At 52.4% G+C, this 55,757-nt stretch carries 60 protein-coding genes, 9 tRNA genes, 1 pseudogene, 1 riboswitch and 1 other annotated feature (1 of these 72 running past the window's edge); of the genes and pseudogenes, 17 read left to right on the top strand and 53 right to left on the bottom strand.

Features of this window, described 5'->3' with window-relative positions:
- Nucleotides 1–63: 63 nt before the first annotated feature.
- The gene (locus tag MKX76_RS27895; RefSeq protein ID WP_028404800.1) at nt 64–726 is read right to left on the bottom strand and encodes a YheC/YheD family protein; all 663 of its coding nucleotides are present in this window, start codon (nt 724–726) and stop codon (nt 64–66) included.
- A gap of 220 nt (nt 727–946) precedes the next feature.
- Here MKX76_RS27895 and MKX76_RS27890 point away from each other — a divergent pair, with 220 nt between their 5' ends.
- Nucleotides 947–1,156: a hypothetical protein gene (locus tag MKX76_RS27890; protein WP_028404799.1), complete on the top strand. Its 210-nt coding sequence runs from the start codon at nt 947–949 to the stop codon at nt 1,154–1,156.
- 440 nt (nt 1,157–1,596) lie between these two features.
- Here MKX76_RS27890 and MKX76_RS27885 read toward each other — a convergent pair whose 3' ends face one another.
- Nucleotides 1,597–1,809 (bottom strand): hypothetical protein, encoded by a 213-nt coding sequence (locus MKX76_RS27885; RefSeq protein ID WP_341034947.1) that lies wholly within the window; start codon nt 1,807–1,809, stop codon nt 1,597–1,599.
- 199 nt (nt 1,810–2,008) lie between these two features.
- Nucleotides 2,009–2,368, bottom strand: a complete 360-nt coding sequence (locus MKX76_RS27880) for a HesB/IscA family protein (RefSeq protein WP_007131990.1) — start codon at nt 2,366–2,368, stop codon at nt 2,009–2,011.
- 392 nt (nt 2,369–2,760) lie between these two features.
- Between MKX76_RS27880 and mqnE the strand changes: the two genes are divergently transcribed.
- A complete protein-coding gene (gene mqnE / locus MKX76_RS27875; protein ID WP_007131989.1) occupies nt 2,761–3,867 on the top strand; it encodes an aminofutalosine synthase MqnE in 1,107 nt (368 codons plus the stop codon).
- Between the two features lie 188 nt (nt 3,868–4,055).
- Nucleotides 4,056–5,114 carry an NAD(P)/FAD-dependent oxidoreductase gene (locus MKX76_RS27870; protein WP_341034946.1) on the top strand — a complete coding sequence of 353 codons (1,059 nt, stop codon included), beginning with the start codon at nt 4,056–4,058 and terminating at the stop codon, nt 5,112–5,114.
- Between the two features lie 53 nt (nt 5,115–5,167).
- On the opposite strand, the gene MKX76_RS27865 is transcribed toward MKX76_RS27870, so the two are convergent.
- Complete coding sequence (locus MKX76_RS27865) at nt 5,168–5,419, bottom strand: YuzB family protein (RefSeq protein ID WP_210094565.1); 252 nt, start codon at nt 5,417–5,419, stop codon at nt 5,168–5,170.
- A gap of 82 nt (nt 5,420–5,501) precedes the next feature.
- Here MKX76_RS27865 and MKX76_RS27860 point away from each other — a divergent pair, with 82 nt between their 5' ends.
- The gene (locus MKX76_RS27860) at nt 5,502–5,747 is read left to right on the top strand and encodes a NifU family protein (protein ID WP_007131986.1); all 246 of its coding nucleotides are present in this window, start codon (nt 5,502–5,504) and stop codon (nt 5,745–5,747) included.
- Between the two features lie 75 nt (nt 5,748–5,822).
- Here MKX76_RS27860 and MKX76_RS27855 read toward each other — a convergent pair whose 3' ends face one another.
- From MKX76_RS27855 to MKX76_RS27820, 8 genes are all read right to left on the bottom strand, one after another.
- Nucleotides 5,823–6,596, bottom strand: coding sequence for an SDR family oxidoreductase (locus tag MKX76_RS27855; RefSeq protein ID WP_007131985.1), 774 nt, complete (start codon nt 6,594–6,596; stop codon nt 5,823–5,825).
- Between the two features lie 285 nt (nt 6,597–6,881).
- Complete coding sequence (locus MKX76_RS27850; RefSeq protein ID WP_007131984.1) at nt 6,882–7,724, bottom strand: MetQ/NlpA family ABC transporter substrate-binding protein; 843 nt, start codon at nt 7,722–7,724, stop codon at nt 6,882–6,884.
- A gap of 65 nt (nt 7,725–7,789) precedes the next feature.
- Entirely contained in the window at nt 7,790–8,458 is a 669-nt protein-coding gene (locus tag MKX76_RS27845; protein ID WP_210094593.1) for a methionine ABC transporter permease, read from the bottom strand.
- Nucleotides 8,458–9,474 carry a methionine ABC transporter ATP-binding protein gene (locus tag MKX76_RS27840; protein ID WP_341034945.1) on the bottom strand — a complete coding sequence of 339 codons (1,017 nt, stop codon included), beginning with the start codon at nt 9,472–9,474 and terminating at the stop codon, nt 8,458–8,460. The genes MKX76_RS27845 and MKX76_RS27840 overlap by 1 nt, the downstream gene beginning before the upstream one ends.
- 112 nt (nt 9,475–9,586) lie before the next feature.
- Nucleotides 9,587–9,735: riboswitch (SAM riboswitch) on the bottom strand.
- 119 nt (nt 9,736–9,854) lie between these two features.
- Nucleotides 9,855–10,574, bottom strand: a complete 720-nt coding sequence (locus tag MKX76_RS27835; RefSeq protein ID WP_341034944.1) for a Cthe_2314 family HEPN domain-containing protein — start codon at nt 10,572–10,574, stop codon at nt 9,855–9,857.
- 52 nt (nt 10,575–10,626) lie between these two features.
- Entirely contained in the window at nt 10,627–12,396 is a 1,770-nt protein-coding gene (locus tag MKX76_RS27830; protein ID WP_341034943.1) for a UbiD family decarboxylase, read from the bottom strand.
- A gap of 108 nt (nt 12,397–12,504) precedes the next feature.
- Nucleotides 12,505–13,479, bottom strand: coding sequence for a COX15/CtaA family protein (locus tag MKX76_RS27825; protein WP_341034942.1), 975 nt, complete (start codon nt 13,477–13,479; stop codon nt 12,505–12,507).
- Between the two features lie 215 nt (nt 13,480–13,694).
- On the bottom strand, nt 13,695–14,039 hold the full coding sequence (locus MKX76_RS27820; protein ID WP_007131978.1) for a thioredoxin family protein: 345 nt from the start codon (nt 14,037–14,039) through the stop codon (nt 13,695–13,697).
- Nucleotides 14,040–14,150: 111 nt separating this feature from the next.
- Here MKX76_RS27820 and MKX76_RS27815 point away from each other — a divergent pair, with 111 nt between their 5' ends.
- Nucleotides 14,151–15,569, top strand: a complete 1,419-nt coding sequence (locus tag MKX76_RS27815; protein WP_028404791.1) for a DUF2515 family protein — start codon at nt 14,151–14,153, stop codon at nt 15,567–15,569.
- 100 nt (nt 15,570–15,669) lie between these two features.
- On the opposite strand, the gene MKX76_RS27810 is transcribed toward MKX76_RS27815, so the two are convergent.
- From MKX76_RS27810 to MKX76_RS27800, 3 genes are read right to left on the bottom strand one after another with little or no spacing between them, the layout of a single operon-like run.
- Complete coding sequence (locus tag MKX76_RS27810; protein WP_341034941.1) at nt 15,670–17,295, bottom strand: putative polysaccharide biosynthesis protein; 1,626 nt, start codon at nt 17,293–17,295, stop codon at nt 15,670–15,672.
- 53 nt (nt 17,296–17,348) lie between these two features.
- On the bottom strand, nt 17,349–17,828 hold the full coding sequence (locus tag MKX76_RS27805) for a DUF456 domain-containing protein (RefSeq protein ID WP_341034940.1): 480 nt from the start codon (nt 17,826–17,828) through the stop codon (nt 17,349–17,351).
- Between the two features lie 7 nt (nt 17,829–17,835).
- A complete protein-coding gene (locus MKX76_RS27800) occupies nt 17,836–18,582 on the bottom strand; it encodes a Cof-type HAD-IIB family hydrolase (protein WP_007131974.1) in 747 nt (248 codons plus the stop codon).
- 168 nt (nt 18,583–18,750) lie between these two features.
- Here MKX76_RS27800 and MKX76_RS27795 point away from each other — a divergent pair, with 168 nt between their 5' ends.
- Nucleotides 18,751–19,215 (top strand): SRPBCC family protein, encoded by a 465-nt coding sequence (locus MKX76_RS27795; protein WP_341034939.1) that lies wholly within the window; start codon nt 18,751–18,753, stop codon nt 19,213–19,215.
- Nucleotides 19,216–19,363: 148 nt separating this feature from the next.
- Here MKX76_RS27795 and MKX76_RS27790 read toward each other — a convergent pair whose 3' ends face one another.
- From MKX76_RS27790 to MKX76_RS27780, 3 genes are all read right to left on the bottom strand, one after another.
- The gene (locus tag MKX76_RS27790) at nt 19,364–21,409 is read right to left on the bottom strand and encodes a peptidoglycan D,D-transpeptidase FtsI family protein (protein ID WP_213616272.1); all 2,046 of its coding nucleotides are present in this window, start codon (nt 21,407–21,409) and stop codon (nt 19,364–19,366) included.
- Nucleotides 21,410–21,548: 139 nt separating this feature from the next.
- Nucleotides 21,549–22,694 carry a transglutaminase domain-containing protein gene (locus MKX76_RS27785; RefSeq protein WP_085978421.1) on the bottom strand — a complete coding sequence of 382 codons (1,146 nt, stop codon included), beginning with the start codon at nt 22,692–22,694 and terminating at the stop codon, nt 21,549–21,551.
- A 126-nt stretch (nt 22,695–22,820) separates the two neighbouring features.
- On the bottom strand, nt 22,821–23,267 hold the full coding sequence (locus MKX76_RS27780; RefSeq protein ID WP_341034938.1) for a hypothetical protein: 447 nt from the start codon (nt 23,265–23,267) through the stop codon (nt 22,821–22,823).
- Between the two features lie 175 nt (nt 23,268–23,442).
- Between MKX76_RS27780 and MKX76_RS27775 the strand changes: the two genes are divergently transcribed.
- On the top strand, nt 23,443–24,612 hold the full coding sequence (locus tag MKX76_RS27775) for an MFS transporter (protein WP_341034937.1): 1,170 nt from the start codon (nt 23,443–23,445) through the stop codon (nt 24,610–24,612).
- Nucleotides 24,613–25,020: 408 nt separating this feature from the next.
- Nucleotides 25,021–25,368, top strand: coding sequence for a toprim domain-containing protein (locus MKX76_RS27770; RefSeq protein ID WP_028404785.1), 348 nt, complete (start codon nt 25,021–25,023; stop codon nt 25,366–25,368).
- Nucleotides 25,369–25,527: 159 nt separating this feature from the next.
- On the opposite strand, the gene MKX76_RS27765 is transcribed toward MKX76_RS27770, so the two are convergent.
- From MKX76_RS27765 to MKX76_RS27755, 3 genes are all read right to left on the bottom strand, one after another.
- Complete coding sequence (locus tag MKX76_RS27765; protein WP_007131967.1) at nt 25,528–26,145, bottom strand: SCO family protein; 618 nt, start codon at nt 26,143–26,145, stop codon at nt 25,528–25,530.
- Nucleotides 26,146–26,282: 137 nt separating this feature from the next.
- A complete protein-coding gene (gene cyoE, locus MKX76_RS27760; protein ID WP_007131966.1) occupies nt 26,283–27,221 on the bottom strand; it encodes a heme o synthase in 939 nt (312 codons plus the stop codon).
- 283 nt (nt 27,222–27,504) lie between these two features.
- Nucleotides 27,505–27,732 carry an alpha/beta-type small acid-soluble spore protein gene (locus MKX76_RS27755; RefSeq protein WP_007131965.1) on the bottom strand — a complete coding sequence of 76 codons (228 nt, stop codon included), beginning with the start codon at nt 27,730–27,732 and terminating at the stop codon, nt 27,505–27,507.
- A gap of 121 nt (nt 27,733–27,853) precedes the next feature.
- Here MKX76_RS27755 and MKX76_RS27750 point away from each other — a divergent pair, with 121 nt between their 5' ends.
- On the top strand, nt 27,854–28,021 hold the full coding sequence (locus MKX76_RS27750; protein ID WP_007131964.1) for a hypothetical protein: 168 nt from the start codon (nt 27,854–27,856) through the stop codon (nt 28,019–28,021).
- 63 nt (nt 28,022–28,084) lie between these two features.
- On the opposite strand, the gene trpS is transcribed toward MKX76_RS27750, so the two are convergent.
- The gene (trpS, locus tag MKX76_RS27745) at nt 28,085–29,071 is read right to left on the bottom strand and encodes a tryptophan--tRNA ligase (RefSeq protein ID WP_341034936.1); all 987 of its coding nucleotides are present in this window, start codon (nt 29,069–29,071) and stop codon (nt 28,085–28,087) included.
- A gap of 60 nt (nt 29,072–29,131) precedes the next feature.
- Nucleotides 29,132–29,384: a binding site (T-box leader), on the bottom strand.
- A 179-nt stretch (nt 29,385–29,563) separates the two neighbouring features.
- Between trpS and MKX76_RS27740 the strand changes: the two genes are divergently transcribed.
- A complete protein-coding gene (locus MKX76_RS27740; protein ID WP_007131962.1) occupies nt 29,564–30,544 on the top strand; it encodes an aldose 1-epimerase in 981 nt (326 codons plus the stop codon).
- A gap of 249 nt (nt 30,545–30,793) precedes the next feature.
- Entirely contained in the window at nt 30,794–31,015 is a 222-nt protein-coding gene (locus MKX76_RS27735) for an alpha/beta-type small acid-soluble spore protein (protein ID WP_007131961.1), read from the top strand.
- A gap of 94 nt (nt 31,016–31,109) precedes the next feature.
- Here the strand turns inward: MKX76_RS27735 and MKX76_RS27730 are convergent, their stop codons facing one another.
- Nucleotides 31,110–31,514 carry a hypothetical protein gene (locus MKX76_RS27730; RefSeq protein ID WP_007131960.1) on the bottom strand — a complete coding sequence of 135 codons (405 nt, stop codon included), beginning with the start codon at nt 31,512–31,514 and terminating at the stop codon, nt 31,110–31,112.
- 234 nt (nt 31,515–31,748) lie between these two features.
- On the bottom strand, nt 31,749–33,542 hold the full coding sequence (locus tag MKX76_RS27725; protein WP_341034935.1) for a M3 family oligoendopeptidase: 1,794 nt from the start codon (nt 33,540–33,542) through the stop codon (nt 31,749–31,751).
- Between the two features lie 127 nt (nt 33,543–33,669).
- Between MKX76_RS27725 and MKX76_RS27720 the strand changes: the two genes are divergently transcribed.
- Nucleotides 33,670–33,858, top strand: coding sequence for a YycC family protein (locus MKX76_RS27720; RefSeq protein WP_007131958.1), 189 nt, complete (start codon nt 33,670–33,672; stop codon nt 33,856–33,858).
- The gene (locus MKX76_RS27715) at nt 33,855–34,085 is read left to right on the top strand and encodes a hypothetical protein (RefSeq protein ID WP_007131957.1); all 231 of its coding nucleotides are present in this window, start codon (nt 33,855–33,857) and stop codon (nt 34,083–34,085) included. The genes MKX76_RS27720 and MKX76_RS27715 overlap by 4 nt, the downstream gene beginning before the upstream one ends.
- Nucleotides 34,086–34,237: 152 nt before the next feature.
- On the opposite strand, the gene MKX76_RS27710 is transcribed toward MKX76_RS27715, so the two are convergent.
- Both MKX76_RS27710 and MKX76_RS27705 read right to left on the bottom strand, forming a co-directional pair.
- On the bottom strand, nt 34,238–34,930 hold the full coding sequence (locus MKX76_RS27710; RefSeq protein ID WP_028404779.1) for a DUF2225 domain-containing protein: 693 nt from the start codon (nt 34,928–34,930) through the stop codon (nt 34,238–34,240).
- A gap of 42 nt (nt 34,931–34,972) precedes the next feature.
- The gene (locus tag MKX76_RS27705) at nt 34,973–35,356 is read right to left on the bottom strand and encodes a globin domain-containing protein (protein WP_007131955.1); all 384 of its coding nucleotides are present in this window, start codon (nt 35,354–35,356) and stop codon (nt 34,973–34,975) included.
- 403 nt (nt 35,357–35,759) lie between these two features.
- Between MKX76_RS27705 and ylbJ the strand changes: the two genes are divergently transcribed.
- Nucleotides 35,760–36,998 carry a sporulation integral membrane protein YlbJ gene (gene ylbJ, locus MKX76_RS27700; protein ID WP_341034934.1) on the top strand — a complete coding sequence of 413 codons (1,239 nt, stop codon included), beginning with the start codon at nt 35,760–35,762 and terminating at the stop codon, nt 36,996–36,998.
- Nucleotides 36,999–37,062: 64 nt separating this feature from the next.
- A complete protein-coding gene (locus tag MKX76_RS27695; protein WP_007131953.1) occupies nt 37,063–37,866 on the top strand; it encodes an NAD kinase in 804 nt (267 codons plus the stop codon).
- An 88-nt stretch (nt 37,867–37,954) separates the two neighbouring features.
- On the opposite strand, the gene MKX76_RS27690 is transcribed toward MKX76_RS27695, so the two are convergent.
- Both MKX76_RS27690 and lipA read right to left on the bottom strand, forming a co-directional pair.
- Nucleotides 37,955–38,476, bottom strand: coding sequence for a YutD family protein (locus MKX76_RS27690; RefSeq protein ID WP_007131952.1), 522 nt, complete (start codon nt 38,474–38,476; stop codon nt 37,955–37,957).
- Nucleotides 38,477–38,513: 37 nt separating this feature from the next.
- A pseudogene (lipA, locus tag MKX76_RS27685) lies at nt 38,514–39,413 on the bottom strand (lipoyl synthase); the annotation flags it as partial.
- Between the two features lie 294 nt (nt 39,414–39,707).
- Between lipA and MKX76_RS27680 the strand changes: the two are divergent.
- Nucleotides 39,708–40,796 carry a M23 family metallopeptidase gene (locus MKX76_RS27680; RefSeq protein WP_260987225.1) on the top strand — a complete coding sequence of 363 codons (1,089 nt, stop codon included), beginning with the start codon at nt 39,708–39,710 and terminating at the stop codon, nt 40,794–40,796.
- 55 nt (nt 40,797–40,851) lie between these two features.
- Here the strand turns inward: MKX76_RS27680 and yunB are convergent, their stop codons facing one another.
- The 6 genes from yunB to MKX76_RS27650 all read right to left on the bottom strand — a co-directional run bounded on the left by yunB (nt 40,852) and on the right by MKX76_RS27650 (nt 45,091).
- On the bottom strand, nt 40,852–41,856 hold the full coding sequence (gene yunB, locus MKX76_RS27675) for a sporulation protein YunB (RefSeq protein ID WP_341034933.1): 1,005 nt from the start codon (nt 41,854–41,856) through the stop codon (nt 40,852–40,854).
- Between the two features lie 109 nt (nt 41,857–41,965).
- Nucleotides 41,966–42,373: an ArsR/SmtB family transcription factor gene (locus MKX76_RS27670; protein WP_341034932.1), complete on the bottom strand. Its 408-nt coding sequence runs from the start codon at nt 42,371–42,373 to the stop codon at nt 41,966–41,968.
- Between the two features lie 3 nt (nt 42,374–42,376).
- Entirely contained in the window at nt 42,377–42,802 is a 426-nt protein-coding gene (locus MKX76_RS27665; protein ID WP_028404773.1) for an SRPBCC family protein, read from the bottom strand.
- Between the two features lie 143 nt (nt 42,803–42,945).
- Entirely contained in the window at nt 42,946–43,371 is a 426-nt protein-coding gene (locus tag MKX76_RS27660) for a DUF1801 domain-containing protein (protein ID WP_210094570.1), read from the bottom strand.
- Nucleotides 43,372–43,539: 168 nt separating this feature from the next.
- On the bottom strand, nt 43,540–44,349 hold the full coding sequence (locus MKX76_RS27655; RefSeq protein WP_341034931.1) for a TrmH family RNA methyltransferase: 810 nt from the start codon (nt 44,347–44,349) through the stop codon (nt 43,540–43,542).
- Nucleotides 44,350–44,428: 79 nt separating this feature from the next.
- Entirely contained in the window at nt 44,429–45,091 is a 663-nt protein-coding gene (locus MKX76_RS27650; RefSeq protein ID WP_007131944.1) for a potassium channel family protein, read from the bottom strand.
- 152 nt (nt 45,092–45,243) lie between these two features.
- On the opposite strand from MKX76_RS27650, the gene sspI reads away from it, so the two are divergent.
- A complete protein-coding gene (gene sspI / locus MKX76_RS27645; protein ID WP_007131943.1) occupies nt 45,244–45,483 on the top strand; it encodes a small acid-soluble spore protein SspI in 240 nt (79 codons plus the stop codon).
- Between the two features lie 81 nt (nt 45,484–45,564).
- Here sspI and MKX76_RS27640 read toward each other — a convergent pair whose 3' ends face one another.
- The 19 genes from MKX76_RS27640 to MKX76_RS27550 all read right to left on the bottom strand — a co-directional run.
- Complete coding sequence (locus MKX76_RS27640) at nt 45,565–47,145, bottom strand: peptide chain release factor 3 (protein ID WP_210094571.1); 1,581 nt, start codon at nt 47,143–47,145, stop codon at nt 45,565–45,567.
- 113 nt (nt 47,146–47,258) lie between these two features.
- Entirely contained in the window at nt 47,259–48,809 is a 1,551-nt protein-coding gene (gene zwf / locus MKX76_RS27635) for a glucose-6-phosphate dehydrogenase (protein ID WP_007131941.1), read from the bottom strand.
- 137 nt (nt 48,810–48,946) lie between these two features.
- Nucleotides 48,947–49,735 carry a YwmB family TATA-box binding protein gene (locus tag MKX76_RS27630; RefSeq protein WP_341034930.1) on the bottom strand — a complete coding sequence of 263 codons (789 nt, stop codon included), beginning with the start codon at nt 49,733–49,735 and terminating at the stop codon, nt 48,947–48,949.
- 99 nt (nt 49,736–49,834) lie between these two features.
- Entirely contained in the window at nt 49,835–50,479 is a 645-nt protein-coding gene (locus tag MKX76_RS27625; RefSeq protein ID WP_007131939.1) for a response regulator, read from the bottom strand.
- A complete protein-coding gene (locus MKX76_RS27620) occupies nt 50,463–51,536 on the bottom strand; it encodes a sensor histidine kinase (protein WP_007131938.1) in 1,074 nt (357 codons plus the stop codon). Before MKX76_RS27620 ends, MKX76_RS27625 begins: the two co-directional genes overlap by 17 nt.
- A 49-nt stretch (nt 51,537–51,585) precedes the next feature.
- A complete protein-coding gene (liaF, locus tag MKX76_RS27615) occupies nt 51,586–52,230 on the bottom strand; it encodes a cell wall-active antibiotics response protein LiaF (protein ID WP_007131937.1) in 645 nt (214 codons plus the stop codon).
- Nucleotides 52,231–52,404: 174 nt separating this feature from the next.
- Nucleotides 52,405–53,091, bottom strand: a complete 687-nt coding sequence (locus tag MKX76_RS27610) for a PspA/IM30 family protein (RefSeq protein WP_007131936.1) — start codon at nt 53,089–53,091, stop codon at nt 52,405–52,407.
- Between the two features lies 1 nt (nt 53,092).
- A complete protein-coding gene (locus MKX76_RS27605) occupies nt 53,093–53,590 on the bottom strand; it encodes a PspC domain-containing protein (protein ID WP_007131935.1) in 498 nt (165 codons plus the stop codon).
- A 2-nt stretch (nt 53,591–53,592) separates the two neighbouring features.
- Nucleotides 53,593–54,267, bottom strand: a complete 675-nt coding sequence (locus MKX76_RS27600; protein ID WP_007131934.1) for a PspA/IM30 family protein — start codon at nt 54,265–54,267, stop codon at nt 53,593–53,595.
- 71 nt (nt 54,268–54,338) lie between these two features.
- Nucleotides 54,339–54,638 (bottom strand): hypothetical protein, encoded by a 300-nt coding sequence (locus tag MKX76_RS27595; protein WP_007131933.1) that lies wholly within the window; start codon nt 54,636–54,638, stop codon nt 54,339–54,341.
- A 370-nt stretch (nt 54,639–55,008) separates the two neighbouring features.
- A tRNA-Leu gene (locus MKX76_RS27590) sits at nt 55,009–55,088 on the bottom strand.
- A 7-nt stretch (nt 55,089–55,095) separates the two neighbouring features.
- Nucleotides 55,096–55,169 (bottom strand) — tRNA-Arg (locus MKX76_RS27585).
- Between the two features lie 11 nt (nt 55,170–55,180).
- Nucleotides 55,181–55,254: transfer RNA gene (locus MKX76_RS27580), tRNA-Cys, on the bottom strand.
- Nucleotides 55,255–55,265: 11 nt separating this feature from the next.
- A tRNA-Gly gene (locus MKX76_RS27575) sits at nt 55,266–55,340 on the bottom strand.
- 8 nt (nt 55,341–55,348) lie between these two features.
- Nucleotides 55,349–55,423 (bottom strand) — tRNA-Gln (locus tag MKX76_RS27570).
- A 16-nt stretch (nt 55,424–55,439) separates the two neighbouring features.
- Nucleotides 55,440–55,515: transfer RNA gene (locus MKX76_RS27565), tRNA-His, on the bottom strand.
- 20 nt (nt 55,516–55,535) lie between these two features.
- A tRNA-Trp gene (locus MKX76_RS27560) sits at nt 55,536–55,609 on the bottom strand.
- Nucleotides 55,610–55,616: 7 nt separating this feature from the next.
- A tRNA-Tyr gene (locus MKX76_RS27555) sits at nt 55,617–55,702 on the bottom strand.
- A gap of 4 nt (nt 55,703–55,706) precedes the next feature.
- A tRNA-Thr gene (locus MKX76_RS27550) sits at nt 55,707–55,757 on the bottom strand (it continues 25 nt past the right edge of the window).

Raw genomic sequence — 55,757 nt, 5'->3', positions numbered from 1 at the left:
TATTTTTTTATTACCCTATGAATAATTCGTATAAACGATATAATATGGAAAATTTCGTATTTATTAGGCCGGTCTTGTATTCACTTCAAGAATCCAAATCTTCCCTTCATGATCGAGCCCGTAATCGAAGCCAAGCTCGCCGATCCCCGGAAATCTTGCTTCCAGAATGGCGATGCACTGCCGGGTCAGATGGCGCATTTCATTCCGCTTCTCCCAAGCATTGATGTGCGGCAGGGATAAACGAAGCGCATGACGCAGCCGGAGCAGTGATCCACCCTTGCAAATATTCGTGACGAACAGCCCCGGACTTGCAAGTCTCCCCAGCATCGCGCGGAATTCCCATCTGCCCCTTTCCTTGACCACTTTCACCCGATAATCCAGCGGACGGCCTTGAATACTGGCCAGATGAATGCCTTGTTGGATGATGTAGCGTCGTCTGAGCCTCATTCTGGACAACACATACTGCATAGATTGTTGTGTATTTACATGAACGGAACGCCTCTTATGGGTGATCAAGTAACCCGTTCCGTCTTGCAGTACCCGGATCACGCCGTTGCCTCCAGTTCCTACGATCGGCTTAATCACAACCATGCCGTGCTCATCCAGCATTGAGACCAGAGTATCCGCCGCATACGGCATCGTAGCCGGAATGTAGGGAGCAACTTGCGGATCCGTCAGCAGCGCCTCCGTTTTGAGCCACTTGCTGGCCAGCTGTCTTCCCGCCATGCTGCTTTCGCCTCCTTTTATCATGACATACGTTATCGTATTCGATCCGCCATGTATCCTCTTGGATGATTGTCCGTGACGGTATGCCTAATAATTTGGCATTATCGTGTCGTCTGTACCGGTACGCTTTCCAAATGCTGTGTTCTGTCGTATAGTAAAACCATCAGGATGTCCATAACTAATAACACATAGGGATTTTAGATCAAGGAGGATTTTCATTTTGGCTGGCTTGTTTGAAGTGTTGTACTGGATTGCCATGATTGGCATGTCGCTTGCCCTTGCAGCGGTCACGGTTGTTATCTTCGTGCTGGGCTTCAGGTTCATCAAGGATAAGCGCCGAGGCCTGGGAGCCGGCTGTATCGTCTTCTCGCTGGTCGCAGCGGCGATGGTTGTGCTGATGCTGAACGATACGTTCTTTTTCCCGGCTTGAGCGGGCAACAGAAAAATGCAGCCTTATCTTCGCTTGTGAAGAATAAGCTGCATTTTTCATTGTCCCTCGAATTTATTACGCTTCTACAATAGAGCCTCCCCGTTTAGTTTCCTACCGATATAAAGGCCGAAAAAAAGTGAAATAATATTAATTACTATTGACATAATTACATAGGCAAGTGGTAGTACTAGTTGAACTAGAATTACTAGAACAACAATTTTGATAAAATTAAGTATTGTGACTCGCTTCTCCTTAACTCCAATCAAGAAAGGTGCAAAGAAGGATGCGAATATTCCTTGAATTACAATATTAATTTTGTGACTCACAATTTGATCAAGAATATTCTGAATGATTAAACCATTAATAAAAAAACAGATCCCAAACATCGAGAAAATAATGAAGGCATATTGCAATGAAGATAATCTAATTTTTTTCACCACCTACTTACTATGTTCATATTTCCAAAAAAGACCTAGAGGTAGCTGGTCCCCATTTTCAGTGTCAATCACTAAAATTTCAGGGTTATTTTCCAGAAGATCTTTTAATTCTTTTGCACTTGCTGAACCATAGATTTCAGTATAACCATTAAAATCGCATTCACCCATATAATAAATAATTATCCATTTACTGTACAAAGGAGTTTTCAGAGACATTAAAAACGACCTCCATATCGGTTTATTCACCGTCATGAAGGTCGTGATCCACAATCCCAAAACGCTTACTCAGAATTGTTATTATTCCATATCGCGATTGAGGACTGCGTTTTTACCGGTACAAACCACAATCATGGCTATGCTTTCACAAGCCCTCAGTTCGACACATTCGAAATCCATTAACGCCGAAACTCCGGTTTTAGCAAGGCTCAGCGCTTGGCTTACCCGCATCTTCCCTCGTGCGGAAGGACGAGCCGCAGCCGCAAGTGACGGTAGCGTTCGGATTATGGATGGTGAAGCCCCCGGTCATGCCGGATTCCTCAAAGTCAATTTCAAGACCGTTCAAATATTTCATGCTGTCCTTCTCGACAACCACCTTCATATCCTGAACGTTCATATATACATCATCTTCCGTCTCCTGGTCGTCAAAGCCCATCGCATACGAAAAACCGCTGCATCCGCCGGCCGTGACACCCAAACGAAGGAACATATTCGGTGTTTCCTGCTCAGCCAGCATCTCTTTCAAACGCTCTGCAGCTGTGTCGCTGATTGTAATCATTTAGGTCACCCTCCTTTTCGTTCACTCTTAAGTATACTCCTCTTCCCTCAATCCCTCAAGGCCGTAAATGCCCGCCGCTTCTTCCTGCGGATTCCCTTTTTCCAATTCGTCTATTTGTATTGCTACCCCGGAGGGTCAGGTTTATAATAGGGGAGGAACATGGGCGGCAACTGTCAGATTATTGTCACACTCCCGCATCTCGCGTGGGAAAAAGGTTATGGCGGTCTACAGTTGTATATTTTTTCACAAAGTTTGGTTTTTATTCAGCCCTATCGTTACGTTGATGCTGTACCCTTGAGAACCGGACCGTTCCCTGCGGGGAGTGATTACTTAATGATCATTTCAGCTGCCGGATTTCACGGAAGCTGAAGTGTGAACAGGAGGATGGAAGTATGTCCACAATCATAACACCATTTACCGATCGGAGAATGGCTGAGATCGTCGAGAAGGTACGGAGCGGCGAGCGCCTCAACCTCGAAGACGGCGTGTACCTGTACCAGACGGACGACCTGCTGACCCTCGGGCAGCTGGCCAATGAAGCGAATCTTCGCAAGAACGGCAAGAAAGTGTATTTTATCGAGAACATGAGCCTCTACTTTACGAACGTGTGCGAATCCCGCTGCGCGTTCTGCAATTTCAGAAAGGATCAGGGGGAGGAAGGCTCCTATACGCTGTCCGGTCCCGAGATGATCGAATACGTCGAGCAGCATATCCACCCGGGCATCCGCGAATTCCATATCGTCGGCGGACATAATAATCATGTGCCGTTTCAATATTATGTCGATTCCCTCAAAGCGCTGAACGAGCGTTTCCCTGATGTAACCCTGAAGGCCTACACGGCAGCCGAGATCGAGTTCTTCACCCGCATCAGCGGCCTGAGCACGAAGGAAGTGCTGGAAGAGCTCATGAAGGCGGGCCTCAAATCCCTCACCGGCGGCGGAGCCGAGATCCTGTCCGACCAGTACCGCCAGAAGATGAAGGTGGACAAAGCCAATGTCGACCAGTACCTTGAAGTACACCGCACCGCCCACCAGCTCGGCATGAAGACCCATACCACCATGCTGTACGGGGCGATCGAGAGTCATGAGGACCGGATCCGGCACATGATGCAGATTCGGGATCTGCAGGATGAAACCGGCGGCTTCCTTGTCTTCATTCCATTGTCTATGCAGCCGAAGAGTAAAAATGCCGGCATCATGCGCCGCAACTCTGCCTACGAGGATCTGAAGACCATTGCGATCAGCCGGCTGATGCTGGATAACATCGATCACATCAAGGCCTATTTCATCAATATCGGCCCGCAGTTGACCCAGGTATCGCTCAGCTTCGGCGCTTCGGACGTGCACGGCACGATTCTGAAGGAACGGATCAGCCATGCAGCAGGGGCGCTGACGCCGGAAGGCCTTACGCGCAAAGAGCTCGTATGGCTCATTCAAGGCGCAGGCCGCATCCCCGTTGAACGGGACACGTTTTATAACGAGATCAAGGTTTACGAATAAACGATCGATCAGCCTAATCCCCAACCTTCTGGAGACTTCGGCACCCGCATCAGCGTTCGAAATAACGGAAAACAGGTTAAAGAGATATTATAGTGTGGGGATTCCTAGCCGCTTCTAGCGGCGTTTTTCTTGCGACTGGCACCTACGAACAATCTCTCATTCTTATCTCTTGAGAAAGGAAGAATTTTATGAACAAGCTCGTCATTCTCGGCGGAGGCTATGGTGGTCTTGCCTTAATTCAGGAATTATTCAGCGGCTATCTTCCCCCGGACGTGGAGGTCGTGCTCATCGACCGCATGCCTTACCAAGGACTGAAGACCGAATACTACGCGCTGGCAGCCGGCACGGTGGCCGATACCGCCGTTCGTGTCAAGTTCCCGGTTTATGACCGGCTTCAGATCCTGTATGGTGAAGTCACATCGATTGATCTTGAGAACCGGCGCGTGAACATATTGGACCAGGATCCCGTGGAATACGATCAGCTCGCCATTGCGCTTGGCTGCACGGATCGTTACCACGGAGTACCGGGCGCGGAGGAATATACCTACAGCCTGCAGTCGTTCGCCGCAACCCGGGAAACCTATCTGCGGCTGAACAATTTGAAGCCGTACAGCCAGGTTCATATCATCGGCGGAGGCTTAAGCGGAATCGAGCTCGCGGCCGATCTTCGCGAAAGCCGTCCTGACCTCAATATCGCCATCCTGGACCGGGGACAGCGGGTGCTTTCTTCTTTTCCTAACCGGTTGTCCGCTTATATTCATCGCTGGTTCGAGGAGCATCATGTCGAGATCCATAGCGGGGTCTCGGTATCCAGAGTGGAGAAGGACGCCGTCTATAATCTCGGTACGCCGATCGCCACCGATCTGGCTGTATGGACGGCAGGCATCCAGCCTGTAAAAGTGGTGCAGGACCTCGATCTGCCAAAAGACCGCAGCGGACGCGTGCTGCTGAACCAGTATTATCAGGTTCCTTCCCATCCGGAGGTATATGTCATCGGCGACTGCGCGAGCCTTCCGTTCGTACCGAGCGCCCAGGCTGCCGGCGCCCAGGCGGAACAAGTCGGCCACGTCATAAAGGCATTATGGCGCGATGATGTGCCGAAGGTATCGCCGTTGAAGCTGAAGGGAACCCTCGGCTCCCTCGGCAAGCATGCGGGCTTCGGACTGATGGGCAATACCTCCGTCATCGGACGCGTGCCGCGGATTCTGAAGAGCGGTGTGCTCTGGAAATCCAAGCGCCACTACTAGGCGGATCATAGATTCATCGATCCTGCTTCATTAAAGCGGACAGGGAGCCCGATTCAATCTTCGGGCTCCCTCCCTTCCGCCAAAGCTTCGAGCCGGCGGCATATCTTGTCATACAGCTCCTCCGCCGTGGGCGCTTCCACCCAGTCGCCGTCCACATACGCAAAGGGCATCAAATAGCATTGACCGCAGCTGGTCAGACAGCCGTACTCGATCACCTGGCAGTCGTATTGACCTTCCAGCTTCTTCAATGCTTGATCCGTTCCGAAATAGGAGTTGCTTGTGCAAAATTCAATATAGATGGTCATCGGTCACAGCCCCGCCTTAAGATTGGCATTTTAATTTGCCGGTTTATGTACTATAATATAGGGAGGAAAGGAGTTGAACAAGATGAGCGATAACACGCAAACCACTGTATACGATGAAGTGGCTGAAGTGCTTGATAAGCTTCGTCCGTTCCTGCAGCGCGATGGCGGTGACGTGGAATTGGTCGACGTTGAAGACGGCATCGTTAAGCTGAAATTGATGGGTGCATGCGGCAGCTGCCCAAGCTCCACCATCACCTTGAAGGCAGGGATTGAACGCGCCCTGGTTGAGGAAGTAGAAGGCATTCAAGAAGTAGTGCAAGTATTTTAATCTTGTGTTTAGTATAAGAGTCTTGGCTCCCCTCGGGATCCAAGACTCTTTTTTGTTACGGTATGGTAGGCGTGCTTATTCCGGCTTGATCAAAGGACGAATCGGATCCAGCCCGCCGGATATATCCATAATATTGCCTGTAATGAAGTCCGATTTATCCATGCACAGATATTCAATCACTCTTGCAATATCCTCGCCGCTGCCCGAGCGTCCCCGCGGCGTCATGCCGTCATGGATGCCGGCCACCTCGTCGATCGTCTTCTCCTTGTTCGCCCCGCGGATGTCGCCAGGGCAGATCATGTTGACGGTAATGCCGTAGGGTGCCTCTTCGACCGCCAAGGATTTCGTGAAGGATACGAGCCCCACCTTGGCCGCCGCATAAGCGGCACGCTGGGGCCAAGCGCGCGCTTCCCCGGCATGGCCGAAGCCGAAATGGATAATCCGTCCCCACCGCTTCTCCCTCATCGCCGGCAGCACCCGGTGGTCAAGCAGCATGACGCCGGTCAGGTTGCCGTTCACCATATGTACGATTTCATCCCGGCTGTATTCCGAGAACAGGCGCCTTTCCCGGATGAAAGGACCCGCGTTGTTAACCAGGATATCCACGGTGCCGAGCTCGCGTTCCGTCTGATCAACTAGGGAATACAGCTCGGACTCGTCTGCAATATTGGCCTTTACCACGATGGATTTAACGCCGAAGCTCTCAATTTCGCGGGAGAGCGCCTCCGCTTCATTCTTGCTGTTGACATAATTTATAACAATACTGCATCCCTGCCGTGCTAACGACAGCGCAGTCATTTTTCCGAGTCCTGTCGCACTGCCGGTAATCAGCGCCACTTTTCCCTTCAATGGTTTCCCTCCTTCGAGTATCGCCTTCCTTCAGTATAAAAGATTTGCTGTTTCCCCACAACTTGAGGACAGACCGGAATCCTGCAAGATATGAGCGGCCATTTTCTTTCCTCAAAAGAAAAGAAAGGAGCTCCCGATTAGCTGCACAAGCCGCAGCATGGTCGGGATGCCCCTTTCATACGAAAAGTTCGTTGTATTCAGTAGATCCTTCTGTCCGGAGTTAACCGGTCTAACCATAATCCGGGCCGGATCCGCTTCCGTAGGCATCCTGCCTACATCTGCACATTAGAATGCCGGGATAACGGCTCCTTTGTATTCCTGTTCAATAAATGTCTTCACATCTTCCGAAGTCAGCGCCTTCGCCAGCTTCTGGATAGCTTCCGAATCCTTGTTGTCCGGGCGAGCTACCAGCAGGTTCGCGTAAGGGTTATCCTTGTCTTCGATAAACAGCGCGTCCTTCGTTGGGTCAAGGCCGGCTTCCAATGCATAGTTCGTGTTGATGACAGCAAGATCAAGCTCATCCAGCATGCGAGGCAGCATGGCAGCTTCCACTTCTTTGAACTCCAAGTTTTTCGGATTTTCCGTAATATCCTTCGCGGTCGCTTCCAGCTTGGTTTCGTCCGCCAGCTTGATAACGCCGTTCTTGGACAGCAGGGTCAGCGCACGGCCCGCGTTGGACGGATCGTTCGGAATGGCGACCACGGCGCCGTCCTTCAGCTCGTCGACCGACTTGATCGTTCTGGAATAAGCGCCCAGCGGCTCAACGTGAACAGCAATAACAGATTCCAGCTTCAATCCGCGTTCCTTGATCTCGTTATCGAGATACGGCTTATGCTGGAAGAAGTTCGCGTCGATCTCCTTGGAATCTACCTTCGTATTCGGCAGCACATAATCGGTGAATTCGACAATTTCCAGATTCACGCCTTCTTTTTCGAGCGCAGGTTTGATATGCTCAAGAATCTTTGCATGCGGTGCCGGCGAAGCCCCCACCTTAATGGTTACCTTCTCTTGTCCCGCAGCGCCGTTTGTATCCGCAGGCTCCGATGCGTTATCCGCAGGCTTGCTGCCGCAAGCAGCCAGCACCGCGACCAAAGTCAGACTAATGAATGCCAATACCCATTTTTTCATCCTAAAACTCTCCCTCCGAAAATAGTTTATCTATATGATGTCTTCCTTGTTGCTCCAGCAATCCGTTATTTTCTTGTAAAATGACGCACCAGCCGGTCTCCCGCCATCTGCAGGAGCTGCACCAGCACAATCATCAAGACAACGGCCAAAATCATAATCTCCGTCTCATAACGGTAGTAACCGTACTTGATCGCCAAATCCCCCAAACCGCCGCCGCCAACCTGGCCGGACATCGCGGTATACGATACGAGTGTCACGATCGTGATCGTCATGCCTGCCAGCAAGCCCGGGCGGGCTTCCGGCAGCAGCACTCTCCACACGATCTGGCTGGTCGATGAGCCCATGGCGTGGGCGGCTTCGATGACGCCTTTATCCACTTCGTTCAGCGCCGTCTCCACAAGTCTCGCGAAGAACGGAGCCGCTCCGACGACAAGCGGAGGAATGGTCCCGAGCACGCCGTACGATACCCCGACGATCGACTTCGTAATCGGAATCATGGCTACGATCAGAATGATGAATGGAACCGACCGCAGAATGTTCACGATGAACGACAGGATGGAATAGCCGAAGCGAACGAAGCCTGACGTTGATCTGGCAGCCATATACAGAAGCACCCCGATCGGGAGGCCGATGATGAAGCTGAACAAGGCCGAAGCGCCCAGCATGCGCAGCGTATCCAGCGTGGCCGTGCCAATCTCATTCCAATCCACCTGAGAAAAATCCAGTCCGAGCATCAATGAATCACCTCCACGTCTAATCCTTGATCCAGCAGTCTGCGGATCGTGTCTTCAATCGCGCCCTTGCTGCCTTCAAACCGTACGATCAGCTGCCCGTATGGCGTTTCCTTGATCGTTGAGATAGTCCCTTGCAGGATCGCAAAGTTAACCCCGGTCTCATGGACCGTATGCGACAAGATCGACTCGTACGTCTTCGACCCGAGGAACGTGATCTGCACCGCCTGCGAGGAACCCCCGTCTTTTCCTTGAAGCGCCAATCGCAATGCATCGCCGTTGTCCATCTCCTGACGGATGAACTCCCGCGTAACCTCATGCTTCGGCTTCAGGAACACTTCCGTCACCGGACCCTGTTCTACAATGCCGCCTTGGTGAATGACCGCCACTCTGTCGCAAATGCTCTGAATGACATGCATCTCATGCGTGATCAGCACAATCGTCAGGTTAAACTTCTTGTTAATATCCAGCAGCAGCCGCAGGATCGAATCCGTCGTCTGAGGGTCCAAGGCCGAGGTAGCCTCGTCGCAGAGCAGCACCTCCGGGTCGCTTGCAAGCGCCCTGGCGATTCCTACCCGCTGCTTCTGGCCGCCCGACAGCTGGGACGGGTACTTGTCCCGATGCTCCGCAAGACCGACCAAATTCAGCAGCTCGCCTACCTTGCGCTCGATGTCCGCCTTCGAAGTCTTGATCAGACGAAGCGGAAAGGCGATGTTGTCATAGACCGTTGCCGAGGACAGCAGATTGAAATGCTGAAAGATCATGCCGATCTTCCGCCGCTCCGCCTGCAGCTGCTTCTTTCCGAGGCTCGTCAGGTTGACGCCGCCTACCCACACCTCGCCGGACGTCGGACGTTCCAGCAAATTCATGCAGCGGATGAGCGTGCTCTTGCCTGCCCCGGAATGTCCGATGACACCGAATATTTCTCCTTTTTCAATCGACAAATTCAATCCGGATAATGCTGTGGTCGTTCGGCCGGCTTTTCCGTACTGCTTCGTCAATTGCTTCAGTTCAATCAAACCGTGATCCCCCTTTTTTCGTGCTAACGTTTCATATCTATTTACCCGCAAAAGAAAAGAGCCACTTTTTGCAGAATCAAAAAGGGCTCTCTTTACATAAAGTCGACGCCTTTTCTCATCTGTCAAAGCAGCCTTTACGTCGCGCTGCTTTGAAGGAATTAGCACCATGTCACTCCATTTGCGTTCATTGCACTTGCAATCAACGCTGGAGCCGGTTGCCGGGCTTCATCGGGCCTGTCCCTCCGCCTCTCTCGATAAGAAAACTCGATATGAAATTTTTTCGTTATATTGATGTGTTTTTCAAATCATATTCATGAATGCAATTGTTAGTATAGTTTTTTTTCGCCCTTTTGTCAAAAGGAATTTCATGGTCGGCTCTATCAAGCCCGGATCCCGTTCTTCGCCCACATTTGGTTCGTATACCGGTAGGATGCTCTCAGGCTTTGGCACACCATCTCAAGCCCTTGCTCCAGCTCGTCCAAATGCTGCCCGATATCCTCCAGCTCGATTCGCTCCGACAATCCCTGATGGCGCTGCCACAGGTCGTCCTGCATTTCCGAATTCATGTAATGAATCTCGGTGTTGCGCCGTTTCCGCAGCTTGTTCATCGGCGTTTTATAGCGCTCCTTGATGGCCTCCAGCTCTGCGGACAGCTCGCCGTGCGCCTTCAGGAACTTGAACTGGCGAAGCACGGTGAAGTAGGAGAAATGCTCCTTCACCTTCGAGGTGTTGAGATCGTACAGATCGTTCAGCACTGTCCCCAGCTTGTCCAGGATTGAGAATACCCGAATAAATCCGTTCTTATAGAAATAAACATAGCGCCGGTATTCCCCTTGCTCCTCAATCGACATGTCATCCACATATCCCGAGTTGACCGACCGGCTGAAATGCTTCGCTGCATTCCAGCTCTGCTCCAGCTCATCGAGCGATACGATCAAACCGCGCGTCCATATTTCAAGCTTGCGAAAGTCATGCGTCGGGTCTTCATTTTTTTCCATTTCCTTCTTCAGCAGCTGGCTCGTCTTGACCATCGATTCAATCGCTTCTTCAAGCAGCCCGTTATTCTGCCGCGGTTGTTCCCCAAGCAACAAACGAAGCATTGGCCGCACCTCCTACGTCAAAATGTCCCTGATTCCCTCTAGGATGGACTGGTCATTTGCCGAAATATTCGTTCCAGCGGGCATCCACCGTCTTTACGATATCCTCCCGCGGGAACAGCTCATCCGGGTATCCGGGCTTCATGCGGGCATCAATGACCAGCGGAAGCTTATACGACAGATGATGATGCTCGATCTCGCTGGCGGCGAAGATATCCGTTGCGGGATTAAAGCGGGTAAATACCGTCCACAAGAACGAAGTTTGCGTGGCGGACGTCGACTTGGCATCATCCACGACGATCACCAGCGGCCATTTCGTGCTGCGGGCATGCATGAACTCCATGACGCGCTGGGCCAGCTCAGGTTCTCTCTCATAGGATGCCCCGGATACGACAAGGCAACCGCCGCAATATGCGACCGCCTGGGAAATTCCCGGAATATCCCCCTCATCATAGCTTCGCGGAAGCTCGCGGATCGGCTCCCCGATCCCCATCAGCACGGCCTTGCTGCCGTGATTCAGCTTCTGCCCCGTATAATCCAGCGTATCATGCGAGGTTTTATTAAATATGAATAAATCCGTTGCCGGATTAAATCGTTCCAGCACCGCTTCTAGCGTCTCGTTGAAATCCGACAGGTCCAGCGGCCGGTTCGTCAGCATCAGCATTTTGGTGAGCGACAGCTGACCCTCGCCCAGAATCCGGAACGCGGAGACGAGCGCCTCACGGGAATAGCTCTCCCGAACGACCGCTGCCGTCAGTGCATGGAACCCGGTTTCCGCATAGGTCCATAGCGAGCGGACCGACGGCATCACCATCGGGAAGGCCGGGGACAGCAGGCGCTGCAAAAACTCGCCCAGGTAGTAGTCCTCTTGCCGCGGCTTTCCGACGATCGTTGCCGGATAAATAGCGTCCTTGCGGTGCCACATATTCTTCACATGAAGCACCGGGAAGTCATGCGCAAGGGAATAATAGCCGTAGTGATCGCCGAAAGGACCCTCCAGGCGGCGTTCATGCGGCGGCACGATTCCGCTGATCGCGAATTCCGCCTCTGCCGGAATGCGGTGTCCGCCAAGCGGGTTGTCTGTCATCGGCAGCTTGCCGCCCATAATCAGGGAAGCCAGCAGCAGCTCCGGCAGATGCTCCGGCACCGGTGCGATAGCGGAGGCAATCAGCGCAGGTGGGCCGCCGACAAAGACGGACACCGGCAGCGGCTGATTCTGCTGCTCTGCCTCGAAGTAGTGAAAGCCGCCTCCCTTATGAATCTGCCAATGGATTCCGGTGGTCGAGTCATCATAAATTTGAATCCGGTACATGCCCAGATTATGATCCTTCGGCTTCGATGGGCTCTCGGTATAGACGAGCGGCAGCGTGATGAACGGTCCGCCGTCCTCCTGCCAGCTGGTCAACCGCGGTAGCTGCTTGAGCGGATTCTCCGTCACCTTGACGCCCATCACCGGCGCTTCTTGCTGAGGCACGGATTTCATCCCTACCTTTAAAATATCCTTAAACAGCCCGCGTTCATTCCACAGCGCGGAAAACGTAGGCGGCAGCAGCTTATCGGTTGCCCCGATGATCGATTTCATCAGCTGCTCCGGGCGCGGACCGAATGCCATGTCGACCCGGCGCGCGGTTCCGAACAGATTCGTTGCCACTGGAAAAGGCGTCCCTTTCACATTGGTAAACAGCAGGGCAGGTCCTCCCTCTTCGATCACGCGCCGGTGAATTTCAGCCAGTTCCAGATACGGATCCACCGGTGCTTCAATGACAGCAAGATCATTTTCCTTGCGAAGCGTTTCAAGCCATTGGCGTAGATTCTGGTAAATCAAGTGCTCCACTCCTTCGGGTACAACAAAGTCCTCGAGCATGTTTCGCTTCGGGGACTTCGCCTGCACAAATATTAAAATGTTCCATGTTGCATACTGTAGTGACGGGAATTAGCCGATCTTCTCCCCGCGCAGCTCCAATTCGCCCTGCTGCTCGACCGGTGCCGATTCTCTTAGCTGCCATACCCTCACGCTCAAATAACTGAGCACGCCGAATAGCGCAGAGATCAGAAGGGTATGACCAAGCGCGGAGAATACATATACTTCGTCATTGTGCATCGTGGCCATGATGATGGCGCCGCTGAAAATCTGCAGCAAGCACAGCACCGTTGCCGAAACCCCGAGCATCTGAACTTCGCGGTTGTCCCGGTTTCGCCAATAAGCGAAATGTCCCATTACGGCTACTACGATGAGCAGCAGAAGAGCCGCCACCCGGTGCATGAAGGCAATGCCCACGCCGCCGCCGAGCTCCGGAATCACTTCCCCGTTGCAGAGCGGCCAGCCGGAGCACCCCTCTCTCGAGTCGGTGTGGCTTACGAATGCTCCGATATATACCACGATATACGTATAAATCGTCGCCCCCCAGACGAGTCGGCGAAAACCATCGCTGACCCGGGGCAGCCGCTCCGATCCAAGCGGCATCTTCGCCTTCTCTACCCTCCGCATGCCCAGCGCAAGCATAACCGAGCTAGCGAATGCGATGAGCGAGAAGCCGAAATGCAGCGCCATCACGGCCGCCGACTGAGGCTTGACGACTGCGAGCGCTCCCATAATCGCTTGTACAATCACGAACACCGATGTCATGACCACATAAGCCATCAGATCCTTGCGGTCACGCTTGTATCTCCAAAATGCGATCAAGGAAGCCAGGGCGGCCAAGCCGGCCATCCCGCTGACAGCGCGGTGCGAGTATTCGATCAAGGAGGAGACGGTGTAAGCGGGAATAAACTTTCCGTTACACAGCGGCCACTCTTGTCCACAGCCAAGCCCGGAGTCGGTCTTGGTAACGACCATGCCCCCGAAGGTGGCGAAGAACATGACTGCGCATGTTATGTAACTCAGCCATTTTAATTGTTTATCATTCACTAATCTCACCTGCTGCCTATATTCTTAACAATCCGCCATCAATAGCGGATTCCTTATTGCAGTCTAAATTTCATTATACCTGATTATGCCGCGACGGTCACTTTAACGATTGTGACAAAATGTTCAAAATTAGGAGAAGCTTATTGCCAAAAACAACACCGCCGCCAAGGGATCATCCATAGGCGACGGTGCGTTGTGCATCATTCCCGTTATGCTCACTTATGAATCGTTTCGTACACATCCACCGCACGCTGCAGGAAATCTTCGATTTCCTCGCGGGATTTGCGGAATTTGTTGACGAAGCGGACAAGTTCCCGTCCGTCGGCATAGGCGACGAAGCTAGGGATACCGAGGATGTTCTGCTGCTGGCTTACATCGCCGACAGCATCGACGTCAACTTCTACCAGGGTCAGCTGGTTCGAGAATTTCTGCTCAACATCCGGCATGAATGGATCGATAAACTTGCAATCACCGCACCAGTCTGCTTTGAATACTGCGACAGTCAAGCGCGGAGACTGGATAGCAACCTGAAATTCGGCTTCCGAAGTGATTTTGTCCATGGATGATCTCCCCTTTTCGTCGAAATGGTTCAACTTTAGTGAATCAAAATGTGGAGTGGAAGTCAAATATTCGTGACATACTGACAATACCAAGATAGAGCAATCGCCAAGATGACCAAGCGACTAACGGCAGGTGAGAACGGGATGCAGCAAGGCGAAAAAGACAAACAGGCGTGGTCCGGATCCATACGCAGATGGGTGTCCACATTGGCGGAAGCCGCAGTCGAAGCCTTGACTGGACGGGTGACCTCCTGGGAAATATCCTCCAAGCTCCGGGATGGCCGGAAGGACTGGAGCTGGGATGCGGTCGCAGCGCGAAGCCTCCGGTCCGAGCTAAAGCGTATCGCCCGCAGGCATCACAAGGAAATAAAAATGAACGCGAGCCCACCCGCCATGAGCTTGCCCTTTATTCGGGCCGTGAATTCCGTAGACGGATTTAATGCCAGGGAACAAGAAATAGTGGAATCCATTCAAAGCACCGTCATGGATGCCAATCGGAGCAACATCTCGCGCACGCAGGCCTACCTTAGCTGCTATGAAGCCTTTCCGGAGCTGCATTGGGCCTTTCTTGCCCATATGGTCTCCCGAAATGCCGGCTGGAACATGAGCGACCTGCAAGGAGGCTTGCTGTCGGATCTAACGGATTCCGAATTTCAAGTGAATCTGTACCGTTTTCTAGAACGATGCAACGCCTTGATCTTTCAGGACGCCTACCCCCAGCTGCTGCTGTACATGCACAGCCGGAAGCTGGGCGAGCCGCTGTTTCATCTCCTGCCATGCTTTCATGTCTCGGCCTTCATGCTCCCCTTCTGGCAGCATTTCTGGCGGGAACCCGATCACGGCGCTATGCTCGCCGTTGCCCTCATCCTAAATGAACAGAATTACATTGAAGGCCGGGTTGCCCAGGACCCGTATTTTCGGTCCCGGGTTCTGAAGCATCCGTATTTTCGTTTGCATGAGCTCGCGAGATTCAATCAAATTTTGTTTCCCCTTGGGCAAGAAGCAGCCCTTACCAGGGGCGTAGCCCCTTCCGATGCAGGCAATAAGCTCCCGCTTCGGCCGCTTGCGGGGCTCACCCTTCCCAAATTCGACAGCCTGACGGCTCGGATCAAAGCAGGTAAATCGCTCTACGGGCTGCTCTTCGGATACGAGGAGGTGCACCGTCGTGCGCTCGCTTTCGCCCGGTCCACCCCGCACCGGGGATCGCGCTCCGAATACTGGCCGGCGCTCTTCACCGCGGACAAGCAGGCGGCCATTAACAACGGCAAGGAAAGCAGCGTGCTGTTGGAATCCGAGTGGCTCCCTTCAGGGAAACGCCTGTACAGCCCCGAGCTGGAATCCGTGTGGCAGGATACGCCCTCCGGCCCGATCCCGCGGTATGATTGGTATCGCAGCTCCGCCAAGCTTCGGCTATTCCGTGAACCGGTCCGGCCGCTGCTGTTCGATATGACCCACGCGCACCGGGCCCAGCTTGAGAAGACGGCCATGGCCCACGATGTCGCTCATGAGAACCAACCAAAGCATGGATAGTTGAAAAAAGGACTGCTCTCGATCCCTTGGATCAGAACAGTCCTTCTGCAAATACATTTTCCACTATCGATTATATAGACGCAAAGCGCCTACCGCAAAGTTATCCCCGCTCACGCATCCGTGAAGGCGCCAATCTCATCAGAGGTCGGAAGACCTTCTGCAGCGGACGCGGATAATTGCCTAGCTCGGACTGGCGAATGACGCCGAACACGACGAGCAGCACGAGATAAATCACGACGACGGCAATGCCTACGATGATGCACGTGAACAGGAATGCCAATCGTGCCGGGATCACCTCAACCAGTTGGATGCCCGCTTGGTTCAAGCCGTAGCCGATTCCCGCTGCCGCTACGACGGTGCATAGGAATCCCAGCCAGCGACTTCCCAGTATCGAGAACGATACGATCGATTTAATCGACCGGATGTTAAGCAGCGTGATGACCAGGAAGCACAGCGCCGTACTCCCAATGATGCCGTAGATTCCGAACAAGGGAGCCAGAAGGAAGCTGGCCGCCAGCTTGACGACAATGCCGATCATCACGTGAATCATGGACAGCTTGGCCTTTCCGATGCCGAGCAATATCGAGTTCGTCGTCATCATCGTAATCTGGAAAATGGTGCCGAACGTCAAAAATGCGATGATTCCGCTCCCGCCCAGCGAGCTGAACAGAAGACCGTTCACCGAATAGGCCGCAACACCCAGCGCGATAACCACCGGCATGCCGGTCAGAATCCCGATCCGCATGGCAAGCGTTACTTGCCGCTCCAGATGCTCTTGGTCACGTCTGGCAAACGCCGCCGAAATGATCGGAATCAGCGATGTGCTGAGGGCAATGGCCAGTATCGGCGGGATGCCCGCCACGCTCTGCGCCCGTGTACCCAGTACGGCGAGCGCCTCGGTCGCCTGCGCCGCTCCGATCTCCCCGGTCAGGAGCGGTTTGACGATGGATCCGTCAATGAAGTTGACCGCCGGGACCGCCAGAGAGGACAGCACGATCGGAATCGATAACTTGAAAATATCCTTGTAGATGCCGCCGAGCGGAATCGAACGGTCTGCCGGGGGCAGCTTCTGCTCCCGGTCGCTGCGGCGGAGCTTCGAGGCGAAGTACAGCATGACCGCGAAAGCGCCGATGCTGCCGAGCACGCCGCCGAAGGAAGCTCCGGCCGCTACCCAAGTATCGTCATACCCCAACCGCAGCAGCACATAAGCTAGACCGATGGCCGTCAGCACTCTTGCAATCTGCTCGACGATTTGGGAAATCCCGCCGGCCGACATATTGTTGCGGCCCTGGAAATACCCCCGCATCATGGCGATGGCGGGGAACAGCAGCAGCGCCGGGGCCAGCGCCTGGATGGCTGCGGCTGATTCCGGCACCTCCGCGACATGGGTCGCGTAATACGGCGCTCCGAAATACAGCAGCAGCGTCATGACAACGCCCGCCGCTCCGGCGAAGATGAGCGCCGCTTGGTAGACGCGCTGAGCCTCGGCCGGCTTATTCAGCGCATGCCGCTCGGAAACCATTTTGCTGAGCGTGCTCGGAATACCGGCCGTAGCGACGGTCAACAGCATCAAATACACATTGTTGGCAATCGTGAAGGAAGCATCCCCCACATCGTTTAGCATGTGCTCCAGCGGCACCCGCTGTACAAGTCCCAGCACGCGGGCGACCAGCGCCGCCACGGCCAGGATGATCGTGCCTTTTATGAATGATTCCTTCTTAGACAATTCCTTACCTTCTTTCTCCTCCGATAGCGCCTGCTAAGCACCCTCGCGCCTGCTTAAAACACCCAAACGAAAAACACAATGATCATCGCAAGCTGCAATACGACCTTCACCACGATGCTGCTGAACAAGCCGAGCACCGAACCGAGCCCGACCTTCATCGACTTGCCCGCTCCCGATCCCGCCAGCAGCTCCCCGATAAAGGCGCCGATAAACGGGCCGATGATCAGACCGAATGCCGGAATGACGAACGGGCCGATGATCAGGCCGATCGTGCTCCCCCATATCGAGGCCTTCGAGCCGCCAAGCTTCTTCACGCCCCATGCGTTGACTGCATAATCGGCTATGAACAGCACGACCAAAATGATCGTCTGAATGGTCCAGAACCATGCGTCGTAATGGGCGAACGTAAAGAACCAGCCGTATACGAACAATGCCAAATAAATGGCGATAACCCCCGGCAAAATCGGATAAATCGCTCCGGCCATCCCGATGATGAACAGTGCGATCACAATAATCCAGCCTAATACGTCCATCCGTTAATCACCCTTCGATCAAAATATGATCCCTGATCACTTCCACAATCCCGTTCTCATTGTTGCTGGCCACGACAAGATCAGCCTCATCCTTCACCGTCTGCTGGGCATTGCCCATGGCGACGCCAAGCCCCGCTTGCTGGATGACGGCCAGATCGTTCAAGCTGTCGCCAACGGCCACAACCTGGGACATGTCAAGACCGAGCAGTTCGCATACCTGCTTGATCCCTGTCGCCTTGTTGACGCCCTGCGGATTGATCTCCAGATTCACCGGTGAGGAGTTGGTGATTTCCAGTCCCCCCATATCCTGAAGCTGCATCAGGATGCGATGGCGAACCTCATCGTCTTCCGACGTATAGCCGAATTTCAGCCACTCCTGATTCTCAACATCCTCGCACCAGCTCTCCCGGGTATACAATCTCTCTACAGAATACGCCCAGAACCAGGCTCCGGTTTCAACGGCTAGCTCATGCATCTCGGCAACGAGCTTGCTGTCCAGCAGAGAACGCCGATACAGCTCATACGGAGCACGCCACACCTCACTGCCATTGACCGTTACCATCGGGGTGGTCAGCTCGAGCTGCTTCGCATACGGGTATGCATCCTGAAACGGCCGTCCGGTGGACAGGCAGACATGGATGCCTTGCCGAACCGCTTCCTTGATCCAACGGACGGTCTCCGGCGATACTTCATGATCGTCCTGAAGCAGCGTGCCATCCATATCTAAAGCCAGCAATCGGTACTTACGATTCATTGTTTAAGCCTCCTAATCTAGTCACACGATAAGCATAACGACATTTTACCACAAAAGGTACGGGCTCAAAACCAAACGCTCGGACAAATGAGCAAGGGATAAGAAGTCAAGTCCGCTATAATGTGCTAACCTATTGGAAACTCTATTACTGAATAAGGAGCGTGTCCCATGAAATCACCCCAGAGTTCTACTGTTACCGTTCAAGCCGAAATGCTGATCCGCAAACCGGTTTCCGAGGTCTTTGAAGCCTTTGTCGATCCGGATATCACGACCAAGTTCTGGTTCACCCGATCCACCGGCAAGCTGGAAGCCGGTAAAGAAATTCGTTGGGACTGGGAAATGTACGGCGTATCCGATACGATCCTCGTCAAAGAGCTGGAGACCAACCGCCGGATTGTTATCCAATCGTCGGACGGCACGACGACGGAATGGCAGTTCGTGCCTCGAAGCGAGGAAGGCACCTTCGTGACGATTATCCATTCCGGATTCGAAGGGACGGATGCGGACGTCACCCTTCAAGCGATCGATTCGATGGGAGGATATACGATGGTGCTATGCGGGCTAAAGGCGCTGCTTGAATTCGGCATCGTTTTGAATCTCGTCGCAGATAAGGCCCCTGATGCCCACGTATAGCTATATCTATAAGTTGAACCAATCAACGGAAGTTAGTTCAAATACGTAAAATGTTATACAACTGCCGGTTGATTTCAATTCCCTTGATAAACAGAAAGAAGGCAGCCAAGCCCTTATAGCTTGAAAGCTGCCTTCTTTTTCGTTATGCCTATTCTCCGTTGCCTTCCTGCTCATCCTTGTTCTTCGGATGCGGCGTGCCGTCGAGGCCGTAGATTTCATCGTATGCATCGAAGATCTTACGTGCCACCGGAGCCGCACTTTGGGAACCGAAGCCGCCTTCCGGAATGACGACGGCAACCGCCAGCTTCGGATTTTGCCGAGGAGCGAAGGCGATAAACACGCCATTGTCTACGATGTCACGACGTCCGTTTTTATAAATCTCCTGCTCGGACGTACCGGTTTTACGGGCAAAATCATACGGAAAATCCTCAAACGCCCGAAGATTCTGGGTATTCATCCCTTGAATCACTTCATTCCAGTACTGCTGCGGAAATTTCTCCTGATTCAGCACTTCACGTCCGAATTTCTTGACCACCTTGCCGTTCTGGTCCACGATTTTGCTGGCAAGCTGAGGTTTAATACGGGCTCCTTGATTTGCAAGCATGGTTGCGTATTGCGCTAATTGAAGCGTCGTGTACTTCCCGGACTGGCCGAAGGAAGCGTAAGCCATCGCTGCCAGATAACTGCCCGCCTGCTCGATGTTCGTATACTCGATAATGCCTTTATGCTCGTTCGGCAGGCCGGATTCAGTGGATACGCCCAGCCCGAATTTCTTCATGTATCCGTCCCAAACTTCGACGGCTTTGGAGCCGTACTTGTTGAACAGCTTCTCCCCGACCCAATCGACCATGAAGGCGTTGGAGGATTTCTCAAGAGCTTTTCGCGCATTGATTGATCCATTCGCCTTTCTCCCGGAGTTGTAGACCCTCGAGTTATCCTTACCGAAGTACGCCGCCCCTTGGTCCGGATAATAGTCGTTCGGGCCAAATAAATGCTCATTCAGTCCGATCAATACGCTCAGCGGCTTGATCGTGGAGCCGAGCAGGACGGTCGACTCCAGATTGTTGCCGGAACGTCCTGAGCTGTATGGCCATATGGTTCCGTTGCGGTAATGACTCATGACCGAATCCCAATCATCCGTTCCGGTCTCCCATACATTCGGATCATAATCCGGAATGCTGGCCATGGCAACAATATTCCCCGTGTCCACTTCCATGGCTACCGCATATCCCGTCTTGGCATTCGTATGCAGCTTACCCGACACAGGATTGGTGTGAAGCCATTTCAGCTGGTCGACAATCGCCTGCTGTGCGGCGAGCTGAATGTCTTTATGGATGGTCGAGTGGATATTATAGCCTTTTTGCGGCGGGACCATAGTCGGCACGCCGTTGGCCATATTTTGCGGGCTGATCGGAATATTGATATAGCCGTTCTTCCCGCGCAGCTCATCTTGAAACATCATTTCAAGCCCGTCGACACCGACCTTTTCCTGCTCCGAATAGATCAGACCCGGGTCCTTCTGGGTTTTGTTCTTCTGATCAATGGCTTTGTACTTATCCAAATCCTTCTGGCCTTTAAACTCCCTTAAATACCCGATCGTCTGTACCGCAATTCGGTCCTCGCTGTACTTTCGCTCGCTTTCCTCCACGATCTCGACGCCCGGATACTGGGATTTATGCTCCATGAAATAGGCGACTTCTTTCGAGGATAGGTTGGCTTTAATTCGCCGCGGCTCATACCCCGGCTGCTTGTTAAAGTTCAGATCCATCGCTTTGATGACATCTTCCACGGTCATCTTCTCGGCTTTGGGATCGCCGTACCGGTTGAAGACATCCACCATCTCTTGCGCCAGCTTCTCGATTTCCGGCCGATTCTTCTTGCCGCGGTCGGAGTTGCTGTAATCTTTCATCAGCGTAAGATACAGCGCCTGGGAAGGTGTTGAGTAGGCTATCGGCGTGCCCGATGCATCAAGGATGCTTCCACGGATCGGCTGGAGCGGGAAGTTTTTGATCTGACCCCCGGTCTCCATTTCCTTAAGCTCAGGCCCTTCCACGAATTGAAGAATCGCCAGACGTATAATGATGACACAGAAAATAATAAACGTGCTAAAAAAGAACAGGTTGACTCGCAGATTAAACTGACTGCCGGCATCTCCCTCATCTTGTTTGCGTTTATCCGGCCTAAACCCTCTCACGTATGCTTCTCCCCTTTTATGCACATTACATAAACTTATATTATCACAAAAAGCCTCCCCACTTCATCCGGATGACATTTTCCGAATTCACTAGGGGCGGACCCCTTAGCCTTGGGTCCGCCCCTGGTTCGATTCGCTATTAAAATACCCTCTCTTTAATATGCGTTTCATTGAATCGCGGAGGGTTAAACCAGTCCCCGCTCTGGGCCCATGTCGGATCCAGCGGAACCCACTTTTTCTCCTCGCTCAAGTACACTTCGTTCCAGGCATGCGGCCCATAGCCGCCCTGGCCGTTATAGCCGCGCCCGGTTACGACGCGCACGTCCAAATCCTGTGAGCGCGCCATCATCGCATACAGCCGGGCGTAATCAATGCAGACGCCAAGCCGGGTATCGTACGTATCCTGCGGCGTCTGCTCTTTCCAAATCCTCTGCTCTTCATAGAGCCGAACCTTCTCATGATCGTAGGATATCCGGCTGCCGACCCAATCATAAAGCTTGCGGGCCTTCTCTTTATCGGTCGAAGCCCCCTTGACCACATGCGCCGCCGTCTGCTCGATCCCCTCCGGAATCCGGTGGTCGATCACCTCGTATTTCCGCTCCATGATGCCGCTTAGTTCATCTTGAACCGACTGGGCGAAGACCGGCAGCTGTTCCCGTACCAGCGATCCCGACAACGGCTCGAGAACAGCCCTTGCTCCCTGCGAATAGATTGGGGAAGCCTCGACGTAACGGCTGAATCCATGATCCGGATTGAGGCTGACCCACACGAACAGCACAGCAATGACAAGCATGCTGCGTGCAGCACCAATCAGCACCCCGATGCCGGTGCCGGCCAGCCGGCTCGGCAACGATGCTGATGTTTCCCTCCCGGATCGGAACAAGCTCCCCCCGCCGAAAATCAGTGAGATCAGCAGCCGCAGCATAAATACGATCAATCCGTAACTAATCATAAACAGGACCGCAAATCTTAGGAGCGGAAAATCAGCCAGCGATTTCACCGCCGTATAATACACCTGCTCCCAGAACCGCAATTCCCGGTCCGGTAAAGCGGAGATCGCGCCTAACCATTCCCCGGCCTTTGGCGACAGCCACAACGTAAACGGGATGGATATCACCAGACCTCCGATCCGGAGAAGGGCATCCCCCAGAAAAGAAACAAGCTTCCCGGCTGAACGGGACGCTCCTCGTCTCCAACCCTGTATCATGGAGAAGGCCACAATCAGCAGCAGCAAAACGGTAATTCCGTTTCCGTCACGCACACTATCGATCCATGCGGACATCACACGGCATTCCCCCTCTCCAAATGATGTTGGTACAACCGGCCGCAGATGAGCTGGCAAGTTACATTGCACAACGGATCTGCTTAGCCGGGTCTGATTGCACCTTTATTTAGATAAAATGGTTGTTCGTTATTTGGAATCCGTATTGTTCTTGGCATCGTTGATAAAGCTGCGTATGGTGTCGTTCATATCCCACTTGCCTACCGATACCCCGCGAAATGTTACCTCAACTTGATTGGAGCCGGCACTTCCCTTCAGCTCCAAGTTCGGGGCCGTAATGGAATAGGTTCCGTCTCCATTCGACGTATACTTTGCTTCCTTCGCTTCCTTGATCATCAAATTCAGCGCTTCGGTCTTGACGGTATCGATGGTTTCATCCTTTACCGTCGATACAACCTCCCCGATCTTGTCCAGCGATATTCCGCTATAGACCAATAGGCCTACAATGATCAGGACGGCGATCGCCCATTTGATGACCGTTCTCACCACATTCAAAACGACAAACAGAATAATTAACGCGATTGCGATAACGAGCCAGTTCTGCTTCAGAAACTCCATCCATACTTGCGTATCCATATCCTTCACTCCCGTCGCTAATAAAACGGCGGTTTGACGGCCGTCTTTTTAATTATACATGATTCCCAAGGATGCTGTCAGCCAACCGGGTCTTTTTACTAAGAGGTATAAGCCTGCCCCTTGGAGCGTACAAGTAGTATCATAACGATCTTTTGCCGGATAGGAGGGTGCCATATTGAAAACCGCTTTATGGCTATACATGTTTTTATTTCTGGCGTTTTTTGATTTGCACGCCCAATATCCCGTGCTCACGCCGTTCGCCATCTCGCTTGGGGCCGCTCCGGCCTTTATCGGCTGGATGATGGGCATATATGCCCTGACCCATCTGCCGGGCAATCTGATTGCCGGCGGCCTGATCGACCGGCACGGCAGCCGGCGCTACATTATTTTCAGCCTGACTGCGGCAGGCATCATTCTGCTTCTGCAGGCCCATGTCCAGCTTCCCTGGCAGCTGCTTGTGCTCCGCTCCATCAGCGGCTTTGTGCTGGCTTTCCTGTCACCTGCATGTCTTGCCCTGCTCGCATCCTTATCCAAAGATCCCGTGACGCAAGGCAAATACATGTCCGGGCACGGCCTTGTACACACCCTGGCTTCCGTTCTTTCGCCTGCAGCCGGAGCCTTTATCGTAGCGAACACCGGATTTTCGGGCACCTTTCAGAGCCTCGGCTGGCTTCTCATCTTTACGGGAATCATGGCTTTTCTTAGCCTCCCCAGGCAGGCAACAGAGACAGTCGGCAAGAAGGAAGCCAAAGCCCTGCCTAACCAGGGAACAACCCGGCTGCCCTTTAGCCTTCGGCTTTATCTGTTCCCGTTTGTCATCGCATGCTCCCAAGGCATATTGTTCTTTGAGATTCCGCTCCGTGACAGCGGGCAGGCAAGCATCATGTCAACCGGACTGCTCTTCTCCGTCATCAGCCTGGGGGCGCTTGTTACCCTGAGCATGCTTTTCCTGAACCGCTATCCCCCTCGTGCCCGGGTAGCAGCCGGCGTGTTTGGCCTGGCCATCAGCTTTTACTTGCTGGCCGCAGCTGATCATTTGCCGTTGACGGTTACTTTATTTGTATTAGGGTTGTCTAAAGGCCTGCTGTTCCCAGCCTTATCATCGCTATTTATTGAGCTGAGCGGGGGCACCCGGCTCGGGAGGGTATTCTCGCTGCAGTCCATCGCCATGTCGCTCGGTTCCTTTGTCGGTCCGATTGCAGCCGGGCAGCTGCGGACGATCGTATCGCCTTATTTTATTGCCTTTCTTATGCTGATGACCGTTCTCCTTCTGCTCCCGCATCAGAAACGTGTCGAGCCTTCGGCCACCTTGGCACCGGAGACGACACCGGTATCACCGCTCTGATAAACATCACGGATATGGGCTCCATAAACCGCATCAAGTGGGCCAATACACAATCCTATTGGGTAAATGGACATAGAATACAGTGTGGCAACTGACCACGGACATTTAACCAAGGGGTGAAAACGAATGAGTCATGTCCATCATAAACATTGTCATGCACCGGCCTATGGAAATTCGGTAGGAATGATTCTGGTTCTGTATATTCTTCTCGTGATTATCCTGAGCAGCTGTTTCTACTAGAATACATGAGTTTTACTGAAGCGGTCTTCCTGCTGGAAGGCCGCATTTTTCTGTTTTGCATGAACGGCGGTAAACAAGTTACACTATATATACATCTTTCGACCAGAACGCCAACATTTCCCGGGGAATGCTGCCAAGCTACGCCGTATCATGACAGAGGTGAACAGCATGTCAATATTTATCATCGTCGAGGGCAAGAACGACCGCAGCCGTCTCCGCCGGCTGCTAACCTCCGATATTACAATATTGTGTACATTCGGTACGTTGAACAGTGCAAAGCTTGACGCATTGCAAAAGCAGGTGCGCGATCAGGAGGTGTATCTGTTCATGGACAACGACAGCTCCGGCAAAAGGATTCGCGGGATATTGCGCGACGCATTCCCGGATGCCGAGCAGATTTACACCCGCCGCGGGTACGCAGGCGTAGAGGGCACGCCAGATGAATATTTAATTGCCCAGCTGGAAAAAGCGGGATTGGAGGAATTCATCATCTACCCGCCGCCTGAAGAATACTAGCCCTAGCCCCTGTTATAAAAGGGATTTTCGAAGCTTGCAGCCTATTCCATTTTCGAATTTCGGATACGGCTCTTCTTCCCAAGTAAGAAGAAACGGCGGTCAGGATGATTCTCCTGCGCCGCCGTATTTGCTTCCTCTATTCGAATTGTCGGATAAGTCCTATTCCTTAATCAAGGTCTTGATGTCTTGAATGATATCCTCTGTTTTTACATCCGACGGAACGCCGGCATTATACATTTTGCGAATATTGTTATCCCGGTCCACCAGAGCGATGGAGTTACCATGGGTGAAGTTCGTCGAATCGTTGCCGAGAAGCGGGATTTTAAAGGAATCTTGCATCAGCTTCCGGGTTTCTTCCTGGTCTCCCCTTAGAAAGTACCAACCGCTGTAATCAGCATTGAAGCGGTCGCCGAACTCTTTGATCTTCTCTTTCGTGTCGGTCTTCGGGTCAAAGGAAATGGACACGAAGTTCACCTCGCCCCCAAACAGCTCTTCCTTCTTCAGCTCTTCCTGAATCTGCGAGAGGATCAGCGTCGTAACCGGACAAACGTCCGGACAGCTGGTGAAATAAAAGTACATCAGCTTGACCTTTCCCTTCGTATCCTCTGACGTGATGGTTTTGCCGTCGACATTCTCCATGGAATAACTGCCGACTTCACGAATGACCGGGAGTTTATCCTTCCCGAATCCCAGTGAGTTGTATACGAGGTACACCGCCGCGACTACGCAGACGGCCAGCAAAATCCAAGTCCATTTATAGCGCTTGAATGCGTTCATTCCCCTTGCTCTTCTCCCTTCTTCCCGGCTTGATTCTTATGGAACCATATGCCTGTCCTGCATACTGAACGTTATGACCGCTACGTAATCCCCTATCCGCCGACCTAACGACCATAGCCGGCCTGATTATTCAAATCTTAGAAGGTTGTATTAAGGATTAGAACAATGAGGCTGAGCGTTAAATAATTGATCGAGAAGATGAATACTTTCTTCGACCAAGCCTCATCATCCTTCGCCGTGAATCCCTTCAAAGCCGTATAAAGCCAGCCGATCGCCAGGAGCAGACCGATAACCAGGAAGAAGATGCCTGCGTATCCGTATACATACATGAGAATCGGAATCGGCAGCAGGAGGACAAGGTAAGGGATCATCTGAATTTTCGTACGCTTGATGCCCTTGACGACCGGTAGGAGCGGAAATCCTGCTGCACGATATTCTTCTACCCGCCGAATGCCGAGCGCCCAGAAATGCGGCGGCTGCCATAGGAAGAGCAGTGCAAAGATCAGAATTGCCCCCATATCTACCTGTCCCGATACCGCCACATAGCCGATAGCCGGCGGCATTGCGCCGGAGATGGCGCCGACGGATGTGCTCCATGTCGAGGTGCGCTTCAGCCATAGCGTGTAAACGACGACATAAACGAACATGCCTATCGCGCCGAAGATCCCCGCCAGGACGCCGGAGAACAGGAACAGCACCGCTAGTCCCAATGCACCCAGTATAATGGCATACCAAAGAACAACCTTTGGCGTCAGCCGTCCGGTTGGAAGAGAACGATCGCGTGTCCGTTCCATCTTCATATCGAGTTCTCTGTCGAAATAGTTGTTAAACACGCATGAGGATGCCATGACGAGCAAAGTTCCGAGCAATGTCATCGCGAGCAGTCCGAACTGGATGTCCCAGCGCGACGCCAGCCAAAATCCGGCAAATGCTGCTATCAAATTAGACCGGAGTATTCCGGGTTTGGTCACGGTTATAAAATCTTTCCAAGTCCCCGCTTGTTCGGGAGGTGCAGGCGCTGCGGAAGCCAGTGCTGCGGATTCTGAAGGAGCCTGATATCTCAAGTGATTACCCACGTGTAAACGTTCCTCCTTGTATCTGTCGTTATGGAGGAAGTACTGCCTCCGCTATAAAGTTTATCATATCATTAGTAAAAAGTGTTTAGCAATCCTTCGGAATTCGGTGTATCTATATGACAATTCAGTGACATTTGCCAAGGATATTTCCTTGACGTTATGGCGTTGTTTAAGGCACAATTTGTCTATGTATGGCCCGGGTCCGGGGACGTTCGCCAAGAATCAAATGAAAACCCGGAGCGCATTATAGCGCCCCGGGCGGTAAGTCCCTTATGAGAAGAAATTACAGTGTGCGTCCAGAACCCGAAAGTTGCTGTTCAGCTTGCTGTACCAGACGCTTCGTGATGTAACCTCCCAAAGAACCGGTTTCACGGGATGTGTAGCTGCCCATGTATCCGTCTTGAGGAATAGTAACACCCAGCTCGCGAGCAGCTTCCATTTTCAGCTGCTCCAGTGCTTGTCTTGCTTGTGGTACAACCAGATTGTTGCTGCGGGAACGACCTTGTGCCATATTAAATATCTCCCTTCACTGAATGTCTGTTATTCCAGTGCAAGCTTGCAAACTTATTATGGCTTCATCTCGCAGCCTTATACGTAGTTTTTTATTTTTTATGTTGGAGGTTTTTTTTCATATGAGCAAAGGTCTATCCCTATGGTTTGCCGTCTCGTCCATCGTCCTTCTAACCGCCTGCGCAATAATGATCAGCACGAACTGGCTGATTGCCATCGGTCTCGGCATTCTGTCGATTCTTAACATCGGCTGGGGCTTTATCATCAAGTCCAAGCGCAAGCCGTCTTAATATCCAAGATCAAAAGCCGGCTTTTCAGCACCACAGCGTATGCCTCCGAAGTGCATAGAGCAATTATTTCGCAGGCAGAAAGCCCATCTTATCCTTAACGCCGTCCAATATTTGGGCGGCTTTGCTGCGTGCCTGCTCTGCCCCTCTTGCAAGAATGTCGTGAATTTCTCCGGATTCGCGAATTTCATAATATCGCTTTTGAAGCGGTTCAAGCGCAGCCGCAACCACCTCGCCAAGCTCCTTCTTGAACGCACCGTACATTTTCCCCTCAAAGCGCTGCTGCACGTCCTGCAGGGAAATGCCCGCGCATTCCGAATAAATGCTCATCAAATTGCTGACCTCCGGCTTCGTTTGAGGATCGTAAACAACCTCGGTACCGGAATCGGTTGTTGCGCGGCTAATTTTTTTGCGAATCTGGTCGGGTGTATCCAGCATGGCAATATAGCTTCCCTCAACCGGGCTGCTCTTGCTCATTTTTTTAGATGCATCGTCCAGCGACATGATTCGAGCTCCCACTTGCGGAATATACGGCTCCGGTACGGTAAAGAACTCCCCGAAGCGATGGTTGAACCGTCCGGCCAAGTCACGTGTCAGCTCCAAATGCTGCTTCTGGTCGTCCCCAACCGGAACGAGGTCGGCATTATACAGCAAAATATCGGCTGCCATCAGCGCCGGGTACACGAACAGACCTGCCCCCACCGATTCCTTGCCTTCCGACTTATCCTTGAACTGGGTCATGCGTTCTAGCTCGCCCATATGCACGAGCGTTGTCATCAACCACGAAAGCTCAGCATGCTGCGGAACATGCGACTGCATAAAAATATTCGCTCTTGCCGGATCGATGCCGGCCGCAACATACAATGCCGCGACCATTTCCGAACGCTCACGGAGCGCCTTTGGCTCCTGCGGCACCGTAATCGCATGCAAATCCACGACCATAAAGTAGCAATTATGCTCATCCTGGAGCTTCACAAAATTTTTAATGGCTCCGATATAGTTGCCCAGCGTCAAGTTGCCGCTTGGTTGAATGCCTGATAATACGGTTTTCATTTCATAGTCCTCCATTTCTATTTCTTTCATAAAAATCCAACAAAAAAAGGCCCCACATCCGCAAGGGACGTGAGACCGTGGTGCCACCCTTATTCGCCGCAGCAGCATCGTACGCATGACAGCTCCAGCCTTCCATTCTTGTAACGGAGAATACCCGGCCGGCATATTAAGGAATTAACACGGTTCATGTTTACCCTGTTCAGCTCAGCACTCAAAGGTCCATTCAGCAAAGCGGCTCCACCGGTTCACATCAGCCACCGGCTTTCTGAAGGAGCGACCGCATCTGCCTACTTGTCCTTGTCATCGTGTTCAATCATCATTGATCACTATTACATGCAATAATAAATCTCTTACACCACCTTGTCAATTCCAAGATCCTGCGAAGGCATGCCCCCGGCGATTTAGAGCTTTTGTTGTACGCGAGGCTTAAAAATCTGTTATGATGTGGTTAATCGTCCAGACCATGATTTTTGTTAGTAAAGGAGCATCGATATGAATCAAGTGACCAAAGGCCAGTGGAATGGTTACGACACCTATATCTTAAACAGCGGCCGTCTCGAAGTGACTCTCCTCCCTCGTCTAGGTAACAACGTGATTGGGATTAAAGACATCGAAGAACAGCGTGAAATCCTCCGAAGGCCGGATGAAAGCGAGCTTGCATTCTATCTCCAAAAGCCGTACCACTTCGGCATCCCGATGCTCATTCCGCCGGGACGGATATCCAAAGGCCGGTTCGAATACGGCGGCCAAACGTATCAATTCGACCAAAATACGGCAGGCGATAATCATATCCATGGACTGCACCGGACCCAAGCTTGGTGCGTAAGCGATATCGAAGAGGATGATGAAGGCTGTGCGGTTTCGACAGAGTTCGTGACCTCTGATGATCCGAAATGGATGTCGCAGTTTCCGATCCCCCTGAAGCTGGAAATGAACTTTCGACTCCAGGGAACCGAATTGGTCCAAAATCTGCGCATAACGAACACCGGCAAACAACCCGCCCCATTCGGCATGGGTTATCATACATGGTTCCTGCTTGACGGCGAACCGCATCGATGGTCGCTGGAAGTGCCTGTCGACTCGATCTATACGCTTAATAACGAGTTGATTCCGACAGGAGATACGTCGGCGCTGGGGCATCTCGAAGGCCTTAATACCGGATTAAATCTGAAGGATACGGATCTGGACACGATTCTGAAAATACCGGAAGGCAAGCCTGCCCTTGCACTGCTTAAACGGGACGATGGTTATGAGATCCATTATTCGGCCGATCGCCAGTATTTTAAGCATTGGGTGCTGTATACGAAGGGCCAAGCTGAAGAGTTCCTGTGCATCGAGCCTTACACATGGCTTCCAAATGCACCCAACTTGAACCTATCGAGCGCCGAGACTGGTCTGATTCATCTCGAGGCTGGAGCATCCGTTGAATTGCAAACCCGCATCCGTGTTCTTCATGGCGCGAATGTCGACTAATGGCATAATCGATCGACATTTAAACGGACGTGACCATATTGGAAGAATCGTCAGAAGCGATATACTTACTGCTTGATAGAATGGCAGCCCTTCGATCTTGAAGGGCTGTTTTTTGGTGATGCTCCATAATCAATAGCTCGATGCCCGCCCCCCTAATTTTACCAGCTCCGTATCTCCCTTGATGGCGAATGAGACCCCTATCTTTCAGGTCATAATATCCTCATACAATCTCAAAGGAGGTGACATGACATGGCTCAAGGACGTTCTTCTAACAACCTGGTTGTTCCTCAAGCGACTGCAGCTCTTCAACAATTGAAGGTAGAAGCTGCTCAAGAACTGGGTGTAACTCTTCCTCAAGACGGCTACATGGGTAACTACACTTCCCGTGAAACTGGTTCATTGGGAGGTTACATCACTAAGCGTCTGGTACAACTGGCTGAGCAGCAATTATCGGGTCGTTCGAACCTGTAATCGCATCTCTTCCCTCCAGCCATAATAGAAAGAGGCGATCTTCTCCCCAAAGATCGCCTCTTTCGCCGTTATATGGTATGAACGAATAATAATTTCATGATTTCGAAGCAGCTTCGGGATATGTATGCCGGGGATATCGTATCATTAAGCTCGCCATATTGTAGTTCGACTCGAGAATTGCATCCACCACAACCATGCCTTGCCGCACCATAAACTCGTAACTGATTTCACCGTGTGTCCAATGCCGCTTATGCTTAAGGCTTTCAAGCGCCATCATCCGAAACGAATACTGCTGCGCTTCGCTTAGCCCCTCCTCACAAGGTGCAATCACCCCGTTTCGCCCGGCCAACGGATTGTGCCGGATACCGAATTTGCCGATGATATTATTTCGTATTTGTACAAATACCGTACCTGAGGTTAATCCCCCCAGTTCTTCCTCCAACTCTCGAAACACGATATCCAACTGTCTAGCCAGCGATAATTGATCCAATTGTACCATATCGTCACCCCTCCTTTATTAGTAAATCCTCCCTAATATTAGGGCTTATGACTCATTATAAGGGAATGGAAAAGCTCGATCAACATAATTCAACATAATTGGGTATATATGACTAAAATTGCACAATTATTTAAAAGCTTTTCTGTATCTTCCGGCATTTTTCTCCCCTTTGCGACAAAAAAAGAAGCCCGCAAGGAGCTTCTTTTATCGTATTTCCCCGAAGCATTCGGCACCTTATGCCAAATGGTCGGTTAACTGCAGAAACTGTCTGATATCCGATACGCATAAATCCGCCGCGCTTTGCCAAAAATCGCGCTGGGTCAAATCGACGTCCAGATGCTTTTTCGCCAAATCCTCCACCGTCATGACGCCTGTATCACGGAGAAGCGCATCGTATTTTTCAGCAAAAGCAGGACCTTCCTGAAGGGCACGAACGTAGAGGCCGGTGCTGAACATATAGCCGAATGTATACGGGAAATTATAGAATGGCGTTCCCGTAATATAGAAATGCAGCTTGGATGCCCAGAAATGAGGATGGTAAGATGTCAAAGCGTCACAATAGGCCTCTTTCTGTGCCTCCACCATGAGGTCCGAAATTTCCTCGGCGCTGAGCAGCCCGCTCTTCCGCTTCTCGTAGAAACGGGTCTCAAACAGGAATCTTGCATGAATGTTCATAAAGAACGCAACGCTGTTCTGAATTTTCTCCTCCAGCAATGCCAGCTTCTCTTCTTCGCTGGCCGCCCCTTTCACCATCGCGTCAAATACGATCATTTCCGCGAAGGTCGAAGCGGTTTCGGCGACGTTCATCGCGTATCTTTGGTTGAGCACGGGAATTCCGCGCATCAGGAATTGATGGTACGCATGTCCCAATTCATGAGCCAGCGTGGACACGTTCGAGGCGGTCCCGCCAAACGTCATGAAGATCCGCGTCTGCTCGCTGGCCGGGAACGAAGTACAGAAGCCGCCAGGTCTCTTGCCGGGACGGTCCTCAACCTCAATCCATCCTTTATCGAACGCCATTTGGGAGAAGTCCGCCAGCTTCGGACTGAATTTGCGGAACTGCTCTACGATATTAGCTGCCGCGTCATCATAAGAAATTTTGGCCGCGGACGTGCGGATCGGCGCATCCACGTCAGTCCAGGACAGCCCCTCAAGACCAAGCAGCTTCGCCTTGCGATTCAAATACTCCACCAGCACCGGCTTCGTATCCTGAATGACCGCCCACATCGTATCCAGCGTCTCGCGGCTCATCCGTCCGATCGCCAGCGGCTCTTTCAACACATCGTCCCAGCCCCGGTTCTCATACAGCTTCAGCCGGAAGCCGGACAGATGGTTTAGCGTATCTGCGCAGTAGTCCGCCGCTGCTCCCCATGCTGCCTCCCATTTCTCAAACATCGACTGCCGTACCTCACGGTTAGGATCGTGCATTTTGTTAAAGGCTTGTCCGGCGGAGAGCAGCTTGGTCTCGCCGTTCTCTTCGTACGGAATTTGAATTTTGCTGACAATGGTGTCGTAAAATTCGCCCCAGCCGTGGTAGCCGTCAACGGCGAGCGCCAAAGCCAGGCTTTCCAGCTCAGGGCTCATTTTCTCCTTCGCCAGGTTCCGGCTCTCATTCAAGATGAAGTCCAGCTTGGACGCAGCCCCGGTGCCTGTCCACGCCGTCCAGAGCTCATCGTTCATGCCGCGAAGCACATTATCGAACCGGCTTTTCACGGATTGGAGCGTAGCCGACAGCGAGGTGACCCGCCCTGACAGCTGAACGGCTTTTTTATCGTTTACGTTCTGTGCGGTCAAGCAGCTTACAAATGCTGAGGCTTCCCGTACCCGGGCATAGCAGCTCTGAAACTGCTCCAAAAAGGCTTCCAATGCTTGTGTGCCTTCGATCGAATCCGGCACGGAGAGGCTTCTTACATCCTGCTGGAGGGCTTGCATATCCTTCTCCAGCGTCTCCAGGAAGCTTGCCAGCTGCGGAGACGAGGAGCCTCCCGGGAAAATGGTTTCTAAATTCCAGGTCTGTTGAAGTGTCATATCCATAGTCCGCCTTTCAAAAATGAAGTGAGTTTTTTTCTTCCAGCTTGACGCTCATATTTGTATGAACGACGTGAAAAGTGTATAACTATATATATTAAAATTACTGCTGGAGGATCGATAAGCGATGAGACCTTTACAAATTTCACCAGAGACGGCGGTAACCTTGTCCAAGCAGCTGGGCGTTCCGCTGGAGCAGCTTATGCATATGCCGCAGCATATCCTGATGCAGAAGATCGCCGAGCTTGCGAAGAACGATAAGGCAGAGCCGCAGTCGGAGCAGAAGAGCGAACAGGGCCGTCCGGAGAACTCATGATACCTTTTTCAAACACATGGCCCTATGATGTCGTCGGAAATGACGTATATGTACAAACATGCCCCTTCTGCGGGACCGACAATGTTCTGCTTCCCATGAAGCCCAAGGAGCTGATTAGCGTCAGGGAAGGCAAGAAAAAGCTGCTGATCTTCCCCTGCTGCCACAACCGAGTAACCGTGCTCGACAGCGACATCGATTATTTGCTTACAGACCAGCGGCTCCGCTAATGACGACAGCCGGCCGCTTGGTTCTACCCTTCGGAGTCGGTATCCCTGCTCCCCGCAAGTCCGATGCATCCGGAGCGCGGCAAGCTCCAAGCTAAGTCTATCGATTCTAAGCTGCGCCTTTCAGCCGGCTTTCGTTCCTCTGGATGAAGCGGCTACTCCGCTCCCAGTGCGTGGCCCTTCTCTTCCCTCAGCTGTTCGGAAGCGACCCGCCACTGCTCCCTGGAAGCCCGAATCATTGCGGCATCCACAATCTTCTGGTCTTGAACCACTCTTGCGAACCACTGCACCGCCTCCTGGTATTGTCCCAGCCTTCGGTGAATTTCCCCGATGAGATACAGCAGCTTTGCGTCATTGGCCCCTACTCCCTCAAGCTCAAACACTCGGATATAAGACTCCAGACTATACCTCAAGAAGCGCCTTTCCTGCTCCTGATTCTCCTGGTAGCGGTACAGCCACGCAATATGGTGAAGCAAGCTTGCGATGATTCGCTCGCGTTCCCCGATGATCTGCGCGCAGAGCAAGCCGAGCTTGTACGTCTCCAGCGCTTCCTCAAGGCTGCGCCGGCCTCCGAAGTCGCGGCTCTCCCATCGGCATGCTATTTGCGTCTGAAAAGCCGACCTCTGCTTGTCATTCAGCTTGATCAGGGAATTTTCCGTGGAGGCAAATCCGCAGCTCGGGCAGATCCTGACGACATAGTAATCGGGATTTTCCGACTTATAGTACGCGCAAAAATCGGTATCCGTCCGATAGGCCTTTTTAAAGCTGGGCCGGACCCTCGAGGTTTCAAACTCATGCTCGCAGTGGATACACTGCACCTTGATGGAATACAAGGGCTCCAATTTCATCTTCGCTTCCCATCCCTTCCCTTGCGTACTCTCATCCTGTCTTTAGTCCAGGGGCGTGTTCACGAAATGGTGGGCAGGGCCGGACAGGCGCTGCAGCACAAATTCGCGGAGCTCATCGTCCACGCCGATCTCCATCAATGCCCCCTCCATGCAGCGGAGCCATTCCTCGGCATGACGCTCCGTAATCGGGAATCGAAGATGCCTTGCCCGCATCATCGGGTGACCATACGCTTCGGAGAAGAGCGCCGGGCCTCCGAAAAACTGGCTTAAAAACATATACTGCTTCTCCATTACAGGCTCAATATCCTCCGGAAACAACGGTGCCAACAGCTCGTTCTGCTGAACTCTCGGATAAAATGCCTCGACTAAAGACCGGATCCCCTCGGCCCCCCCGAGGTTATCATAGATGCTCAAATGCGGATTCATACCCGTTCAGGTCTCCTATCTATATATATAATTTTCGACATGGATGCACTTCTCTATTATAGCAAAAAACAACAAAAAAAGGCGCACCCCAACGGGAGCCCCTTCTAAATGCTATTAATAACTGCGCCAATCCTCTTCACTCTGGACGAGAGAAGCACGTATAACATAAACGAAGGCGCATACCAGAATACCTGCGACTATGCTCATGATCATCACTCCATCCAAACATAATACGAAAGATGTGCTTTGATGTTTTTTATTATAGCACATGTTTCCGGAAAATAAAGCAATTTTGAAACCGCTTACTCATGTTTTTTTAGACTGTTTGTCCTAATCCCGGCATACATTTTTAGAAAAGACCTATCTCTGCGAATTTTCTTCGATGCCAGGAGGCAATGATTACATGACCATGAAAAAAGCGGGCTGGCTGCTGCTGGTAATGGCATTGACCAGCGTGATCGTTCTAATGGCTATATATCCGAAGGCTGCTCTGGAGTCTGCTCTCAGGGGCCTCTCCATCTGGTGGGATGTGCTGTTTCCATCCCTGTTCCCCTTCTTTGTGATATCGGAAATGCTGCTGGGATTTGGGGTTGTGCATTTGGTCGGCACCCTGCTCGATCCCTTGATGCGCCCGCTGTTTCGCATACCCGGGGCAGGCGGGTTTGTTGCGGCGATGGGCTATGTATCAGGTTACCCGGTCGGCGCTAAGCTCACGGCCAAGCTTTGGGAGCAAAAAATGGTGAACCGCGAGGAAGGCGAGCGTCTTGTCGCCTTCACCACTTCGTCTGATCCGATCTTTTTGATTGGCGCGGTATCGGTCGGCTTCTTCCATGACCCGAAGATCGGCTTGATCCTTGCGATCGCCCACTATGGCGGAGGCTTTGTTGTCGGTCTGCTGATGCGGTTTCACGGCAGACGCAAATCCGCCGACCATTCCGGTGAAGACACGCTGAATATCGCAGGCGGGAAGCCGGGACGGATCAAGGCCGCGTTCCAAGCGATGCATGCCGCAAGACTGCAGGATGGACGAGATCTCGGCACCTTGGTAAGCCAAGCGATTCAATCCTCCCTCCAGCTTATTATTGTCGTTGGAGGGCTTGTTGTATTCTTTTCCGTCTTTCTGGAGCTTTGGACCCGCGCAGGTGTGGTTACAAGCTTCACCGAGTTGATCAAGATTTTGCTGTCGCTGATCGGGATGCCGGAAGCCCTGTCGACCGCGCTGGTAGGCGGCATCTTTGAGGTAACGCTCGGGGCGCGTTATGCCGGGGAGGCCGGTTCCTTCATCCCCTTGCCTTACAAGGCTGCAGCCGCGGCTTTTATCCTGTCATGGGGGGGATTGTCCGTTCATGCGCAAATCGTCAGCATTTTGAACTCTACCAATTTACGATACTTCCCGTTTGCCGTCGCACGGCTGATCCACGGGATTATAGCGGCATCGGCCGTCATCCTGCTGTGGGAGACGGTGATGGGGACTTCGATGCCTGCGTGGATGGATCCCTCTGCTGTTTCGACTCCTGCCTTAAGCGGGTATACCCATATTATGGCGGCCTTTTCCTTAACGATCGGCACGATGATTGCTTGCTCGTTGCTGATCCGTCTGATCAGGGGCCTGCATCAAAAAATCCGCAAAATCCCTAGGTGAACATTGTGTTATTCTCCAAGATTGATTATCATCTTTATATAACCTTACAAAGGAGCTTATCAACTTGAGATATTATGTTCTGGACCGCGGTGACCCATTGTCTGTTGAGCTGACCCAGCAGTTTCACAAGCTGGCCGAACAGCGGGGGTTTGTGCTGGATGCAGAATCTCCCGAGATTGTCGTTTCGATCGGTGGAGACGGTACGATGCTGCACGCATTTCATACCTTTATTGACCGTATACCTGACTTGGCTTTCGTCGGTGTTCATACCGGTCATTTAGGGTTCTATGCAGACTGGAAAGCTGACGAGCTGAACGAACTTATTGATCATATGAGCGGCACCAAAGAGACGGGAGCCGTGGAACCGCGTCTCGTCAAGTATCCCTTGGTACAACTGGAGATCCATAAGAAGTCAGGGACTTCATCTTATATTGCGCTGAATGAGTTTACGCTCAAGGGCGTTGACGGGACGGTCGTCGCCCAGATTGACATTAACGATGTAACCTTTGAAATGTTCCGGGGAGACGGCATTTGCGTATCCACCCCATCCGGCAGCACGGCTTATAACAAGAGTGTCGGAGGCGCGATGGTCCATCCCTCGATCGATGCCTTGCAGATCGCGGAGATTGCCTCGATCAACAACCGCATCTTCCGAACGCTCGGCTCGCCGCTTCTTCTGCCCAAGCATCATCATTGTGATATTTTTTCGCGCAAGGAGCAGCGCTTGCTGCTTACGATTGATCATATCAATATCTCGATCGATGATCTTATCTCCGTTCGCTGTCAGGTGGCGGAGCAGCAGGTCAGCTTTGCCCGATACCGTCCGTTTCCGTTCTGGAACCGGGTTCGCGATGCGTTTCTTGGTTAATCAAGCATACAAAAAGATCGGCCTCTGTCCATTGGTGCAGAGATCCGATCTTTTTTATTAGGATATAAAGTTCAAGTCAAGACGGGATTCAAGAAGTAGCGGACCTCGGAGCCTTCGGCCCCTTCTCCCTCGGTTCCCTTGGCTCGCGCTGATCACGCTGTTCGCGCTGCTCCCGCTTCGCTTCCCGGACTTCGCGTTCCCGGCCGTCCTTCCTGCTCTTCACTGCTCCGTCCTGTGCGGCCTCCTTGTTTCCTCTATTCTCCTCATCAGGCCGGACTTCCTTAACTTCTGCTGCATCCCGGGGTTCCCGGTCCTTCGGCTCTTTATGCTCCTTATGCTCCTTTGTCTTCTGGAGCACGAAATGGGCACAGCCGAAATTGCAGTACTCGTTAATATAGTCAGACATGCTGGAGAATGTGGAGTCCTTGGCGGCTTTCGGATGGTTGTCGCGGTAGAAGCCTTTTAGCCGTAGCTGATTGTAGCCCCAATCCCCCACAATATAGTCATACCGGTCCAGTACCTCGCTGTACCGATCCCGGAAAGCCTCCAGATTCCAACCGTTCCGGTAGTCCTTCAGCAATTCATAGCTTTTGTTGCCGATAATGATCATGACAGCATCCCTGCCTTTCTAACACGCTGAGACTGGATTAAGACTGAACCGTTTCTTCCTTGCTCCGTGCAGCCGATTTCACCTGCTCGTGCGCATGGTAGGAGCTGCGTACCAGCGGACCGGATTCCACGTGGCTGAAGCCCCGCTTCATTCCCTCTTCCTTCAGGATGGCGAACTCCTCAGGCGTATAATATTTTTCCACATTCAAATGCTTAGGCGACGGCTGCAAATACTGGCCGATCGTCATAATATCGCAATCGACGGCCCGAAGGTCATCCATCGCTTCCAGAATTTCATCCCACTCTTCACCGACACCCAGCATAATGCTCGATTTCGTCGGAATATCCGGCTGCATCATTTTGGCATTCTTCAATAACTGCAGGGAACGGTCGTACTTCGCTTTAGCCCGTACCCGATCCGACATGCGCTTAACCGTCTCGATATTATGGTTCAGAATGTCAGGCTTCGCATCCATAACAATCTTCAGCGACTCCTCGCTGCCCATAAAGTCCGGGATCAGCACTTCAACCGAACATAGCGGAAGGCGTCTTCGGATCGCTTTCACCGTTTCGGCGAATATGTACGCGCCTCCGTCTTTCAGGTCATCCCTTGCTACACTTGTCACGACGCAGTGCCGGAGGTTCATCTGCTCGGCTGCCTCGGCTACACGCTCCGGCTCCTGCAGGTCAAGCTCCGTCGGAAGCCCCGTGTTTACCGCGCAAAAACGGCAAGCACGCGTGCAAATATCCCCCAGAATCATAAACGTCGCGGTACGGTTCGCCCAGCACTCGTAAATATTCGGGCAGCGGGCCTCTTCACACACGGTATGAAGCGTTTTGGACCGCATCATGCTCTTGATTTCCTTATAATTATCGCCGGTTGTCAGCTTAATTCGAATCCAGTCGGGTTTTGGCTGTTTGGTTTTGGACAAAGAAAATACCTTCTTTCGTTGGTTTGATCTTGCCTAAAGTTCATAAACTCACGTTAACTGTTCCATATTATATCATGAAAACCATCATATTACCTGTCCTCATCGATATAACATTCATCTACGTACGGCATGGATAAAAATCCTTGTTTTGATTCACCCTACGGTGTAGGCATTCCTATCCGACCGGCGGGCACCATCTGTCTATAGGCTTCGCATCGCCGGTGCACGCCGATTTTCGAAGCGTACAAGAACCCTCAATAATAACAGTCTAAAAAGGGGGTGAAGAACACATTGAGGATCATGCGATCGATATGCTCAAGCCGCGCTTTGCGCCGCGGGATGCTTGCAGCTGTGGCTTCCATAACGTCGATCAGCTGTTTGCAAGGAACGGTACATGCCGCAGAGCCCATAAAGTCTTCGGAGCCGTCCCATGCAGTTGTCGAAGCAAGCTCCACGGGCGGCAATGCTGAAGCGGTATACGCAGCCAGGAAATCTTTATACGACCAGGTTGCCGCTGTAACCCAAATTCCGTGGTACCGGCTCGCGGCCATTGATCAGTATGAACGAACGCTGACCCAGGTTCATCCCAGGGATCGAAAGCATCCCGAACGAACCCTCGGCATCTTCATTCCTCCTACCAGATGGGCAGGACCGTTAAATCCCGATCAGGAGGACGTCGATCCGATGTCCATCAGCGTGTTCTCGGGTATCGGTCTTGACGGGAACGGAGATGGTAAAGCCGATCCTAACGATGATATGGACCTGCTCTATACCGTCGCGGCCAGACTGGCCCCGTATGGCCATGCTGCCGATGACTTCAGCATCGGCTTATGGTCCTATTATCAGAACACCCGGGCCGTCCAGCGGGTTATGCAGTATGCCAAGCTGTATGAAACCTTCGGCAAACTGGATTTGTTCGACCATGCCTTCCCGCTTCCCGTCAAAAGCAATTACTCCTACCGAAGCACCTTCGGTATGGGGCGCAACTGGGGAGGGAGAAGAGTTCACGAAGGCACTGATCTGTTTGCCTCTCACGGCGTTCCCGTGCGAAGCACATGCTATGGCGTGGTGGAGATCAAGGGCTGGAACAAATACGGCGGATGGCGCATCGGCATTCGGGATTTGAACAATCACTATCATTATTACGCCCATTTGCAGGGCTTTGACAAAAGCATCGCCCTCGGAGATGTGGTCAAGCCGGGACAGACCCTCGGCTGGGTCGGCAGCTCCGGTTACGGCAAGCCGGGCACCCAGGGAAAATTCCCTCCGCATCTGCATTACGGCATCTACCGGGATACCGGCCACACCGAATGGGCCTTTGACCCTTACCCCCTGCTGAAGCGCTGGGAGCTGGAGGAGAAAAGATCCAAGAAAAAAACGCGCTCCTGAAGCTCTTCAGGACGCGTTTTTTTATAATAAGAGCCTGCTGCTTCGTTCAGCTGCCCTAGTGTCCCGTCCCTCCCCCTTCGGGCTGGGCCGGACTGTCGGATTCCCCTGCAGGCGTTTCCCTCGGTGCAGGAGTCGAGCCTGGCGATGTAGCGCCTGGACTCGTGGTGCCTGACGGCGGCGTAATGAGCGGCGTGTCTCCGGTGCTTCCTTGCGGCTCTCCCTCTTTTGCGCTGTTTTCATTGGAGGAAGGCGGAGGGATCGCAATGCTTGGCGCGCTCGCTTTATTTTCGCCGACGGCTTTTCCTTGCGCGTCATAGTAATACATAGGCACGTCCCCGACAACGAGCAGGTAGGAGATCGGGATATCGGTCTCAACGGTCTGCGGCTCCATATCGAACGGGACGACCACCGCTACCTCGGTCACGATATGGACGAACACTTCGACCAGAATCATATTGATCCCGGCTCCCTGCTGACGGGTGTCCAGCTGCACCTTTACCGCTCCCTGCGGCTCGATTTTCAGCGGAATCTGGGGACCGAATGAGGCGATGATCGGGCTCTTGAGCACTTGGCCCAGCGGGATATGCTCCTTCCGCTTGTGGATATCATCCAGCGTTTGCTGAACGACCTGCGTCGTATGCGACGTAATTTTCAGGTGCTCGGCATAATTCAGCATAAAGCCCGTCACTTTACCGCTGCTGTCTGTTTTCCAATTCACCAGGTTCTCGAAATCCTGGCCTTGCGTTACCTGGGAAGTGATCGCTTTATTGATTGCCTCCGTGGCGATTTGCTTAACCCGGATTTGGGCAAGATGCATGATCGGCGGCCTGAGATTCCGTTCAATATGCATAAAAAACTGCGTAATTCCAAATATAATCAGCACGATTGCGATAAGCCACCATTTCTTCCTGCTGCGCCGCTTAGCGACCTGTGGACGGCCCCCGCTTCTCGGCGGTACCGCCCGGAACCCTCTCCTGGACGGCTTGAACGCTCGGCGTGGTTTCGGCCATGACAGGGACGGAAAGGATAAACGCCTGCTTCCCCATCTCTTTCGTCTCAAACTGTATCCCCCCTATTCGGGCGTCCTGGATGCGGCAAGATCACCCTGGCAAGCTCCTCCTGTATAGAGGGTATGCGGACAACCGGCAAAAAAGAAGAGCAGGGGATCGTTATCCCTGCTCTTCTTGATTCGGGCGAGACTTTCGTGACACCAGGGAAAGGGCTGGATCCTGGCCTTCCGGCGTTTCTCGATCCATCGAACCCTCTTCCACATAATGCTTCAGCATCGACAGCTTGTTTTCCCAGAAACGATCGAAATAGGACAGCCAGTCCTTCAGATCCTGCAGCGGCCCTACATCCAGACGATATCGCGTCTCCCGTCCGACCTTGCGTTCCTTCACAAGCCCGGCTTCCTCCAGAATGCGAAGATGCTTCGACACCGCCGGCCGGGTCATGGAGAAATGCCCGGTAATATCCTTGACCGGCATTTCCTTCTCGCTCAAAAGGCCAAGAAGCTTACGGCGCGTTGGATCGGCGATCGCCTGAAAAACGTCGTGCCTCGGAGCGGCCCCGGACATGGCTTATCCCTCGACATATCCGGCGAGCTTTTGAACAAGGCCTGCCCAGCCGTTATCCATGCGCCCGCGAACAAGCTCGTGAGCTTCCCCGAATTCCGTAACCTGATCAGCAGTCCAGCCGCCGTGAATAAGCGTAAACTCGGTATGTTCGCCCTGCTCAACCAGCTCGAACGTTAGCGTCCAGTCCTTCCCCCAATTAAAGCTTAACCGATGGGGCGGGTCGAGCTCGGTTACCTTACATGGGGACATGCCGAATGGCCCGGCATTCAGTTGAAATTCAAAGCCCAAGGCTGGCTCGAAGTTGTTCGGCATAAACCAAGCCGCAATCCCTTCGGAGGTAGCCACCGCCTGCCACACCTTGTCGATCGGAGCCTTTAAAGTAAGCGTATGTCGTATATCCGGCAGTTTAGCACCGCTTGCGTTGTCCATCATCATCCTACCTCGCTTTATCCAATATTACGAAACCGTTTGGTTTCATAATAGCATTATATGAAACCAAACGGTTTCATGTCAACTGCCATAACTTGCCTGTCTTCCATACCGTTAAGCCATACGCGTCGTTACCCAAAGACTCACTCCTGAACCGGATAGGTTCGCTGGAGAAAATCGATGGATTGCCGAATGAGCTGCTTAAGCACCACTTCATCGATATCGGCAACTTTATTGATATAGACGCAGCCTTTCCCGGCGGTATATTTGCCGAAGCTCGCCAGCAGCTCCTCGCGATGCTCATCTCCCGGCGCAAAATACAGGCTTATCTTCGCCTTTCTCGGAGAGAAGCCGACATACGGCGCATCGCCTTCATGCCCGGAAGCATACCGGTAATGATAGGAACCGAATCCGATGATGCTGGGCCCCCACATTTTAGCGGGAAAACCGCTCGTCTCCGTAAAAATGTCCAGCAGACGATAAGCATCCTCCCGCTTTTTGGGATTGTCCACCTGCTCGATAAATTCGATGACGCTGTTTTCCGTCTCTTTCGTTTTTTGCTCGTACATGCCGCTTTCCCCTCTCCCCGGTATCATTTTCATCATTCCCTATCCAACGAAGCTGTATAAGACGGCTGTTATGCCCATCCTGTAAGATCGTTCCATGATATCCTGGCCCTCTCTCATCGACGAATCGATTATCAAGTAAAAAAGACTGGAGCCGATCGACAAACTCGATCAATGTCCAGTCTTGCTGTCGCTGTATTCCCGCTGACGCAGCGCTTCATACATAAGGACGGAGGCTGCCATCGCCGCATTCAGCGATTCGGCTTGTCCAGGCATGGGGATACGAATCGCATCGTCCACCAGAGCTGCAACCTCGGGGGATACCCCGCTTCCTTCACTGCCGATGACGATCCAGCATGTTCCTTGAAAGTCATACTCAAAGCATGAGCGCTTTCCTTCGAGCAGCGTGGTCACCAGCCGGGCACCCTTCGCTCGAGCCTCCGGCAAAATCTCCAGGAGATCGCCTTCAAGCACCGGCAAATGAAATAACGATCCCATCGTGGAGCGGAGCGTTTTCGGATTGTATACATCGGCGCAGCCTCGGCCAAGCACAACGCCTGCAGCTCCTACTGCATCCGCCGTACGGATAATGGTTCCGACATTTCCCGGATCCTGTAAACCATCCAGAACCATCACAAGGCCGCCTTCACGCATGATCAGATCCTGCCATTGCCCGGCTTCCTTGCGAACGACGGCAAATACCGGCTGCGGGGAAGGCGTATCGCTTACTTTGGCAATCACCGCATGGGATACGCCGATCCATTCTACACCCTGTTCCGTGTCCGGTATGCCAGTAAGCTCCCGAGGGATGCCCCGCTCGATGTCAAAGGCCACGCACTCGACATCCGCACCCGAGGACAGCGCCTCCTGCACCAGATGAATCCCCTCAACCACATACTTGCTTTGCTTGTCCCTATGCTTTTTCTCTTGCAGCTGAGCCCAGCTCTTCACGCGGGCATTCTGCGGCGATAATATCTCCATCGCTCTATCCACCGTTCCTCTATACATTTAAGAAAGAAATCATGGCCTGGCTATTAGCCGGCTTGATTCGATATTAGGTTCATTTCGGGTAAGCCAGCTCCAGCTTCGCCAGATCGTTCTTGTGACCGACGATAACGAGAATGTCGCCCTCTTCGATGCGGTCTTCCGGATGGGGTGAAATGTTCATATCCGATTCGCTTCGGATCGCCATAACGTTGCAGCCGAACCGGGCCCGAATATCCAGCTCTCTGAGATTGTGCCCGAGCAGTTCCCCCGTTGCCTGCATCTCCATAATGCTGTAATCATCCGACAGGTCGATATAGTCCAAAATGTTCGGAGACACCAGATGATGCGCAACCCGGAGCCCCATATCCCGTTCGGGGAAAATCACCTTATCCGCCCCGATCTTATGAAGCACTTTGCCGTGCAGTTCATTTTTTGCCTTGACGACGATCGCCGGCACGCCAAGATCCTTCAAGATCAATGTCGTCAAAATACTGGACTGGATGTCCTCCCCTATAGCCACGACAACGACATCGAAGTTGCGAATGCCGAGCGCCCGCAGCGCTTCTTCATCAGTCGAATCCGCCGATACCGCGTGCGTAACCATATTAGCGATTTCCTGCACGCGCTGCTCACTTGCGTCCACGGCCAATACATCAAAGCCCATGGTGCTTAATTCCTTCGCTACACTCGTGCCAAAACGTCCCATACCGATTACTGCGTACTGTTTCTTCGCCATTTATATAATCCTCCCACGAGCCTAGATCCATTCCGCATTGTTCTGGTTATTCGTTATTTCAGTATACCATACTGTCCCGAATACTTGAATGTAACTGCCTCTCTACGGGTACATTACCAATGACCCTTTCATAAACAAGGAGGAACATTTCGATGTCCATATTGTTAGATCTACGGCAAGCTGTCATTCACAAAGTCCATAATCAGGACCAAGAAGAGCTGCGCTCCATGATCGAGGGTTCCGTCGACGGGCCGGAAGCCGCCCTGCCGGGACTAGGGGTAATGTTTGAAATGATGTGGAAGGACATGGATGCTTCCGAGCAAAACCAGCTCGTCTCCTCCCTTCACGAGCATCTGAAGCACGTCACCCCCGGGAACCTAACGCAAGGCTAAGACGGCCGGCGGCCGAAAAAGAAACAATCCTCAAAGCTTGAACAGCCTGAGGATTGTTTTTTTGCTTATATCAAGGAGAGCTTACGGTGCAGTCTCCAAAAATTTAGCCGTCGGATTTTTCTCCATCGCGGTTCTCATCGCATACTCGTTCTCGAATAACACCACGAAGTTTTCCTTCTTATCCTTCACCAATGTCGAGTTAATCCGGAATTTGGACGGGTCGATCTGGTCATCAACGATCCAGCGGGCGAACTGGTATGGCAGCCGCTGAAGCTGAACGTCAACCCCGTATTCGGCCTTCATCCGGTGCTCAAATACCTCGAATTGGAGCTGGCCGACAACGCCAAGAATGATTTCATCGAAGCTGGTCGTCCGGAACACCTGGATGGTGCCCTCCTCTGTCAGCTGATCGATCCCCTTCTGGTACTGTTTATGCTTGAGTGCATTTTTTACGGTAGCCTTGGCAAAGATCTCAGGCGAAAACGTAGGCAGCTCATCGAACACGACCTCCCGTCCTTGACTGAGCGAATCGCCGATACGGAAAATACCCGGATCAAACAGGCCGATAATGTCGCCAGGATACGCCTCTTGGACAATATCCCGGTCCTGCGCCAGAAACTGCTGCGGCTGCGAGAGCTTGATCTCCTTGCCGGCCCGGACATGCTTCACGCTCATTCCGCGCTCAAACTTGCCCGATACGATACGCAAAAATGCGATACGGTCGCGATGCGCCGGATTCATGTTGGCTTGAATCTTGAATACATATCCCGAGAACTTCTCGTCCGTCGGCTCCACGAGGCCTTCCGTGCTGCGACGCGGCTCGGGCTTCGGCGCCAGCTGGAGGAAATTCTCCAGGAAGGTCTGCACGCCGAAATTGTTAATGGCGCTGCCGAAGAATACCGGGGTCAGTTGCCCCTGCAGCACTTTTTCGTAATCAAACGGATCGCCCGCCACATCGAGCAGCTCCAAATCCTGGCACAATTGATCATGCAAGTAATCGCCGGCCATCTCGCGGATCAGCGGGTCCTCATAGCCTTCAACCTTTTGCACCTGGATCGTTGAATGGTCATCCCCCTGGAACAGCTCCACCTGGTTCTTCACCCGATCATATACGCCGCACAGATCCCGGCCGGAGCCGATAGGCCAATTCATCGGAACCGAACGGATGCCGAGCACTTGCTCCAGCTCCTCCATCAGATCGAACGGGCTCCGCCCTTCCCGGTCCAGCTTGTTGATAAACGTAAAAATCGGGATGCCCCGCTTCGCACACACCTGGAACAGCTTGATCGTCTGGGCCTCGACCCCTTTAGCTACGTCGATCAACATGACGGCGCTGTCTGCAGCGGTCAGCGTACGGTACGTATCTTCACTGAAATCTTGGTGGCCCGGGGTATCCAAAATGTTAATCCGATGCCCAAGATAGTCAAATTGCATGACGGATGAAGTGACCGAGATACCGCGCTGCTTCTCGATTTCCATCCAGTCACTTGTCGCATGTTTGCTCGCCTTGCGCGCTTTAACAGTTCCCGCCAATCGAATGGCGCCCCCGAACAGGAGCAGCTTCTCGGTCAACGTTGTTTTACCGGCGTCAGGGTGGGAAATAATCGCAAACGTACGGCGTTTATCCACTTCCTGCTTTAATTCATCGCTTAGCTTTGCCATCACACAAATCCCTTCATTACTAAAGTCATGTATATCATTGTACCACAATTGATACGCAAATCATCCCCACGCACGTGCGCATGGGGATGATTTTTAGGCATATATCGAACGCGTTATTCGCCTTTTAGCCAAACCACATTATCTTCCAGCTGACCGTTCACCGGCCACCAGTGGAAGCCGTCTTCCTTAAGAAGCTCGTCGGCCTTGGCCGGGCCCCAGGAGCCGGCAGGATAGGACTCCAGCTCACCCTGGTTCTCTCTCCAAGCGCTTGCGATGCGATCCACGAAGGACCATGCCGAAGCGACTTCATCCCAGCGGGTGAAATAAGTGGAGTCTCCGCGGGCAGCATCATGCAGCAGCCGCTCGTACGCTTCCGGCGAGTTAATGCCGACGATGCAGCTTTGGCAGAAATCCATGGCCACCGGCGCGATTTCCGATTCAGAGCCCGGCTTCTTGGCATTGATCTTCACATAGATGCCTTCCATCGGGTTAACGCGAATAACAAGCAGGTTTGGCTCAAGCGAATGCTTTTGGCCCAAGTATACGTTGTTCGGCATCCGTTTGAATTCCACGACCACCTCGGTCGTCTTGACCGGAAGACGCTTGCCAGTGCGGATGTAGAACGGAACGCCTGCCCAGCGGAAGTTGTCGACAAAGACTCTTGCGGCAAAATACGTCTCCGTATTGGATTCCGGGTTCACCTTATCCTCTTCCCGGTATGCCGGCAATTCCTTGCCGCCCGCAGAGCCTCTTGTATATTGGCCGCGAACGACGTTCTTCGCCACTTCCTCATGGGTAGCGTAAGGACGAAGGGAACGAAGCACCTTGACCTTCTCATCCCGAATGTCCTCGGCAAGCAGTCGGCTAGGCGGCTCCATCGCGATCATCGTCAGCAGCTGCAGCATATGGTTCTGACCCATATCCCGCAGGGCGCCGGCATGATCGTAGTAGCCTCCTCGCTCTTCTACGCCAACCGTCTCGCCAAGCGTAATTTGAACGTTAGCGATATGCTTGTTGTTCCAGAGCGGCTCGAAGAACGCATTGGCGAAGCGGATGACTTCGATGTTCTGAACCATTTCCTTCCCGAGGTAATGGTCGATGCGGTAGATTTCTTCTTCTTTGAACACTTTGCGAATTTCTTCGTTCAGCTTGGCAGCCGACTCCAGATCGTAGCCGAACGGCTTCTCGATCACAAGACGGTTCCAGCCTGCGCCTTCCAGCATGCCGCCCTTCATCAGGTTGAACGATACGCTGCCGAACAGCTCCGGTGCAAGAGCCAGATAGAACAGGCGGTTGCCCGGGATGTTGAACTTCGCTTCCAGCTGCTCCGTTTGTTCGCGAAGCTCGCGGAAGCCGTCGATATTGTTAATGTCTAATGATTTATATTCAAAATGCTGCGCGAAGGCATTCCACTCCTGATCCTGCTCGGAACTGTACCGGCAGAATTCCTGGATGGAACGGTAAACGTCCTCCCGAAATTCCTCTTGGGTGCGCGGACGACGCGCCACGCCGATTACTGCAAAATCCTCATCCAGTTTCCCTTCACGATAAAGACTGTAGATCGCCGGAAACAGCTTGCGTCTTGCCAAATCACCGGTCGCCCCAAAGATGAAAAATACCGCTCCCGGTGCCTTCAATGTATCTAGATTTTGTTTTTCAGCCATGGCTCCTCATTCTTTCTATGTAATATAGTGTATTTTTATGCATCTGGACTTTCTTTGATTTGATGACATTTTAGCACATTCATATCAACTATGCTATCTCATTCCGCATTTTTTCATTATAGTTTCAGATGCTGTTTTCAATATTCTACAGTAATGACGGGAAATCCGATCGTGATTCTACTACTTTTCTTCATCGAATCTTCATGCACTGCCAGCTGCATTTGAATCGGTTGCTCCCCGCTTTTGACGAAAGTGCCCAGCGCTGGAGCTTCGTAGGATCGGCTGACCGTCTTTCCGTCTTCATAATCCTCCACCAAGCGCATCGTCAATGTCCGGCCAAGATCCCCTTCAAGCCGACCGATCGTCTCGGCAGCTCCTTCTTGCCTTGCGCTGTAGCCTTGAACGGCAGCATTCATCGCGGCCTCGACGCCGGCATGAGCCAGTTCATCCAGCACGCGCTGCTGCATCCCAATCATCCGCTCGCCCTGCGCTTCCCCTTCGGCGGTCAGCATTACCCGTACATAGCTTCCCCCTAGATGGGTAAGCGCCCAATCCATCTGGACCGGAAGGCCCTCGAGAGTCCCTTCGGAACGGAACACTTCGTTTCCATGCACCTTTCCTGCAGTGACTGCAGGAAGGCCGAGTGCCTGTGCAACCTGCTCAGCGGAAGCCATGGCTTGGTCTCTGGAGACCGCCTGACTTTCACCCTGCAGTTTAACGGTGAAGCGAACGTCCGAATCCACATGCTCCCGTCCAAGCTGGAGGAGAAGCCGCAAATCGCGCTCTGCTTGAGCAGCTGCGGCCGGTGCTTCATGAGCACTTCCGGACAACGGACTGGATTTTACGTCTGAAAATCCGACCAGTATTCCCACCAAGCTGCATAGCACCATTACCATCCCCAATATTTGAAATGATATTCTCCTCACCGCTCGTCACGCTCCCCGTGCAATCTATCAATCTAGTAAAAGGATCGCCGATTCGGGAGGAAAATATACAAGCAGGCATAAAAAAATGAGCCGGCTCTTCTACTCAGCCAACCCATTTTTGTACGCATATATAGCCGCTTGGGTACGATCCTCAACGCCAAGCTTGCCCAGAATATTCGTAACGTGAAATTTCACCGTCTTGATTCCAATGATAAGCTCATCGGCAATATCCTGATTCGATTTGCCTTGGGCGAGCAGACGCAGAACCTCCATTTCCCGGTCCGTCAAATCCTGATGAGCCGGAGCCTCGTTTTGCGGATGACGGAAACGATTCATCATCTTGGAAGCGACCTGCGACTCCAGAACCGACTGTCCGCGTGCCGCTGCGCGTATAGCGTCCGCAACCTCGGAGGCCCGGGATGTTTTTAGCAGATAGCTAAAGGCGCCGGCTTCAATGACCGGATACATCTTCTCGTCGTCCAGGTAACTCGTCAGCACAATCACCTTGAGATTCGGGAACTGCTTCATGAGCTGCCGGGTCGTCTCGATCCCGTCCATTCCATCCATCACCAGATCCATCAGCACCACATCCGGTTGATACTCCTGAGCAAGCCGGATGCCTTCCTCACCGCTGCCTGCCTCCCCTACAACTTCGATCCCATCCTCCGTGCCCAGCACGGCGGCGAGGCCGATCCGGACCATCTCGTGATCGTCCACCAGCAGCACTTTAATCGGTGTTTCCATCGCTATCCCCCCGTTTGCGTTCTTCATTCATCAGCGGTACCGTAATTTCAATGCGTGTTCCTTTGCCGGGGGCGGTAATAAACTGAATGGAGCCCCCGATCTCCGTGACCCGTTCCTGCATGGTCGACAGGCCGTAAGAGGTTTGCTTCTTGTCATCCAGCTCAAACCCGACACCGTCATCGCGGAGCATTACCCGAACGGTATTCTGCCTCCGGTGAATGCGGATATCCATTTTGTCCGCCTTGGCATGACGAAGCGTGTTGGACATGGCCTCTTGAATGATCCGGAACAAGTGGTTCTCGATTCCCTTCACCAAGTGAATATCCTCGTCCATTTCAAACGTAATTTCCATCGGCACTTTAATCTGCAGTTCTTTAATCAGATCCCGCAGACCTTGCTCCAAGGCTTTACCCTCCAAATAGACCGGCCGCAAATGAAGGAGCAGCGCCCTCATCTCGGACTGGGCAACCGCCGACATTTCCTCGATCAGAGCCACCTGGCGCTGGGCTTTGTCAAAATCCTTATCCAGCGTTCTGCCAACCGCCGTGGCGGTCATCGAAATGGCGAACAGCTGCTGGGACACCGCATCGTGCAGCTCGCGGGCCAGTCGCTGCCTCTCTTCGACGATCGCCGTCACCCGGGCTTGCTCCGCCAGCTGGGCGTTATTGGTCGACAGCCGCTGCAAGGAGGAGACCTGGTCCTCCCAACGCTTGCTGATGCGCACCAGCTGCTCGCCCAGCCGTCCGACTTCGTCCTCCCCGATATCCGGCATCACATCGGTCAGACTACCCTTCTCCCAGCTTACCAGCGTTTCCCGTACAAGATCAATTCTTCGTTTGACCCGATATCCTTGATAAAACCCATAAATGGCCCCAAGACCGACCGGCAGAAGCACGATGGTGATCAGCGCTTCAATCCGCCCCTTCCAGGTCTCAAACGGCTGTAAGTACCCGTATGTATACAGCAAGTACAACACGATCAGCATGACAACCAATCCCAGAAGGGCTCCCTCGCGCATGCTACGGGTTATGATGTTTGCTTTTTTTTCCGTTTCCACGGGGCAACCCTCCTGATTGGTATCCAAATCCAATGTATGAATAAGTCATTTACGTCATTCGTATACTCAAATCTCCGCCTAAATACGAAACGATGAATTTCACTTTATATTCGCTCGTCTCATAGTTGGGAGATTGATAACGTACGCGATTCATGATGCCCGTCTCCTTCCGGTCGCCCATATGGATCGATCCGAACAGGATGAAGGCCTCGATTTCCACCCCGTAATAATCGGGGATCATCAGATCGATATCCCCAAGCAAACCGTGAAACATCATAACCGTATGACGCTCCTCCGGCAGAGCCAGGGACAGGTCCACATCAGCTTCTCCGAGCACATGCCATATGCTCAGACTGCGCATAACCCATGGCGACTGGTCCCAATCGAAGTTGGACATAAAGCTTTGCTTCTGGACATAGCCGGTTGTACCATGCGCCCGTCTGGATTTTCCGTAGAAAATGCCAAGCGAGATCAGGCTGACGCCGATAATCAGCATGAGGTGCTCCAGCATCAGCATGACAGCTCCGACCCCGAGCAGAATGTAGCCTCTCTTCACTTGGCCTGTGCGGACCTGAAGCACGCCTGCAAACATGAGCAACAGGGCGACAATGGTAAAGAAACCGAACCATCGGCCGAAGAGCATAATAAAACCTAAACAGATGAACCCTACTGCGATCCAGCGGTTTCGATCCATGTCGCACCTCCTTGATGACGAAATATAAAGCCGGGAAAAGCCATATCCATGAGGAGCCCCTCACGGTATGGCTTTGTCCTATACTACTCGGACTGCTTCATCCGTATAGCATATCATATGAACCCGGAATTTCGCATACGGTTTTTCATTTATTTTGCTAAGTTTCCTGAACAATTACTCCGATTTCGAGGTGTTGTTCAGTTTGTTCTTCAGCGCTTCCAGCTGCTCATCGACTTTCAGCTGCTTCTCGGCATCCACCGGGCTGGTGTAAGCCGCGTTGTTCGGACGGTATGGTGCGCGAAGCACGTCCGCTTCTGCCTCCATCTGCATGATTTTTTCCTCCATGCGGTGGAAGCCCATCGAAGCGCTGCCGCTCTCAATCGTATGCAAGCTGCTCACTTGAGACATTTGCTTCTTGGCTTTGGCCATTTGCGCACGAGCAACGAGCTCATTGCGCTTGTTGCGCATTTTATAGAACTCGTCTTTCATTTGATGAAGCTGGGCAACCAGTTCTTTAGCTTGGGATTCCGATTGCAGGTGCAGCTCGGAGTACTCGGTAACTTTTTGATCGAAGTAGATTTTTTCCTCCAGAAGCTTGCGTGCAACTTCTTCCTGACCGTTCTTCAGAGCCAGCTCGGCTTGTGCCTCGCGCTGTGCAGCCATCTTAACCGCTTCGTCCACGCGCTGCTTCATCCGGCGCTCATTCGCCATTTGCTTCGCTACGGTTACTTCTGCCTCGTGAATTTCTGCTTCCATGTCGCGCAGATACTGGTTCAACATTACAATCGGGTCTTCTACCTTATCCAGCAGCTCATTCACCGACGCCTTTGTCATATCTTTAATTCTTTTAAATACTCCCATGTTACTTATCTCCCTTCTCATAATCCGATAGTTTTTTCTTCAACTCTTCAATTTCTTTTTGCAATGCCTTCTTCTCGATGTCTTGCATCATCGCATCCAGACCGGAATCGGCGGATGCGTTATTCCGGGGACCATAGCCTGGATCCGGCCGGCCGGAGCGATCATATTTCGGTCCAAAGCCGCCTTCATTCGGGTATCCTGGACGACCATAGTTATCGTTATAGCCGTTATATCCGGGTCCAGGTGCATCATTGAAACGATAGCCTCCATGTCCTCCATGTCTTCCATGAGGTGCGTATGGATCGTGGTAATACGGCGGCTCTTTGGAAACAACCAACGTCGCGATCAGGTAAATTAATAGTGTTGTACCGCCAGTGAAAAAGATACTGACTACAAATATAATTCTGAGGATGGTCGATTCGACTCCGAAATAATCGGATAGGCCGCCGATCAACCCGGTAAACATTTTGTCTCGGGTAGAACGGTACAATCTAGTCATGATTACTCCTTTCCGCTGTCATTCAGCTTTTGCTTCAAACGGGCAAGCTCCTTTTCGAGTACGGAAGAGACGGTATTGCCTGCCTGCTCCACATACTCTTGGCCCATCCGGCGTAAATCGCGCAAGCTTCTGGCTTCAAGCTCCCAATCGCTGATGCGATCCTCGAGCCGGTTGAACATCTTCGGAACGTCTTGACCACCGTATGCACCGGTGCGTTCATTCATCTTCTGCTGCAGACGGAGTGTCTCCATTCGGGCAACATAGTATTGACGCTTGCTGTATACGGTTTGATACTCCATGCGGAGCTCCCCGAGCTGCTCTTCAATCTCTCTCAGCGATTCCAGGCTGGTAGACAACAAGCCTTGGTATTGTTCAATCTTTTCTTCATAAATCAACTTCTCTTGAAGTGCCAGCTTCGCCAGATGATCCTCACCGGCTTTCAATGCAAGCAGCGCTTGTTCCTCACGCTTATCCCGCATCGTCTCGGCTTGGTCAACCTGCTGCTTCAGCTGCCTGGAGTGAGTCTGGCATTGCTGCAGAAGCTTCTCGGCTTCCGTGATGTCTTGTCTGGTCGAATGAAGGAACTGGTCGATCAATCGAACCGGATCCTGACTCTGCTCGAGTCTTTCATTCAAGGTTGCAACGGTAATATCTCGTATCCGTCTGAAAACACTCATTTGGGTTTAGCCCTCCTCTTCTATCAACTTCTTATCCTTAACTTCAGCTGGCTGTTATCCTATAATCGCATTTAGTAACGCGGTCTTCCCTTCTTGAATCGGGACAACCCATAGATGATCAGGATAATACCGAGTACCGGACCGATGAGCCAAGACAGCTTACCCATCAACCAGATGACGCCGATACCGAGAATGATCCACCCGATCAGAGCGTTGCCTCTCCGAATTCCGTAATATCCCAAAGCGATCATCAGAACGGGAAGCAAAAGACTGAACAACCATCCGAGCAGAGGAGCGAATACACCCAGAAGAATCAAAACCCCTAAACCAATCAGCAGGAGACTTAATCCGTTTCCTCTCGAATATCTCATTTATACACCGCCTTTCTGTCGTTTGATCGTTGTTTATGTGTTCAACCTTATGACTCTATTCTAGGTAATTTCGCGTTTCACTAAAACGGACTGCGGACGGTTTTTGCACCTAGACCTAAGTCGGGGCCTTCTATGGACCTGCGTCCAATCCATCCCTAGCCCATTTAAAGCAGGGTCAGATCGCCTATTCGCCATTTCATCCTGACGGTGTTCGATCCATAGGAACCCGCGCTCTTCTTTCATAGGAACAACGCACTTCGACAAGAAGCACATCTCACTGCAGTTGAACGCTGTCATACCAACCGATCATCAGACGAAAAACGCAAAAAAGGAATGCAGACGATAATCGTCTTGCATTCCTTTTGCATGATGCCGGTGAAGGGACTCGAACCCCCACGGTTTCCCTCACGATTTTGAGTCGCGCGCGTCTGCCAATTCCGCCACACCGGCATAAAAGCGTGCCCTAAGAGATTCGAACTCCTGACCTTTTGATTCGTAGTCAAACGCTCTATCCAGCTGAGCTAAGGGCACAGATTGGTAAATGGAGGCGCCACCCAGATTCGAACTGGGGATAAAGCTTTTGCAGAGCTGTGCCTTACCACTTGGCTATGGCGCCACAAATAAAAATGGAGCGGACGACGGGAATCGAACCCGCGACCCTCGCCTTGGCAAGGCGATGCTCTACCGCTGAGCCACGTCCGCAGAAATCATGGCTGGGGATATAGGATTCGAACCTATGCATGACGGAGTCAAAGTCCGTTGCCTTACCGCTTGGCTAATCCCCAATATGATTTTGAAATATGGGGCGATCGATGGGACTTGAACCCACGAATGCCGGAGCCACAATCCGGTGCGTTAACCCCTTCGCCACGACCGCCATATTTATAAATTTTCGATTGGCAGGGGCAGCAGGAATTGAACCCACACTAACGGTTTTGGAGACCGCTGTTCTACCTTTAAACTATGCCCCTATAAAACTGGTGGAGGATGATGGATTCGAACCACCGAACTCGTAAGAGAACAGATTTACAGTCTGCTGCGTTTGGCCACTTCGCTAATCCTCCATAGTGGTGCCGGCGAGAGGACTTGAACCCCCAACCTACTGATTACAAGTCAGTT

The sequence above is a fragment of the Paenibacillus sp. FSL R5-0810 genome, assembly GCF_038002285.1.
GTDB classification, from domain to species: Bacteria; Bacillota; Bacilli; order Paenibacillales; family Paenibacillaceae; genus Paenibacillus_AQ; species Paenibacillus_AQ lactis.
The sequence above is the reverse complement of the archived record's forward strand: the minus strand, read 5'-3'. Positions and strand labels throughout refer to the sequence as shown.

Excerpts from the sequence above, each read along its gene's own strand:
- MKX76_RS27895 (WP_028404800.1), bottom strand. The coding sequence starts at position 726 with ATGGCGGGAAGACAGCTGGCCAGCAAGTGGCTCAAAACGGAGGCGCTG.
- MKX76_RS27885 (WP_341034947.1), bottom strand. The coding sequence starts at position 1,809 with ATGTCTCTGAAAACTCCTTTGTACAGTAAATGGATAATTATTTATTAT.
- MKX76_RS27880 (WP_007131990.1), bottom strand. The coding sequence starts at position 2,368 with ATGATTACAATCAGCGACACAGCTGCAGAGCGTTTGAAAGAGATGCTG.
- mqnE (WP_007131989.1), top strand. The coding sequence starts at position 2,761 with ATGTCCACAATCATAACACCATTTACCGATCGGAGAATGGCTGAGATC.
- MKX76_RS27870 (WP_341034946.1), top strand. The coding sequence starts at position 4,056 with ATGAACAAGCTCGTCATTCTCGGCGGAGGCTATGGTGGTCTTGCCTTA.
- MKX76_RS27865 (WP_210094565.1), bottom strand. The coding sequence starts at position 5,419 with ATGACCATCTATATTGAATTTTGCACAAGCAACTCCTATTTCGGAACG.
- MKX76_RS27860 (WP_007131986.1), top strand. The coding sequence starts at position 5,502 with ATGAGCGATAACACGCAAACCACTGTATACGATGAAGTGGCTGAAGTG.
- MKX76_RS27850 (WP_007131984.1), bottom strand. The coding sequence starts at position 7,724 with ATGAAAAAATGGGTATTGGCATTCATTAGTCTGACTTTGGTCGCGGTG.
- MKX76_RS27845 (WP_210094593.1), bottom strand. The coding sequence starts at position 8,458 with ATGCTCGGACTGGATTTTTCTCAGGTGGATTGGAATGAGATTGGCACG.
- MKX76_RS27835 (WP_341034944.1), bottom strand. The coding sequence starts at position 10,574 with ATGCTTCGTTTGTTGCTTGGGGAACAACCGCGGCAGAATAACGGGCTG.
- MKX76_RS27820 (WP_007131978.1), bottom strand. The coding sequence starts at position 14,039 with ATGGACAAAATCACTTCGGAAGCCGAATTTCAGGTTGCTATCCAGTCT.
- MKX76_RS27815 (WP_028404791.1), top strand. The coding sequence starts at position 14,151 with ATGACCAAGCGACTAACGGCAGGTGAGAACGGGATGCAGCAAGGCGAA.
- MKX76_RS27805 (WP_341034940.1), bottom strand. The coding sequence starts at position 17,828 with ATGGACGTATTAGGCTGGATTATTGTGATCGCACTGTTCATCATCGGG.
- MKX76_RS27800 (WP_007131974.1), bottom strand. The coding sequence starts at position 18,582 with ATGAATCGTAAGTACCGATTGCTGGCTTTAGATATGGATGGCACGCTG.
- MKX76_RS27795 (WP_341034939.1), top strand. The coding sequence starts at position 18,751 with ATGAAATCACCCCAGAGTTCTACTGTTACCGTTCAAGCCGAAATGCTG.
- MKX76_RS27780 (WP_341034938.1), bottom strand. The coding sequence starts at position 23,267 with ATGGATACGCAAGTATGGATGGAGTTTCTGAAGCAGAACTGGCTCGTT.
- MKX76_RS27770 (WP_028404785.1), top strand. The coding sequence starts at position 25,021 with ATGTCAATATTTATCATCGTCGAGGGCAAGAACGACCGCAGCCGTCTC.
- MKX76_RS27765 (WP_007131967.1), bottom strand. The coding sequence starts at position 26,145 with ATGAACGCATTCAAGCGCTATAAATGGACTTGGATTTTGCTGGCCGTC.
- MKX76_RS27755 (WP_007131965.1), bottom strand. The coding sequence starts at position 27,732 with ATGGCACAAGGTCGTTCCCGCAGCAACAATCTGGTTGTACCACAAGCA.
- MKX76_RS27750 (WP_007131964.1), top strand. The coding sequence starts at position 27,854 with ATGAGCAAAGGTCTATCCCTATGGTTTGCCGTCTCGTCCATCGTCCTT.
- trpS (WP_341034936.1), bottom strand. The coding sequence starts at position 29,071 with ATGAAAACCGTATTATCAGGCATTCAACCAAGCGGCAACTTGACGCTG.
- MKX76_RS27740 (WP_007131962.1), top strand. The coding sequence starts at position 29,564 with ATGAATCAAGTGACCAAAGGCCAGTGGAATGGTTACGACACCTATATC.
- MKX76_RS27735 (WP_007131961.1), top strand. The coding sequence starts at position 30,794 with ATGGCTCAAGGACGTTCTTCTAACAACCTGGTTGTTCCTCAAGCGACT.
- MKX76_RS27730 (WP_007131960.1), bottom strand. The coding sequence starts at position 31,514 with ATGGTACAATTGGATCAATTATCGCTGGCTAGACAGTTGGATATCGTG.
- MKX76_RS27725 (WP_341034935.1), bottom strand. The coding sequence starts at position 33,542 with ATGACACTTCAACAGACCTGGAATTTAGAAACCATTTTCCCGGGAGGC.
- MKX76_RS27720 (WP_007131958.1), top strand. The coding sequence starts at position 33,670 with ATGAGACCTTTACAAATTTCACCAGAGACGGCGGTAACCTTGTCCAAG.
- MKX76_RS27715 (WP_007131957.1), top strand. The coding sequence starts at position 33,855 with ATGATACCTTTTTCAAACACATGGCCCTATGATGTCGTCGGAAATGAC.
- MKX76_RS27710 (WP_028404779.1), bottom strand. The coding sequence starts at position 34,930 with ATGAAATTGGAGCCCTTGTATTCCATCAAGGTGCAGTGTATCCACTGC.
- MKX76_RS27705 (WP_007131955.1), bottom strand. The coding sequence starts at position 35,356 with ATGAATCCGCATTTGAGCATCTATGATAACCTCGGGGGGGCCGAGGGG.
- ylbJ (WP_341034934.1), top strand. The coding sequence starts at position 35,760 with ATGACCATGAAAAAAGCGGGCTGGCTGCTGCTGGTAATGGCATTGACC.
- MKX76_RS27690 (WP_007131952.1), bottom strand. The coding sequence starts at position 38,476 with ATGATCATTATCGGCAACAAAAGCTATGAATTGCTGAAGGACTACCGG.
- MKX76_RS27680 (WP_260987225.1), top strand. The coding sequence starts at position 39,708 with ATGCGATCGATATGCTCAAGCCGCGCTTTGCGCCGCGGGATGCTTGCA.
- MKX76_RS27670 (WP_341034932.1), bottom strand. The coding sequence starts at position 42,373 with ATGTCCGGGGCCGCTCCGAGGCACGACGTTTTTCAGGCGATCGCCGAT.
- MKX76_RS27665 (WP_028404773.1), bottom strand. The coding sequence starts at position 42,802 with ATGGACAACGCAAGCGGTGCTAAACTGCCGGATATACGACATACGCTT.
- MKX76_RS27660 (WP_210094570.1), bottom strand. The coding sequence starts at position 43,371 with ATGTACGAGCAAAAAACGAAAGAGACGGAAAACAGCGTCATCGAATTT.
- MKX76_RS27655 (WP_341034931.1), bottom strand. The coding sequence starts at position 44,349 with ATGGAGATATTATCGCCGCAGAATGCCCGCGTGAAGAGCTGGGCTCAG.
- MKX76_RS27650 (WP_007131944.1), bottom strand. The coding sequence starts at position 45,091 with ATGGCGAAGAAACAGTACGCAGTAATCGGTATGGGACGTTTTGGCACG.
- sspI (WP_007131943.1), top strand. The coding sequence starts at position 45,244 with ATGTCCATATTGTTAGATCTACGGCAAGCTGTCATTCACAAAGTCCAT.
- MKX76_RS27640 (WP_210094571.1), bottom strand. The coding sequence starts at position 47,145 with ATGGCAAAGCTAAGCGATGAATTAAAGCAGGAAGTGGATAAACGCCGT.
- zwf (WP_007131941.1), bottom strand. The coding sequence starts at position 48,809 with ATGGCTGAAAAACAAAATCTAGATACATTGAAGGCACCGGGAGCGGTA.
- MKX76_RS27625 (WP_007131939.1), bottom strand. The coding sequence starts at position 50,479 with ATGGAAACACCGATTAAAGTGCTGCTGGTGGACGATCACGAGATGGTC.
- liaF (WP_007131937.1), bottom strand. The coding sequence starts at position 52,230 with ATGGATCGAAACCGCTGGATCGCAGTAGGGTTCATCTGTTTAGGTTTT.
- MKX76_RS27610 (WP_007131936.1), bottom strand. The coding sequence starts at position 53,091 with ATGGGAGTATTTAAAAGAATTAAAGATATGACAAAGGCGTCGGTGAAT.
- MKX76_RS27605 (WP_007131935.1), bottom strand. The coding sequence starts at position 53,590 with ATGACTAGATTGTACCGTTCTACCCGAGACAAAATGTTTACCGGGTTG.
- MKX76_RS27600 (WP_007131934.1), bottom strand. The coding sequence starts at position 54,267 with ATGAGTGTTTTCAGACGGATACGAGATATTACCGTTGCAACCTTGAAT.
- MKX76_RS27595 (WP_007131933.1), bottom strand. The coding sequence starts at position 54,638 with ATGAGATATTCGAGAGGAAACGGATTAAGTCTCCTGCTGATTGGTTTA.